The sequence below is a fragment of the Thermanaeromonas toyohensis ToBE genome, assembly GCF_900176005.1.
GTDB classification, from domain to species: Bacteria; Bacillota; DSM-521; order Neomoorellales; family Neomoorellaceae; genus Thermanaeromonas; species Thermanaeromonas toyohensis.
Genome location: NZ_LT838272.1, coordinates 853,874 through 911,544 on the forward strand (window position 1 = coordinate 853,874; position 57,671 = coordinate 911,544).

General features: G+C 46.8%; 53 protein-coding genes and 1 riboswitch (2 of these 54 running past the window's edge). Of the genes, 52 read left to right on the plus strand and 1 reads right to left on the minus strand.

The genetic code is table 11. The features are described from left to right. The 49 genes from B9A14_RS04165 to rbsB all read left to right on the plus strand — a co-directional run. Positions 1–186: the end of a type II toxin-antitoxin system VapC family toxin gene (locus B9A14_RS04165; RefSeq protein ID WP_084664278.1), read on the plus strand. Its footprint begins 225 nt before the window's first position; only the last 186 of its 411 coding nucleotides appear in the window; its start codon lies beyond the left edge, outside the window; the stop codon is at positions 184–186. 150 nt (positions 187–336) lie between these two features. Then, complete coding sequence (locus B9A14_RS04170) at positions 337–1,275, plus strand: DUF4351 domain-containing protein (protein WP_084664280.1); 939 nt, start codon at positions 337–339, stop codon at positions 1,273–1,275. A 103-nt stretch (positions 1,276–1,378) separates the two neighbouring features. Next, entirely contained in the window at positions 1,379–1,975 is a 597-nt protein-coding gene (locus B9A14_RS04175) for an NAD-dependent epimerase/dehydratase family protein (RefSeq protein ID WP_084664282.1), read from the plus strand. A 653-nt stretch (positions 1,976–2,628) separates the two neighbouring features. Next, complete coding sequence (locus B9A14_RS04185) at positions 2,629–3,228, plus strand: nucleotidyltransferase family protein (protein ID WP_084664286.1); 600 nt, start codon at positions 2,629–2,631, stop codon at positions 3,226–3,228. 145 nt (positions 3,229–3,373) lie between these two features. After that, positions 3,374–3,569, plus strand: a riboswitch (cobalamin riboswitch). A 146-nt stretch (positions 3,570–3,715) separates the two neighbouring features. Then, positions 3,716–5,239, plus strand: a complete 1,524-nt coding sequence (locus B9A14_RS04190; protein WP_157109774.1) for an S-layer homology domain-containing protein — start codon at positions 3,716–3,718, stop codon at positions 5,237–5,239. A gap of 46 nt (positions 5,240–5,285) precedes the next feature. Further along, complete coding sequence (locus tag B9A14_RS04195; protein ID WP_084664290.1) at positions 5,286–5,999, plus strand: DUF4430 domain-containing protein; 714 nt, start codon at positions 5,286–5,288, stop codon at positions 5,997–5,999. Positions 6,000–6,011: 12 nt separating this feature from the next. Beyond that, on the plus strand, positions 6,012–6,941 hold the full coding sequence (locus B9A14_RS04200; RefSeq protein ID WP_084664292.1) for an energy-coupling factor transporter transmembrane component T: 930 nt from the start codon (positions 6,012–6,014) through the stop codon (positions 6,939–6,941). Next, positions 6,914–8,611: an ABC transporter ATP-binding protein gene (locus B9A14_RS04205; protein WP_084664294.1), complete on the plus strand. Its 1,698-nt coding sequence runs from the start codon at positions 6,914–6,916 to the stop codon at positions 8,609–8,611. Before B9A14_RS04200 ends, B9A14_RS04205 begins: the two co-directional genes overlap by 28 nt. Positions 8,612–8,630: 19 nt before the next feature. Beyond that, positions 8,631–9,257, plus strand: a complete 627-nt coding sequence (locus tag B9A14_RS04210; protein WP_084664296.1) for an ECF transporter S component family protein — start codon at positions 8,631–8,633, stop codon at positions 9,255–9,257. A 10-nt stretch (positions 9,258–9,267) separates the two neighbouring features. After that, positions 9,268–10,473 carry a hypothetical protein gene (locus B9A14_RS04215; RefSeq protein ID WP_084664298.1) on the plus strand — a complete coding sequence of 402 codons (1,206 nt, stop codon included), beginning with the start codon at positions 9,268–9,270 and terminating at the stop codon, positions 10,471–10,473. A 270-nt stretch (positions 10,474–10,743) separates the two neighbouring features. After that, a complete protein-coding gene (locus B9A14_RS04220; RefSeq protein WP_084664300.1) occupies positions 10,744–11,064 on the plus strand; it encodes a hypothetical protein in 321 nt (106 codons plus the stop codon). 186 nt (positions 11,065–11,250) lie between these two features. Next, positions 11,251–12,369 carry an ABC transporter permease gene (locus B9A14_RS04225; protein WP_197686560.1) on the plus strand — a complete coding sequence of 373 codons (1,119 nt, stop codon included), beginning with the start codon at positions 11,251–11,253 and terminating at the stop codon, positions 12,367–12,369. Beyond that, positions 12,369–13,304 (plus strand): ABC transporter permease, encoded by a 936-nt coding sequence (locus B9A14_RS04230; RefSeq protein WP_084664304.1) that lies wholly within the window; start codon positions 12,369–12,371, stop codon positions 13,302–13,304. The genes B9A14_RS04225 and B9A14_RS04230 overlap by 1 nt, the downstream gene beginning before the upstream one ends. Positions 13,305–13,351: 47 nt before the next feature. Next, positions 13,352–14,395, plus strand: a complete 1,044-nt coding sequence (locus B9A14_RS04235) for a BMP family lipoprotein (protein ID WP_084664306.1) — start codon at positions 13,352–13,354, stop codon at positions 14,393–14,395. A 44-nt stretch (positions 14,396–14,439) separates the two neighbouring features. Next, a complete protein-coding gene (locus B9A14_RS04240) occupies positions 14,440–15,966 on the plus strand; it encodes an ABC transporter ATP-binding protein (protein WP_084664308.1) in 1,527 nt (508 codons plus the stop codon). Positions 15,967–16,258: 292 nt separating this feature from the next. Continuing rightward, a complete protein-coding gene (locus B9A14_RS04245) occupies positions 16,259–16,531 on the plus strand; it encodes a YlcI/YnfO family protein (protein ID WP_084664310.1) in 273 nt (90 codons plus the stop codon). Then, positions 16,519–16,923 (plus strand): type II toxin-antitoxin system VapC family toxin, encoded by a 405-nt coding sequence (locus B9A14_RS04250; RefSeq protein ID WP_084664312.1) that lies wholly within the window; start codon positions 16,519–16,521, stop codon positions 16,921–16,923. The genes B9A14_RS04245 and B9A14_RS04250 overlap by 13 nt, the downstream gene beginning before the upstream one ends. A gap of 158 nt (positions 16,924–17,081) precedes the next feature. Beyond that, positions 17,082–18,080, plus strand: coding sequence for a LacI family DNA-binding transcriptional regulator (locus B9A14_RS04255; protein WP_084664314.1), 999 nt, complete (start codon positions 17,082–17,084; stop codon positions 18,078–18,080). Between the two features lie 27 nt (positions 18,081–18,107). Beyond that, on the plus strand, positions 18,108–19,604 hold the full coding sequence (locus B9A14_RS04260) for a sugar ABC transporter ATP-binding protein (RefSeq protein ID WP_084664316.1): 1,497 nt from the start codon (positions 18,108–18,110) through the stop codon (positions 19,602–19,604). A 2-nt stretch (positions 19,605–19,606) separates the two neighbouring features. Then, positions 19,607–20,620, plus strand: coding sequence for an ABC transporter permease (locus B9A14_RS04265; protein WP_084664318.1), 1,014 nt, complete (start codon positions 19,607–19,609; stop codon positions 20,618–20,620). An 88-nt stretch (positions 20,621–20,708) separates the two neighbouring features. Next, positions 20,709–21,713: a sugar ABC transporter substrate-binding protein gene (locus tag B9A14_RS04270; protein WP_084664320.1), complete on the plus strand. Its 1,005-nt coding sequence runs from the start codon at positions 20,709–20,711 to the stop codon at positions 21,711–21,713. 145 nt (positions 21,714–21,858) lie between these two features. After that, entirely contained in the window at positions 21,859–23,046 is a 1,188-nt protein-coding gene (iolM, locus tag B9A14_RS04275) for a scyllo-inosose 3-dehydrogenase (protein ID WP_084667030.1), read from the plus strand. A gap of 110 nt (positions 23,047–23,156) precedes the next feature. After that, positions 23,157–24,278 (plus strand): 3-dehydro-scyllo-inosose hydrolase, encoded by a 1,122-nt coding sequence (gene iolN, locus B9A14_RS04280; RefSeq protein ID WP_084664322.1) that lies wholly within the window; start codon positions 23,157–23,159, stop codon positions 24,276–24,278. Positions 24,279–24,395: 117 nt separating this feature from the next. Further along, positions 24,396–25,409 (plus strand): inositol 2-dehydrogenase, encoded by a 1,014-nt coding sequence (gene iolG, locus B9A14_RS04285; RefSeq protein ID WP_084664324.1) that lies wholly within the window; start codon positions 24,396–24,398, stop codon positions 25,407–25,409. Between the two features lie 118 nt (positions 25,410–25,527). Next, on the plus strand, positions 25,528–26,343 hold the full coding sequence (locus tag B9A14_RS04290; protein WP_084664326.1) for a sugar phosphate isomerase/epimerase family protein: 816 nt from the start codon (positions 25,528–25,530) through the stop codon (positions 26,341–26,343). Between the two features lie 218 nt (positions 26,344–26,561). After that, positions 26,562–27,914 (plus strand): MFS transporter, encoded by a 1,353-nt coding sequence (locus B9A14_RS04295; RefSeq protein ID WP_084664328.1) that lies wholly within the window; start codon positions 26,562–26,564, stop codon positions 27,912–27,914. A gap of 86 nt (positions 27,915–28,000) precedes the next feature. Continuing rightward, complete coding sequence (locus tag B9A14_RS04300; RefSeq protein ID WP_084664330.1) at positions 28,001–28,882, plus strand: FAD binding domain-containing protein; 882 nt, start codon at positions 28,001–28,003, stop codon at positions 28,880–28,882. Further along, on the plus strand, positions 28,879–29,385 hold the full coding sequence (locus tag B9A14_RS17340; RefSeq protein WP_172839028.1) for a (2Fe-2S)-binding protein: 507 nt from the start codon (positions 28,879–28,881) through the stop codon (positions 29,383–29,385). The genes B9A14_RS04300 and B9A14_RS17340 overlap by 4 nt, the downstream gene beginning before the upstream one ends. Before the next feature lie 31 nt (positions 29,386–29,416). Continuing rightward, positions 29,417–30,703 (plus strand): xanthine dehydrogenase family protein molybdopterin-binding subunit, encoded by a 1,287-nt coding sequence (locus B9A14_RS17910; RefSeq protein ID WP_172839029.1) that lies wholly within the window; start codon positions 29,417–29,419, stop codon positions 30,701–30,703. Continuing rightward, on the plus strand, positions 30,682–31,671 hold the full coding sequence (locus B9A14_RS17915; RefSeq protein WP_084664332.1) for a xanthine dehydrogenase family protein molybdopterin-binding subunit: 990 nt from the start codon (positions 30,682–30,684) through the stop codon (positions 31,669–31,671). The genes B9A14_RS17910 and B9A14_RS17915 overlap by 22 nt, the downstream gene beginning before the upstream one ends. A 37-nt stretch (positions 31,672–31,708) precedes the next feature. Continuing rightward, positions 31,709–32,872 (plus strand): amidohydrolase family protein, encoded by a 1,164-nt coding sequence (locus tag B9A14_RS04315; protein WP_084664334.1) that lies wholly within the window; start codon positions 31,709–31,711, stop codon positions 32,870–32,872. Positions 32,873–32,902: 30 nt separating this feature from the next. Then, a complete protein-coding gene (locus tag B9A14_RS04320; protein WP_084664336.1) occupies positions 32,903–34,414 on the plus strand; it encodes a DUF362 domain-containing protein in 1,512 nt (503 codons plus the stop codon). Positions 34,415–34,423: 9 nt separating this feature from the next. Continuing rightward, entirely contained in the window at positions 34,424–35,281 is an 858-nt protein-coding gene (locus B9A14_RS04325; RefSeq protein ID WP_084664338.1) for a UPF0280 family protein, read from the plus strand. A 39-nt stretch (positions 35,282–35,320) separates the two neighbouring features. After that, positions 35,321–35,899 (plus strand): amino acid synthesis family protein, encoded by a 579-nt coding sequence (locus B9A14_RS04330; RefSeq protein WP_084664340.1) that lies wholly within the window; start codon positions 35,321–35,323, stop codon positions 35,897–35,899. A gap of 5 nt (positions 35,900–35,904) precedes the next feature. Further along, positions 35,905–36,879, plus strand: coding sequence for a 3-hydroxyisobutyrate dehydrogenase (gene mmsB, locus B9A14_RS04335; RefSeq protein ID WP_269456758.1), 975 nt, complete (start codon positions 35,905–35,907; stop codon positions 36,877–36,879). Then, positions 36,854–38,287 (plus strand): L-serine ammonia-lyase, iron-sulfur-dependent, subunit alpha, encoded by a 1,434-nt coding sequence (locus tag B9A14_RS04340; protein WP_197686562.1) that lies wholly within the window; start codon positions 36,854–36,856, stop codon positions 38,285–38,287. The genes mmsB and B9A14_RS04340 overlap by 26 nt, the downstream gene beginning before the upstream one ends. Positions 38,288–38,306: 19 nt before the next feature. Further along, positions 38,307–40,151: a cobalamin-dependent protein gene (locus B9A14_RS04345; RefSeq protein ID WP_084667033.1), complete on the plus strand. Its 1,845-nt coding sequence runs from the start codon at positions 38,307–38,309 to the stop codon at positions 40,149–40,151. A 5-nt stretch (positions 40,152–40,156) separates the two neighbouring features. After that, positions 40,157–41,308, plus strand: a complete 1,152-nt coding sequence (locus B9A14_RS04350; RefSeq protein WP_084664342.1) for a 2-methylaconitate cis-trans isomerase PrpF family protein — start codon at positions 40,157–40,159, stop codon at positions 41,306–41,308. Positions 41,309–41,326: 18 nt separating this feature from the next. Continuing rightward, positions 41,327–42,790 (plus strand): glutamate mutase L, encoded by a 1,464-nt coding sequence (locus tag B9A14_RS04355; RefSeq protein WP_084664344.1) that lies wholly within the window; start codon positions 41,327–41,329, stop codon positions 42,788–42,790. Then, entirely contained in the window at positions 42,774–43,658 is an 885-nt protein-coding gene (locus B9A14_RS04360) for an isocitrate lyase/PEP mutase family protein (protein ID WP_084664346.1), read from the plus strand. The genes B9A14_RS04355 and B9A14_RS04360 overlap by 17 nt, the downstream gene beginning before the upstream one ends. Before the next feature lie 13 nt (positions 43,659–43,671). After that, a complete protein-coding gene (gene leuC / locus B9A14_RS04365; RefSeq protein ID WP_084664348.1) occupies positions 43,672–44,931 on the plus strand; it encodes a 3-isopropylmalate dehydratase large subunit in 1,260 nt (419 codons plus the stop codon). Positions 44,932–44,962: 31 nt separating this feature from the next. After that, positions 44,963–45,463, plus strand: a complete 501-nt coding sequence (gene leuD / locus B9A14_RS04370; protein WP_084667034.1) for a 3-isopropylmalate dehydratase small subunit — start codon at positions 44,963–44,965, stop codon at positions 45,461–45,463. Positions 45,464–45,541: 78 nt separating this feature from the next. After that, complete coding sequence (locus tag B9A14_RS04375) at positions 45,542–47,479, plus strand: sigma 54-interacting transcriptional regulator (RefSeq protein ID WP_084664350.1); 1,938 nt, start codon at positions 45,542–45,544, stop codon at positions 47,477–47,479. A gap of 173 nt (positions 47,480–47,652) precedes the next feature. Further along, positions 47,653–48,642, plus strand: coding sequence for a LacI family DNA-binding transcriptional regulator (locus B9A14_RS04380; protein ID WP_231967909.1), 990 nt, complete (start codon positions 47,653–47,655; stop codon positions 48,640–48,642). Next, positions 48,630–49,562, plus strand: coding sequence for a ribokinase (rbsK, locus tag B9A14_RS04385; protein WP_084664352.1), 933 nt, complete (start codon positions 48,630–48,632; stop codon positions 49,560–49,562). Before B9A14_RS04380 ends, rbsK begins: the two co-directional genes overlap by 13 nt. An 11-nt stretch (positions 49,563–49,573) precedes the next feature. After that, positions 49,574–49,975, plus strand: coding sequence for a D-ribose pyranase (gene rbsD, locus B9A14_RS04390; RefSeq protein WP_084664353.1), 402 nt, complete (start codon positions 49,574–49,576; stop codon positions 49,973–49,975). A 13-nt stretch (positions 49,976–49,988) separates the two neighbouring features. Then, positions 49,989–51,494 (plus strand): sugar ABC transporter ATP-binding protein, encoded by a 1,506-nt coding sequence (locus B9A14_RS04395; protein WP_084664354.1) that lies wholly within the window; start codon positions 49,989–49,991, stop codon positions 51,492–51,494. Further along, positions 51,491–52,441, plus strand: coding sequence for an ABC transporter permease (locus B9A14_RS04400; protein WP_084664355.1), 951 nt, complete (start codon positions 51,491–51,493; stop codon positions 52,439–52,441). Before B9A14_RS04395 ends, B9A14_RS04400 begins: the two co-directional genes overlap by 4 nt. 86 nt (positions 52,442–52,527) lie before the next feature. Then, on the plus strand, positions 52,528–53,469 hold the full coding sequence (gene rbsB, locus B9A14_RS04405; RefSeq protein ID WP_084664356.1) for a ribose ABC transporter substrate-binding protein RbsB: 942 nt from the start codon (positions 52,528–52,530) through the stop codon (positions 53,467–53,469). A gap of 161 nt (positions 53,470–53,630) precedes the next feature. On the opposite strand, the gene truD is transcribed toward rbsB, so the two are convergent. Next, positions 53,631–54,797 carry a tRNA pseudouridine(13) synthase TruD gene (gene truD, locus B9A14_RS04410; RefSeq protein WP_084664357.1) on the minus strand — a complete coding sequence of 389 codons (1,167 nt, stop codon included), beginning with the start codon at positions 54,795–54,797 and terminating at the stop codon, positions 53,631–53,633. A gap of 255 nt (positions 54,798–55,052) precedes the next feature. Here truD and B9A14_RS04415 point away from each other — a divergent pair, with 255 nt between their 5' ends. From B9A14_RS04415 to B9A14_RS04425, 3 genes are all read left to right on the plus strand, one after another. Then, the gene (locus B9A14_RS04415) at positions 55,053–55,694 is read left to right on the plus strand and encodes a bifunctional 4-hydroxy-2-oxoglutarate aldolase/2-dehydro-3-deoxy-phosphogluconate aldolase (RefSeq protein ID WP_084664358.1); all 642 of its coding nucleotides are present in this window, start codon (positions 55,053–55,055) and stop codon (positions 55,692–55,694) included. Between the two features lie 140 nt (positions 55,695–55,834). Continuing rightward, a complete protein-coding gene (locus B9A14_RS04420) occupies positions 55,835–56,857 on the plus strand; it encodes a sugar kinase (protein ID WP_084664359.1) in 1,023 nt (340 codons plus the stop codon). Between the two features lie 151 nt (positions 56,858–57,008). Continuing rightward, a protein-coding gene (locus B9A14_RS04425; protein ID WP_231967911.1) for an IclR family transcriptional regulator crosses the window boundary here: on the plus strand, positions 57,009–57,671 show its 5' portion. Its footprint extends 138 nt past the window's final position; 663 of the gene's 801 nt are visible here — the first part of the coding sequence; its start codon is at positions 57,009–57,011; its stop codon lies off the right edge, out of view.

Sequence of the window (57,671 nt, forward strand, 5' to 3'; positions counted from 1 at the left end):
GTAGAAGTTTCTTGGCCAAGGGCTCGGGAAGCAGCCCGCATTAAGGCTAAAGGAGGGCTTTCGTACGCTGATGCTTTTGTCTTAGGGCTGGCTGTGGAACTTAAGGCACCTGTAGTTACTGGCGACCCCGAGATTAAGGCTATAGCCGAGAGCTTAGGAGCGAAAATAGTGTGGGTTGGTGGATAAAAATGCCCACTCTCTTCCTCGCTCCTGAGCTACATCATGACCCAGAAACACGTTGACGGCTATGCCGGTTACAATGAGCTTACGCATGTCACCTTGGTAGGCTTATGCCCGACACGCCAAACTAAACAAAAGAAATAGGAGAAGCTGGACATGCCTATAGACCACGACGCCATATTTAAAGAGCTCATTACCAACTTCTTTAAAGAATTCATGGAGCTCTTCTTCCCCGAAGCCCACGCCCTAATAGATTATTCCGAGCTAACCTTCTTAGCCCAGGAGATCATTACCGACATTACAGCCGGAGAAAAACATTACGTAGATATCCTGGCCAGTGTTAAAATAAAAAGAGAAGAAGGTTACGTCCTTATCCATGTAGAACCCCAAGCTTATAAGGAAGCAGACTTTGCCCGGCGCATGTTTATATACTTTAGCCGGCTTTACGAAAAGCATAAGAAGAAGGTATTGCCTATAGCTGTATTTTCCTATGACAGCAAGGTAGAAAAGCTAGACAGACACGAAGTAACCTTTCCTTTTCTTAAGGTGCTAGAGTTTAACTTTTACAAAGTGCAGCTAAAGAAGCTGCCCTGGAGGAAGTACATAAGGAGCAACAATCCAGTTGCGGCGGCGCTTTTAAGTAAGATGGACTATAGCCCTAAGGAGAGGCTTAAGTTGAAGCTGGAATTCTTAAGGATGATAACCAGGATGCAACTGGACCCCGCGAAGCTGGGGCTTATAACTGCGATATTTGATACTTACTTAGGTTTAAGCCCGGAAGAGGAGAAGGAAGTAGAGGAGATGTTACATAGGGAATTAAGTGCGGAGGAGGTTAAGAAGGTAATGGAACTTAGGACTTCGTGGCATACAAAGGGATGGCAAGAAGGATGGCAAAAAGGCCTGGAAGCAGGCCTTGAAGAAGGCCGGAAAGAAATTCTGCTAAAGCAGTTAAAGAAGCGTTTAGGTTTTCTTCCCCCTGAGGTAGAGGAGAGGATAAAGTCTCTTTCCTTGAAGGAGCTTGATGAGCTGGCGGAGAAGATATTTGAGGTGACCAGTGAAAGTGACCTAAGGAAATTCCTGGGCATGGAGCATTGAAAAAGCCTTTGCTAAAGGCGCTATCTTGTGACGTAGGCTAATTAATTGAGCTAAAAATGTGAGCACAATATGTACTAACTTTTTGCTTGGAGGAGGCTATCCTTTGCACATACTGGTGACCGGCGGGGCCGGCTTTATCGGCTCCCATGTGGTGGACGCTTTGCTAGAAGAAGGGCACGAGGTAGTAGTAGTCGATGACTTGAGCAGCGGTAAGGAAGAAAACCTTAATCCTGCCTGCCGGTTTTACCGGATGGACATTTGTTCGCCGGAATTGGAAAGGGTCTTCCGGGAAGAAAGGATAGAGCTGGTGAACCACCATGCAGCTCAAATTGATGTGCGCCGTTCCGTGGCCAGCCCGGAAGAAGACGCCCGGGTAAACATCCAAGGGCTGTTAAACCTCTTATCCAATTGCCTGCGCTATGGGGTAAAGGGGTTTATTTTTGCTTCTTCGGGCGGGGTAGTGTACGGCGAGCCGGATGAGCTTCCGGTGAAGGAGGAACACCCCAAGGGGCCGCTATCGCCCTATGGAGTGAGCAAGCTGGCTTCGGAATATTATCTCTACTACTTTGCCCGTGTGCACGGCCTTAGGTGCACAGTGGAGCACCTGAGGAGGACAGGAAATCCAAAGAAGGCCCTAGAAGTTGCCCGGGAAATAATTGAACAGTATCTACCAGCTCTGAAGGAACTGAGCAGGAAATAACTTTGGCAGACAAGAGCGCTTTGGACGATGCTTTGAAGCTCTTAATCCTTGTTGCGCCGAGAGGCCGCCTCAAAAAATAATGGCGGGCAGGAGGCCCCTGGGCAACCGGTACACCGGCTCCAGCCGCCTGCCCGCTTATAATTTGTCTCTGTCAGGGTGCCTTAAATTATGTCCTTGGCATGGACGTTGAACCACCGGATGAGGCAGTAAACGGCCAGGGATGGGTTTGGTGGAACGTTTCTGGCTGCAGCAGCCTACTGATGGTGTGGGCGTGCCGCGGGGGAAGAAAAAGGCCGTGCTGGGTAAACTTACTGAGCGGGTATGTGGCTAGCGCGGCTTTTTCGTTTTTGCAGTGCTTTCCTTGGTGCTGTTAGGTATAATATATGTGACAGGTAGAAACTAACAGGTAGAAAAAGGTAGGGAAACCAAAAGATGGTCAGGGTAAATTATGATGAGTACATTAGCCGACTAAAAAAGAAATCATCGCATTTTTATACCGCCTGGGTGGCTCATCTGGGTAAGAGTCCACGTTCTGGCAGGCACCGAGCTATGGAAGAAGATATTGTCTTGTTTTTGTTGGACTATAAGCGATGGCAGAAGAGTTTAGTTAATGGTAGTATAGAAAAGGTCGGTCCCCGGAGGTATCGTATGAAATGAACGAGCGGTTAGGAGATATTCTTACTAGCTTGACCCAAGAAAAGGACTCGCTTAGAAAGGCTTTGGGGGTACTAGCGGTATTAACCGAGGCCCTTAAACCTAAGGGGATTAGACCTATTTTAGTAGGAGGCCGGGCTCTAGAGTTTTATACCTTAGGTGGATATGCCACAAAAGATATAGACCTGGTAGTTAACGGAAGAGAGCAGGCTAAACTTATTTTGGAAGAAATGGGCTTCTTACGCCGGCCTGGTGAACGGCACTGGTATCATGAAGAGCTTGACCTGGCTATAGAAATACCCGATGAGTTTTTAGCAGGTTCCCTAGAAAAAGTGGTTACCGTAGAAATAAACGGTATGGAAGCTTTTATAATTGGGATTGAGGATCTGGTAGTAGACAGGTTGGCTGCAGCGAAGTTTTGGAAGAGCCAAGCGGATGCTCAGTGGGCAGCCAAGCTTCTTGCACTTCATGCTGGCGAGATTGATTTAGAATACCTTAAGGAGGCAGCTCGAGAGCAGCAAGTAGAGGACGTTTTAACTGAGGCCTTGAGACAGAGTGAGGCTTATATTAACGCTGTTAAAGATCAAGGGCTATCTTAGGCTAAACATTGATTTTTGGGACATCGCGCTCGTAAGAAGCAAACAGTTAGTCAATTTTGACACTAACCAGCAGGAAAAAAATGAAGTGACAGCGAATAGTAAGTAACACAGTCGAGTAAAAATCACGAGTAAAAATCAAAAATTAAAGGTTTATCCAGGTACGGGTGCTTTTACCCGGAAGGGGTAAAAGTTAAAAGGGAAGCCGGTGGGAATCCGGCGCGGTCCCGCCACTGTGAGGGGGAGGAACCCTACATATAGGTCACTGGGGCTTTTAAGCCCTGGGAAGACGTAGGGAACCGATGAACCTGAGCCAGGAAACCTGCCCGTTACCGTAAACTTAACCGACCTACGCGGATAGGGAGGTGATTATTTATTTTACGTATCGCTTCTTTATAGACTACTAAAGCCTCGTCTGGGGAAAGCAGAGGGCAAATTTAAAGGAATGGGGGAATAAAGATTGTCTGCTTATAGAAATAAGTGGAAAAAGATGAGCTTGATTTGGATTATCTTGACGTCTCTAATTCTTTCTCTGCCTATAGCTAAAGGTTGGACGAGTGAAGTATCTTCACCGGCCGACTATGCTATTAAGTTTCTACGAGATGAGTATACAAAAAATGGCTTCCAGAATCATGATGCTGGGGTAGGTTCCTATGGTTTCTATATTCTAACTCAAGCTGGTGTTGACGTCAGCGGCTGGGTATACAATGGGGAAAGCCTTAAAGACGCTGTAACAAACGCAGTCTACAGTGATATTTCCAACAGTAGTCAAATCAGAGCTAAGGTTTTGGCCCAGGATTTGGTGGCCGCACAGTCGTTGGGGCGAAACGATCTGGTAGATAGTTTGGTCCAGATATTAAAAGCCAGACAGACAGGTTATGGATTCGACACTGGGGATTACAGTATTTTTAGCAACATGCCAGCCTTCGACCTTTTAGGCCGAGCAGGATTAATTTCGGTGATTAATAAAGTGTATGCCAAAGACTATATCTTGGGAACCCAGAACACAAAAGTTGGCGATCGTGGTTACGGAGCCTGGGGGTTCACTTGGGAGGGTAACTTCTATGCTGATTTCATGACCACGGCCCAGGCAGTAAGGGCACTCCATTATCTGGATCCAGCAGGACAAGATAGCCAGATCCAAACCGCTATTAATAACGGGCTTAACTGGATGAAGAACCAGCAAAAGGACGACGGCAGCTTTGTGGCTGGCATGGATGATCCAGTGATCGATACTGCAGAAGTAATTGTGACCCTAAAGGTGTTGGGATTGGATCCTGCTGAATGGAAGAGCAGTACGGGAAAAACAGCCATCGACTACCTGATGAATAAGGCCCTTAATCCAGACGGGAGCTTTGGGACGTCCCAGAACGCTATGGACGCCACCTGGGCCCTTAGTGCCTATAATCTATTAAACACTCAGTTTTACATTGACCCTTCCGTCGTAACCTTTAATGATATCTCTTCTCACTGGGCAAAAAATGATATTGAATTTATGGCTAAAAGGCTTATTGCCCGAGGCATAAGCAGAGACCTTTTTGCTCCTGATGCTAGCATAACAAGGGCACAGTTTGTTGCCTTCCTTATCAGGTCGTTGAACATAGATGAACAGAAATCTGGAGCAGAGGTATTTAGTGATGTGCCGGCGGGCTACTGGGCTTATGGCGCAATACAGGCAGCATATAAGGAAGGGCTGGTGAGGGGCGTTGGCAACGGGAAATACGAGCCGGAAAGGAGTATTACCCGGGAAGAGATGGCAGCTATGATTGCCAGGGCCCTGAGCAAGAAAGGGTTTGAAATAAAATTAACAGAGCAACAGAAAAAAGAGGTATATAGTAAATACACGGATAGCGATCACGTTTCGGGCTGGGCAAAAGATGTACTCGCGGCCTGTGCAGAGCTGGGACTGATTAAAGGGAGGCCGGGGAACTCGTTGGCTCCCCAGGATGAGGCCACGAGGGCAGAGGCGATAGTCATTTTAAGAAGAATGTTGGAGGTGCTTAAGAGAGGATAGGCTTTGCCTATCCTCTCTTAAAGGTATATCCTGATGGGGGGATTTGATGAAACGAAGGCTGTTTTACCTTATTTCTATGCTAATACTTCTGGCCGGGGCGGTGGGACCAGCCCTTTATATGCACAAAGTTTTCGATTCCCAACAGCAATATAGGCAGGCGGAGAGCGGCGAAATAATTAGGTACAGCACATCGGAGCAGAGCAATGCTAGTGGACAGACTCGTGCTGCTCCCACTATGGGCCAACCTTCTTCTGAAGCAAATAAAGATCAGCCTAAACAAAGTACAACCGAGGTAAAAACGGTTGCCCCGACACTAGGTCAGAAAACTTCTACGCCAAACCCTCCTTCCAAGGGGAACATGGTCCCTCCGCAGACAGTAAGCAGTGCATCGGAGGTTACGTCAAGTGAAAACGGGTGTAGAGTATGGATAGCCGTTGTGGGGAAAGATGGTGTATTTCTTTTTAAACCGGCTCAAGTTGTTATAAAAAAGGATAACAAATGGGGGATTACTGCCCTGGGTGCTCTGGATGCCACTGGTCTTCCTTATGCCACTAAACCCGCCTGGCCTGACTTTGTGGATTCTATCGCTGGGCAGGCCAACAGTGCAATGGCTGGATGGATGTACTCAGTAAACGGTGAGGTTCCTATGCATATGGCCAGCAAGCATCCAGTAAAAACGGGAGATAAAGTGATCTGGTGGTATAGCAAAAGTATGGACCAACCTCCTCCCCGGTGGGAAGACTTGATCCAGAAAGAATAAAGGGGTGTCGGGGTGTTCAATAAGCTTTTTTACCACGATAAGGGTCTCTTTTTGCAGAGCTTTCACCCGGTTACAGTCCTGATATATCTCTTTGTACTCCTTTTGTTCAGTTTAGCCTATGAAAATCCCCTCTATCTTTTAGCCTTATTTTTTCTCCTTGCCCTTTTAATAAAAGAAGTAGATGGAGTGGAGGCGTGGGAGGGGTTTTTAAAGGCAGGCATCTTTTTAATGCTTGTGGTAATGATTGTAAACCCTTTGGTAATCAGGACTGGCCATACCATCATCTGGTACGGTCCGGAGGTGCCCTGTTTAGGAAGAGTTAACATCTCTCTAGAAGCGCTGTATTATGGAGTTGCTTCCAGCATTAGGCTTTTGGTCATCATTAGCATTTTCTGTCTTTATAACCTGATGATAAACCCGGATAAAGTTTTAAATCTTTTTTCCCGCATAGCCGGCAAATCGGTTTTGGTAATTACCCTGGCTACATGTATGTTTCCTACTATGGTCAGGAATTTGGAAAGGATAAAAGAAGTATACCAGCTGCGCGGTATTGATTTCGATACGGGAAGTTTGTGGGAGAGAGTAAAGAAATACTCTTACCTTTATAATGTGTTGCTTTTCTCTTCCCTGGAAGATGCCATAGAGATTGCTGCATCTATGCAGGCTAGAGCCTTTGGTAGTGGTAAGCGTTCTGTTTACAGCCGGAACTTGATCCGGCCCAGGGATACCCTTTGTATAGGGAGCGTTTTGCTGGCCCTGATTGCTGGCATTTGGGGTTTGTATTATGGGTACGGCCGGTATACGTTTTACCCGGAGGCAGACTTTTTAATCAAAGATAGGGCCACAGTTGTTGTCTTGTTTATCGTGTTTTTTTACTTATCTGTGCCGCTTATTTTAAGCAAGGGGTGGAAGTATTGCCGCTTTTTAAAATCGAAAATTTAACCTATTATTATCCTGGAACAGAAAAACCTGCCTTGAGAGGCATAAATTTAGAAATCGAAGAAGGGGAATTTATCCTTATTACAGGAGGTTCCGGTTCAGGTAAGTCCTCTCTGGCTAGGGTACTAGCGGGCCTGATCCCCGATTTTTATGGAGGTAAAATTGGGGGAAGGGTTTTTTTCCAAGGTAAAGAGTTAAGAACCCTAGATCGCCGGAAACTGGCCCGGGAAGTGGGCATAGTTTTCCAAGATCCAGAAAAGCAAATAGTGCAGACCTGTGTGGAAGCAGAGATCGCTTTTGGCCTGGAGAATCTAGGATTACCCCCTAAAGAGATGTTATGGCGGGTTGCCGAAATTATGAGCTTCATGGGGTTAACCTCAATTAAGGAAGCTTTTACAGCCAATCTTTCCGGTGGGCAGAAACAGAAGCTGGCTCTGGCTTCCGTTCTAGCCATGCAGCCCCGCGTGCTTATCCTTGATGAACCCACCTCCCAACTGGATCCTGTTTCGGGAGAAGATATTTTAAACTTAATTAAACGCCTTAATGAAGAGATGAGCTTTACGGTGATCTTGATCGAGCAACGTCTGGAGAGATGTTTTCATTTAGCGGATCGGGTGGTGCTTATGGAAGGAGGAGAGATTGTCTGCCAGGGGAAGGCGCCAGAGGAAGCCCGTGAAGCTATAAAAAAGGGCTTACCTTTTGTGCCGCCGGTAACCAGATTTTTTGCTAGCCTCCCGGTTCCCTTTATTCCCCTTACAGTAAAGGAGGGAAGAAAACTTTTATGCTCTTACATTAAGAAAGAAAACCTGCACGGTAAGAAACTATCTGATTCAGATTCAGAGAATAAAAGCGCTCAGGTCAGGGAGGCAAGTAAAAAAAGGAATATCGTTAGCGTACAAAATGTGTGGTTTAGTTATCCAGGAGGGCAGGAGGTTTTAAAAGACATTAGTTTTGATGTACATGAAGGGGAATTTGTGGCCATTATAGGTGAAAACGGTGCGGGCAAATCGACCCTCCTTAAAGTCATAATGGGGTTGCTTAAACCAAGTAGAGGTAAGGTTTATGTACAGGGCAAAGAGGTAGGTGATAAAGGGTTTAAAGAAATCAGAAAGTTTACTGCATATCTCTCCCAAAATCCCAATGATTACCTCTTCCAGGACACGGTAGAAGATGAATTGCTTTTCACCTTGAGAAATTTTGGTTTGAAAGATATTGGCCTGATCGATGAAATGTTGGAAAAGCTTGACCTTCAAAGGTACCGTAAGACAAACCCCCGGGATTTGAGTACAGGAGAAAGGCAAAGGGTTGCTCTGGCTTCGGTCCTGGTTACCAAGCCCAGGCTAATCGTTTTGGACGAACCTACCAGGGGAATTGATTTTCGCTTGAAAGAAAAACTGGGTGAACTTTTACGAAAAGAAATAGAAAAGGGCAACACGGTAATTCTAGTGACTCATGATGTAGAGTTTGCTGCCGAATTTGCGACAAAAGTGATGCTGATGTTTGCTGGAAGAATAGTCTGTGATGGAGAAAAACACGCGGTACTGGGCAAATCTATATTTTATTCCCCCCAGATAGGCAAACTGTGCCGTGACCTTTGTGAAGGAGTATTAACTTTTGCTGAAGCAAGAGAAAAAATACTTCCCCTGCTAGCTAAGCGATTAGAGGTAATTTAAGCTTATAGGGGAGAAAACTATGAAAGCGAACTGGAGCCTTTATACTACCTTAATTGGATTTTTTTCCGTAGGGCTACTTATATGGGTTGCGGAAAAGAGAGGGGGATTTACTCCACGACAAGTATCCCTTATTGCTGTGCTGACCACCTTATGTGCGGCGGGTAGAGCGGTAACGGGTACCGGTTTGCTTTTTCTGCAGCCCACTATGTTTTTAGTGGAAATAACGGGGTTTGTATACGGGGCGTGCGTTGGTTTCTTTGTAGGCGCTATGACACCCCTAATTTCTAACTTTTTTATGGGTCAAGGTCCCTGGACACCCTGGCAGATGCTTTGTTGGGGGATGGTGGGTGTTTCCGGAGCAGTACTTAAAGCCTTATTCCCCACCGCAGGAAACAAAACTTTAACCGTGATTTGCTTTCTCTGGGGCTATCTTTACGGGGCCTTTATGGATATCTGGCAGTGGAGCGTCTTTATGCGGCCCCTGACTATAAAAACTTATTTTCTTGTCTGGGTGGCAGGCTTTAGCTTCGATTCGCTACGGGCCATTGGCAATCTACTTTGTTGTGCCATTCTCGGTCACCAAACTTTGAAGATTTTAGAGTACTTTCGTAAAAAGATAGATGTTCAGTATTTGGAAGAGTTATAGGGGGACCAGGATGTTGGGGATTAATAATAAGAAGAAAGCACAGTGGCTGCTTCTTGGTGCGTTATTGTTCTTGCTTATTGTAGAACGGATGTTCGGCCCCGGACGGGCGAAAGCAACTCCCAGTTATGCTCCGGTGTTAGAGTGGTCCCATACCTTAGGTATAGGAGAAGCCCGCTGTGTAGTGCAAACGAAGGATGGAGGATATGTTTTAACTGGGTGGACAAATTCCGGGCAAGAGGGTTCGGAAGTTTTTTTAGTTAGATGTAATGAAAAGGGGAATATATTATGGTCGAAAACGTTCAAAGGCAACGGGCATAGCTGTGGCTATTCAGTAAAAGAAGTCCGCGAAGGTGGTTTTATCATTGTTGGTGATACGAAATCTAAGGACGGGTATGATCATGATGTTTATGTAGTGAGGACCGATGAAAAAGGGGAACCCCTATGGGAGAGGAACTTCGGTGGTCAATATTGCGATTACGCCTGGTCTGTGCAGCAGACAAGGGACGGAGGTTTCATCTTTGCCGGGGGTACGGAATCCTTTGGCGCCGGCCTATATGATATCTACCTCATTAAGTTAGATGCTGCCGGTAATAAACTCTGGGAAAGAACCTATGGCGGTAAAGGTTCTGATTGTGGGTATGCCGTGCAGGAGCTTGATGATGGAGGCTATCTCATTGCTGGAAACTCCGAGTCTTTTAGTGCAGGTTATCCAGACGTGTATCTGATTAAGACAGACGTAAACGGACAAATCATCTGGCAAAAAACATACGGCGGCCAAGGTTCTGATTACGGATGGTCTTTGACGTTAACCTCTGATGGTGGATATGTAATAGCTGGAGAAAAGGAGATAGTTAGTGACCAGGGTAATATTCTGGCAGCTTACTTGTTCAAAGTTGATCCTGAGGGAAAGGTGCTTTGGGAAAAAACTTATGGCAATAAAACCAGTTCGTTTTATGCTATTTCTCCGGTAAAAGGTGGAGGTTATGTTTTGACGGGAAAAAAAGAGACTGCCCAGGGTGGCTATGCGGTTTATGTGGTTAGAACGAATAAAAGTGGTGATCCGGTGTGGGAAACTACGATAGAAGGTTTGGGTTACAACTGTGGGTATAGTATTTTACAATCTAGAGATCGTGGATATGTTTTGGTAGGGCGAAAGGAGCGGAAAAGAGAAGGTGGGAGCGAAATTTTATTAACTAAATTCGGGCTGGCCCCCTGATTATGGAGATTATACCACAGAAGATTCCGCTTTCATTAATTTGCCTCATAAATGCTTTATGAAACTCCTCAGGAGCCATATATTATCCCAAGCTACCATGCCTCCTTTCCCGGTTGTAATACTCTATATATATTTAGGATACTTCAGCATATGCCTCCATCAAGCTCTGAAACTCATGGCGACTATAGCATTCAGTCTCTAGATTGTATTGTATTATTGACTACCAGATTTAACAACCCACTTTTTAGGGGAGCACCTTAAGGAGCTTAAATCTGGAGGCGATATTGGGGCAGGTCCTTTCAGGCAGAGGCTTCAAGATCTTATGACCGGGCGGCTAGCGTGATCCGTACTGAAGAGGGCTTAGGCCGGGCTTTAGAGGAACTTAAGGAGCTTAAAAAAGTAAAATTAAGAGCCGATGACCATGGTCTAGCCTACGCCCTGGAAAACGAAAAAATGCTTTTGGTGGCCGAGATGATCGTGCGAAGTGCCCTCTTAAGGGACGAAAGCCGGGGCCCTCATTTGCGTTTTGCTACCTGGGATTCCCCTATCCTTTACCCCGCCGGGACCCGGAGTGGCAAAAATACATTGTAATTACACGCTCTGGAGAAGAAATGAAGTTAGAGATAAGGGAGCCTGTCCGGCCTTAAGTAAGTTTAGACCTTTAACGTAAGGTAGTTTTTTAAAAGTCCTCTAGAAGGTCTTTAATTTAGCAGGAATAAAAATAGTTATGTCGAATAAATTAGCACTAAAATAATTATCTTGATGGGGAGTGAATGTGTGAATAACCAAATAGCTAAATCTTGGTTTGTTCAAGTATTAATTCTCCTGGGGGCTTTAGTAGGGGCTTTATTGATAGGTGCTATCCTTTTGATCTTAGCTGGCTCCGACCCCATAAAAGCTTATAGTGTCATGTTTACAGGCCCTATAGGGAGCGAATTCGGCCTCACAGAAACCTTGGTACGTGCTACTCCGTTGCTTTTAGTAGGGCTTGGAATAGTTATATCCTTCCGCAGTGGTATCCTGAACATAGGTGGGGAAGGGCAAATACTCATGGGAGCTATAACAGCCTCGGCTGTAGCCCTCTCCCTTCCCGGGTGGCCTAAGGTTATACTCTTACCTCTAGTCTTGTTAGCTAGCTGTGTCGCCGGAGGCATATGGGGTGGTATCGCTGGCTGGCTAAAAGCCCGTCTGTCGGTTAACGAGATTTTAAGCACCGTCATGCTAAATCAGATCGCCCTTCAGTTTTATCTTTATTTAATAAGGGGCCCATTGATCGACCCCCAAGAGGTAGCCTATGGTACCGGGGTACCTCAGACAGCCATGGTTCCTGAGCAGGTTTGGCTAACCCGTTTGGTACCAGGTATGCGCCTGCATACAGGCTTTATCTTAGCGCTTATTTTAGCTATCGTGGTATATATATTCTTATGGCGTACTACCATTGGCTACCGTATGCGGGCCGTGGGTGCGGGACCAGAGGCCTCGCGTTATGGAGGAATTAGGGTTGAATTTTACCTTATCTTAGCTATCGCCCTGGCTGGCGCTTTTGCCGGTCTGGCGGGGGCGGTAGAAGTACTAGGGGTTCACCATCGCGCCTTGGAGTCTCTTTCGGCTGGATACGGGTTTAGCGGGATAGTAGCAGCCCTTTTCGGTCGTCTCCATCCTCTGGGCACCATACCAGCAGCTATACTGTTAGGAGCCCTTATTTTAGGGGCAGATATGATGCAGCGGGCTGTTAACGTACCGGCGGCTATAGTTATGGCTATCCAAGGCCTCGTTATCCTATTTGTAGTATCTAGCGATCTGCTGCTCCGAAAACCCGAATTGTTAACACGGATTTTTACCAGGTATATTTTTACTCGTATTAAACAAACAAAGGAGGCAGGAACTGGAGTATAATGGAAGACGTAATCAGTCAGGGTCTAATAGTCGGAATATTGGCTACGGGAATCCGTTTAGCTACTCCCTTTTTATTGGCAGCCTTGGGCGAAATGTTTACCCAGCGCTCAGGAGTGTATAACCTCGGTATTGAGGGCATTATGCTCATGGGAGCCTTTATGGGGTTTTTCGTAACCTGGCGGAGCGGAAATCCTTATCTGGGCATCCTTGTAAGCTTAATCGTTGGGGCCTTAATGGGTTTACTTATGGGCATAGTTAGTATAACCTTTAAGGCCGAACAGGGTATAAGTGGAATTGGCTTATATATGTTTGGCTGGGGCCTATCCGGGCTGCTCTTTCGGCTTTATGTGGGGGCCATAACCGCCATAGAAGGCTTGCGTCCTTTAAGAATACCTGGTTTAAGCGATATTCCATATATTGGAACAATATTTTTTTCTCACAACTGGCTCGTGTATCTAGCTTATATTTTGGTCCCTATAACCTGGGTTATTCTTTATAAAACTACCTGGGGGCTTAAGGTCAGGGCGGTAGGTACTACACCGGAAGCAGCCGACACCTTAGGCGTAAGTGTAGATGGTATCCGTTACCAATGTTTGATCCTGGGAAGCATGTTAGCAGGTTTGGCAGGGGCCTATCTCACAGTAGGACAGGCCAACATGTATGCGGACTATATAACTGCTGGTAGAGGGTTTATTGCTGTGGCCCTGGTTTACTTCGGCCGCTGGAGCCCTCTGGGGATCCTTGCAGGATCGCTACTCTTCAGTATGGCGGACTCTTTCCAGCTATGGGTTCAAGTACTGGGTATTAGCGTGCCCTATGAGCTAGCAGTAATCCTGCCGTATGTAATCACTATAGTGGCACTGGCTGTATCCTTCGGCCGCGTTTGGGCGCCTGCAGCATTGGGTAGGCCTTACGAACGTGGAACCCGAGGGTAAAAGCAATAATTTTAATATTTGGAATGAAAGGAGGACCCAATTAAGGTATGAAAGAATGGAAGAAAATTTTAACTATCCTGGTGGCTGTCACGTTTTTAGCCACGCTAGCTGCCTGTGGCGGCAAACCTGCTACCGACACCAAGAAGGGAGGGGAGACCAAACAGCCGGAAAAGATACGTATTGCCTTGGTCCTTCCCAGTACTGTAGATGATATGGCCTGGAGCCAGTCCATGTATGAAGGTCTTAAAGCTGTACAAGAGAAAATGGGTAAAGATAAGGTAGAGATTGCTGTGAGCGAAAGGTTGGGCGATGCTGTCAATGCTGGAGCAGCCATTAGGCAGTATGCCAGCCAGGGGTATGATATTGTGATAGCCCATGGCGCCCAGTATCAGAGCGTACTCCGGGAGATTGCCGCTGATTTTCCCAAGACCACCTTTGCTTATGGGACCGGATTCCAGACAGCACCTAACATCTTCGCCTATGATCCCCAGGCCCAAGAAGGTGGGTATCTTTTAGGTATACTGGCGGCTAAGATGACCAAGTCTGGTATAGTAGGTATAGTAGGCCCTGTAGAATCTGGTGATGCCATTAAATATAATAACGGTTTCCAGCAAGGAGTAGCTGCTACTAAATCCGATGTAAAGGTTCGTATTGCCTATACAGGTTCCTTTAACAATATCGTAGGAGCAGGAGAGCTGGCCAAAGTTCATATGGATGCGGGCGCTGATATCCTTACGGGTTCTTCCCAGCAAGCTGTGGGCGCTATACGTGCGGTGGCCGAGCGCAGCGGTAAATACTGGCTATCCACTGATATGGATCAAAGCAGTATAGCGCCTAATACAGTCCTAGCTTCCCAGGTTTATCATTGGGAAAAAGTGGTTGAAAAAATGATAAGCTTGAGGAAACAAGGGGTACTCGGCGGCCAACACCTGATGCTCTCCTTTGCTGATGGCACCTTGGAGCTAAAATATAATCCCAAGCTAGCTGACAAAATACCCCAGGAAGCCAAAGATGCCGTGGAAAAAGCCCGGCAGCAGATTGTAAGTGGCAGCCTAAAGATAGAACTTCCTAAGGAGCAACCTAAAAAATAGGGAGTAGTAAACTAAAAAGGATAAAAAGGAGAAATGGTAGTCTGATGGCTCACGAAATTAGGCATGTTGAAATGCGGGGGATCACTAAAAGATTCCCTGGAGTATTGGCTAATGACCATGTTGATCTGGAGATCAGAGCTGGCGAGGTACTGGCCCTTTTAGGAGAGAATGGCGCTGGTAAAAGCACTTTGATGAGCATCCTTTACGGCCTTTACCAGCCGGATGAGGGAGAAATTTTAATAAACGGGCAACCGGTAAAGATAACTTCTCCCCGGGTAGCCCTAGAACTCGGTATCGGAATGGTGCACCAGCATTTCATGCTGGTGCCCACTTTAACTGTAGCCGAAAATGTGGCCCTAGGCCTACCTTCTCCTAAGGGGCCTTTACTGGATCTTAAGGCGGTCAGCCAGAAGATCAAAGAGATTTCCAACGCTTATGGCCTGGCCGTAAATCCAGATTCTTATGTCTGGCAGCTCAGTGTAGGCGAACAGCAGCGGGTAGAAATAGTCAAGGCCCTTTATAGAGGGGCTAGCCTACTCATATTGGATGAACCCACTGCTGTTCTTACTCCACAAGAAGCTAATGAGTTAATCGCCCTGCTTAAAAGTATGGCTAGGCAGGGCAGGCCCATAGTATTTATCAGCCATAAATTAAACGAAGTTATGGCAGTGAGCGATAGGGTAACAGTCCTGCGGGATGGCAGGGTGGTAGCTACCCTAAAAACTTCTGAAACCTCACCCCAGGAGCTGGCCAGGCTTATGGTGGGGAGGGAGATGGCCCCGCGGGTAACAAAAAGGCAACGCTCTCCAGGAAAACCTGTCCTGGAGCTTAAGGAAGTCTGGGCTCCTAGTGACAAAGGGACTCCGGCCCTTAGGGGAATATCCTTAGAAGTTAAGCAAGGGGAAATCCTCGGCATAGCAGGGGTCTCCGGTAACGGGCAAAAGGAGCTGGCTGAGGTTATAAGCGGGCTTAGAAAAGTAACTAGAGGCCAGATCCTTTTAGAGGGAAAGGATATCACCAATTGGCCTCCAGAGAAGATTATTAAACAAGGGCTGGGATATATCCCTGAGGATAGGCTCCATGTAGGTATTATACCGTCCTTTACCGTTTGGGAAAACCTTATACTTAAAGACCATTATCTTCCGCCTTATGCCAAGGGTATATTCCTCCATAACCCGGGCATAAGATCGCGGGCTACCTCCTTAGTAGAAAGCTTTGGAGTTAAAACCCCGAACTTAGATACCCCCACCGGTCGCCTTTCCGGCGGCAACATCCAGCGGGTGATCCTGGCCAGGGAAATTACACGCAATCCCTCGGTCCTGGTAGCGGCCTATCCCGCTCGGGGATTAGATATAGGAGCTACTGAATATGTTCACTTGAAGCTCATGGAAGCCAGGGACAAGGGTATGGGAGTACTCCTAATCTCAGAGGACCTGGAAGAAATTATGACCTTATCCGACCGTATTGCCGTAATATATGAAGGGCAAATCATGAGGGTCATGGATGCGGAGGAAGCCGACGAACGCGCTTTAGGGCTTCTTATGGCCGGCATCAGGCAAGTAGCTTCATAGTAGTAAATGGCCTTAAACAACAAGAACATGAAGGGCAAATAAGGAAACTAATCTTAATTTGTAGGGCTGTTGGCCGAAAGGAAAGGTCAGCAGCCTTTTTTACCTATACTTAATTGTGAACTTTAGAACGAAAACGGAGTAGAAACGGAGAGGAAGCGGAGGGATAGGGAAAAAAGGAGTTAAATGTAGTTTAAGATGTCGCCCAGCGATTTTGACACGGGCGTTCCACAAAGCATAGTTGTATTTTGAACAGGCATTTGTTATATTATTTTATAACAGGAGGTGTTATACTATGTCTGAAACAAAAATGCTCCATATCAGATTTCCAGCAAAAATAGTGGATCAAATGACCGCGTATCTTAAAACCCGCGGTGTCAACCGCAACCGTTTTATTGTCGATGCTGTAGCTGAAAAACTGCGCCGCGAAATGCGAGTAAAATCATTTAAAGAAACGCAAGGAGTACTAACTCCTGAAGATGCACCTGAATGGGCCGCAACCTCAGCGACGGAATGGGTTGAAAAACTGCGCGGCAAGGACAGGGTGACCTCCTCATGGGATATTTGATAGACACTTGCGTGTTAATCGATCATCTTACTGGAAGACTTTCACCAGCAGTCACTACCTGGCTGGAAGCGACGATATCATCGGGGAACGCATTTACAAACGTGGTAGTGTATCATGAACTTTTAACTGGGGCACGGACCGTTAAAGCCCAAGAAGCGATTGAAGTCTTGCTCGAAAACTGGGAAATCATCCCAGTCGACCGTGAAATCGCTGCTGCCGCCGCGGCGTTGAGGCGGGAATGGGCCGAGGAGGGGAAGGCCATGAGCATGGCCGACAGCCTTATTGCTGCTACTGCTTCGGTACGAGGGATGAAAGTGGTTACTTCTAACATCAAACATTTTCCTGCTTCCTTAGCCCTTAGCCCGCAAGTAGCTGCCGGTCTGGAAGGGTAAAAGGTAGAGAAAAGATTTTGATAGAAAAGTGAAAAAAAGAACTTATTTAACCAGCAGGATTTTATCTTCAGACAGCGAATATATTACATCGAAGATTGTTGAAAGCGCTTCCAAGTGCAGCAAATAGAGATGTCTGCCATTTTATGGAGTGACGAGGTTTGCCTACTATTTATGATGTAGCTAAAGCGGCGGGGGTATCTATTGCTACAGTTTCGCGGGTTCTAAACGGTTATCCTTTTGTAGCGGAAAAGACGCGGGAGAAAGTCCTGCGTGCCATGCAAGAGTTAAATTATTCTCCGAATTTACTGGCGGCAGCCTTGATGAAAAAGAATACCTATACTGTAGGTTTGCTTATTCCTGATATTTCTAACCCCTTTTTTGCCGAGATCACCCGGGGGGTAGAGGATGCCGCCAATAAATTCGGGTTTAACATTATAATTTGCAATACAGATAATGATCCGGAAAAGGAAACAAAATATGTAAACCTCCTCTTACAAAAAAGCGTCGATGGCTTAATTTTTGCCACCTCGGAAATTGCTAACCAAAACATTTTAATGCTCAAAGAAAGACAATTTCCGCTAGTATTGATTGCCAGGGAAGTAGAGGGGATAGAAGTAGATGTAGTTTTGGCAGATAACTTTCAAGGCGCCTATGAAGGGGTGAAATATTTAATCAGCCTGGGGCATCACCGCATCGCGTTCCTGGGCGAATCGTTAAATATTAAATCCACACGCGAGCGACAGGCAGGATACGAAAAAGCCTTGCAAGAAGCGGGGATCCCAGTAGAAGCGGAGCTAATCGTTACAGGGCTAAAGAGTTTAGAAGAAGCCTATCATAGAATGCGCTTATTTTACCCTAAGGCACGACCCACGGCGGTCTTTGCTGCCAATGATGTTTTAGCTATTGGTGCTATAAGGGCCTTAAAGGAGCTAGGTTTGAGCATACCTGGAGATGTCTCGGTCTTGGGCTTTGACGATACTATTTTTGCTTCCATAGCTGAACCCCCTCTAAGTAGCGTGGCCCAGCCCATGCGCCAGATGGGGAAAATGGCTATGACAAGGTTGATAAGCAGGATCCGTAATAAAGAAGAAAAGTGTAGAAGGTTGGTATTACCAACTAAACTGGTGATTAGGGCTTCTACTAAGGCTTGCAGTTAAGTAAGGTGGGGATGGGAGTGGGTAAAAGTGCAGCAGCCTCTCCTAAAGCTTAGAGGAATCTGTAAGCGCTTTCCTGGTGTTGTGGCTTTGGATAATGTGGATCTCGATGTATATTCTGGAGAGATCCATGTCTTATTAGGGGAAAATGGAGCTGGAAAGTCTACTCTTATTAAAATATTAACCGGCGCCTATCAAAAGGATGCTGGGGAGATCATCATTGATGGAAAAGAAGTTCAGATTAGAACACCGCGAGAAGCATTACAACTAGGTATTTCTTGCATTTACCAAGAATTAAATTTAATCCCTCATTTAAGCGTAGCCGAAAATATTTTTTTGGGGAGGGAACCCCAAGTATTTCCTGCCTTAGGAGTTATAGATTTAAAAGAGCGCTATAAACGGAGTGCGGCTTTGTTAAAGGAACTAGGGTGTGCAGTTTCTCCTGGGGTTAAGGTTAAGGATTTGGGCCTGGGCAAGCAGCAAATGGTAGAGATAGCCAAAGCCCTTTCTTTAAATGCCCGGCTAGTTATCATGGACGAGCCTACCTCGAGCTTAAGCGAGAAGGAAGTAGCCGAGCTTTTCCGGGTAGTCAGGCAGTTAAAAGAAAAGGGCATAGCCATAATCTTTGTATCCCACAAGCTAGAGGAGATACGCCAAATCGCTGACCGGGTTACAGTCTTAAGGGACGGCCGGAAAGTGGCCACTTTAGCTCGAGGAGAGTTTGACATTGAAGAGTTAATAAAGTTGATGGTGGGTAGGACCCTGAAGGAGAAGTTTCCCAAGATTAGCGTCCAGCGCGGCCGAGAAGCCTTGCGTGTAGAAGATATATGGACAGATACAGGACTAAAGGGGGTTAGCTTTTCAGCCTATGAAGGTGAAGTATTAGGGATTGCTGGGCTCGTGGGAGCGGGAAGGACGGAACTCGCGCGGGCTATTTTTGGAGCTGACCCTTTACGTAAAGGCAGTATCTTCATTTACGGGCAAAGGGTAGATATAAAATGCCCGGAGGATGCTATTCGTGCTGGACTAGCCTTTTTAACGGAGGACAGGAAGACACAAGGCCTTATCCTGGGAGAAAGTTTGGCCTTCAATATTACCTTGGCAGGAATTAAGCAGTTTAGGCGGTGGGGCTTCCTAGATATAAGACGGCAATTTAAGGCTGCTGAACAGCTAGCCCGGGATCTTAAAGTAAAGCCCCTAGATATACGGCGAAAAGCGCGAGAGTTAAGCGGGGGCAACCAGCAAAAAGTGGTCCTGGCTAAGTGGTTATGTACCCGGGCTAAAATCTTCATCTTCGATGAGCCTACACGGGGTATTGATGTAGGGGCTAAAGTAGAGGTGTACAACCTCATAAACCAGCTGCTCCAAAATGGCGCAGCCGTTATAATGATTTCCTCTGAATTGCCTGAAATACTAGGCATGAGCGACCGCATTCTGGTGATGAGTGAAGGGCGGATTACCGGGGAGTTTTTAAGGGAAGAAGCCACACAAGAAAAGATAATGAAGGCAGCAACGGGAGGTTATTAAAGATGCTTAAAACAGTTAGCGAAAAAGCGGCTAAGGAGCCAGATATCCAGGTAGAAGGCAAGATCAACTGGAAGGACTTACTGTATAGTCTGGGTGCCTTATTGGGGTTGATCCTTTTAAGTGTTGTATTGACCATATTATCACCTGACTTTTTAACTCTTAACAACCTGATGAACATTGCCCGTCAGTCGGCTATAAACAGTCTTATCTCTGTAGGCATGCTCCTTACAATTTTGACAGCAGGGATAGACCTTTCTGTAGGTTCGGTTCTGGCCTTGTCCACTGTGGTAATGGCTATCCTTATTATAAAGTTACATGTAAGCCCTTTCATAGGAGTACTGGCGGGCTTATGCTTGGGTGCTTTTTTAGGCTTTATGAATGGCATTTTACTTACTAAATTACATCTTCCCCATCCCTTTATCTCTACCTTGGGCACCATGAATATTGCCCGGGGATTAGCGTTAATTGTTACTGGTGCTACTCCTATATCAGGTTTTCCCTTTTCTGTTCAGTTCCTGGGAGCTGCCTTTTGGGGACCTATCCCAGTTAGCTTTATCCTGGTCCTCATAGTATTCATCATCTTTCATCTCTTCCTTACACGTACCACTACTGGCCGCTACATTTACGCTGTAGGTGGTAATCCTGAAGCAGCAAGGTTATCAGGTGTCCCGGTAGAGAGGATTTTGGTGATAGTCTATACTTTAAGCGGTTTTATGGCAGCTGTGGCCGGGTTGGTACTGATAGGCCGGGTAAATGCGGCTTATCCCCTGGCTGGTTTGGGGTATGAGCTAGATGCTATTGCAGCAGTGATTATTGGCGGGGCCAGTTTCTTCGGAGGGGTAGGTACTGTATGGGGTACTCTGGTGGGAGCCCTTATCATGGCAGTTCTGCGCAACGGGTTAAATCTTTTGGGGGTTTCTGCTGATCTCCAGACTGTGGCTATAGGTGCTGTTATTATCGGCGCTGTCTACGTTGATGTATTGCGCCAGCGGGCAATAAATAAAGGGAGGAGGTGAGAGAGAATAATCCCAGAGCCTAAAGTCCTTAAATCAATTTTTCTCCCAGCTTAACTTTCATTAAAAATTTTAAAAGGAGGTCTGTTTGATGGGCAAAAAGTTGTTGACTATTATCATTCTAGTAGTAGCCATGGCCTTCGCGTTGGCTGGCTGTGGCGGTAGCAAAGGTCAGAGTTCTCAAAGTGCCGGGAAGGAGACGGCTAAACAGGAGACGCAGGCTAGCGGCAAGATTCGAGTAGCTGTTATAGTAAAAGCCTTAAATAGCGATTACTGGCATTTGGTAGAGGCTGGGGCTAAAGATGCAGGGGCTAAATTAGGGGTAGATGTCACCGTGTTAGGGCCTGCTGCGGAAACCCAAGTAACCGAACAGGTATCTATGATTGAGGACCAGATTACCAAGAAAGTATCTGCTCTAGCTGTAGCTCCCAGCCAGCCCAGCTCGGCTATACCTGCCTTTGAGCGGGCTAAGGCACAAAAGATACCAGTAGTTTTAATAGATACCGATGCTCCTTGGCAGGATAAGGTTTCCTTTGTAGGTACTGGTAACTACGTAGGTGGTAAGCAAGCGGGTGAGTTTTTGGCCAAAAAGTTGGGCAAAGGCGCTAAAATAGCTATCCTGCGCGGCGCTTTGGGCGACCCGACTCATGACGAGCGGGCCAACGGTGCAGTAGAAGTTCTTAAAGCGCAAGGATTAGAAGTGGTCACCATCCAGCCGGCCAATAGCGAACGCCAGATGGGTATGTCAGTAATGGAGAATATCCTCCAGGCCCATCCGGATATCCAAGGCGTATTTGCTACCAATGATGAAATGGCTTTAGGTGCCTTAAGGGCTATTGAGGCGGCCCATAAGAACATCATAGTGGTAGGTTTTGACGGTTCACCTGATGCCTTGAAATCCATTAAAGAAGGTAAACTTACCGCTTCCATAGCGCAAAACCCGTATAATATTGGCTATATGGGTGTAGAGGCTGCAGTAAAGGCTGTTAAAGGAGAAAGTGTAGATAAGAGGATCGATACGGGTACTAAGGTTATAACTAAAGAAAATGTCCAGGAAGAGATGGACAAGTTGGCCAAGATTTTGGGCAAGAAATAAAAAGAGAGTTTAGCGGATTACTGCCACAGTCCTGGATCTTTCCAGGATTGTGGCGGTTTTCAACAATTCTTTTGAAAGCGCTTACCAAAAGGCTGAACACTAAGCCCTAAACAATCCAAAGGAGGTAGTTACTTTCATGTCCACCATGCGTTGCGTAGTTCTCCATGCCGACTGGGATCCCCGGCCAGGCTTTAAATTGGGGGCTAAAGACATTGAGGGGAAGCAGACTTACCTAGGTAGCCGAGTGTGGAGGAACCCCAGGGTAGTTATTGAAGAGAAGGAAATACCCAAGCCGGGCCCGGGTGAGGTGGTGATCGAGGTAAAGGCTTGCGGTATATGTGGCAGCGATGTGCATATGGCCCAGCCGGACGATGAGGGGTATATCCTTTATCCCGGGTTGACCGGTTTCCCGGTAGTCCTGGGGCACGAGATTGCAGGTGTAGTCGTGGAGGCAGGGCCGGGCGCTTTAGATAAGCGGACCAACAAGCCTTTTAAAGGCGGGGAAGAAGTATGCACCGAGGAAATGGTATGGTGCGGTTCCTGCCAGCCTTGCGCCGATGGGTACCCCAATCATTGCGAGCGGCTGGATGAGCTGGGATTCAATGTAGACGGGGGATTCGCCAAATATGTGAAGGTACCTGCCCGCCTGGTCTGGAGCCTGGAGCCCTTGAAATCCCGGTACAAGGGGTTGGATCTTTTCCTGGCGGGAAGCTTGGTAGAGCCCACTTCAGTGGCTTATAACGCAGTGATCGAGCGTAGTGGCGGCGGTATAAGGCCTGGGGATAATGTGGTCATCTGCGGTGGTGGTCCGGTAGGTTTAGCGGCCTGCGCCATCCTTAAACGGCAAGGCGCGGCCAGGGTTATCTTGTCGGAGCCTGAGCCAGCCCGGGCGGAACTGGGATTAAAGATGGGCGCTGATTATGTGATTAATCCCCTTAAAGAAGATTTTGTGCAAAGGGTACTGGAGCTAACTGACGGTTATGGTGCCGCCCTTTATTTGGAGGCCACTGGACTGCCAACAATAGTATATCCTCAGATTGAGCAGGTGATTTGGGAAGGTAGGACCCTAAACGCCAGGGTGATTGTGGTAGCTAGGGCGGATGCCAAGATGCCGGTCACCGGCGAAGTACTCCAGGTGAGGAGGGCCCAGATCATAGGTGCCCAGGGCCACTCCGGCCACGGTACTTTCCCGCGGGTTATAGAGAGTATGGCTGCTGGTATGGATATGACACCCATGATTACCAAGAAGATAAGGTTAGAGGAAGTGCCGGAGAACCTTGTGTTGCTTAGAACCGATAGGAAGGAAGGCAAGATTACTTGCGTCATGGACTAAGCGTTTAGACTAGGTATGGGTTAGGTTACGGAAAGGGGGGAACCGGGGTTGTTGGTTTATAGGCCAGCAACCCCGATAATAACTGATTTAGATAAAGGAGGAATAACAGGATGGAGCAGAGGATATCCAAAGGTTGGCTTTTAACTGACCACCCAGCCATCATCTTTGAAGATAACACAGTAGGCCGGCTAAAGAAACAAATTTGGGAGGCCTCAGAAGAAGAGATCGACGCTATCTTAAAGGAATATGAGATCCCTTCGGAACCCGAACTGGGCAAGCCCGGCACTTATATCCAGAACACTCCTAGGGCTAAAGTGATAGAAAAACGGAAGAAGAATGATATCGTGTTTGTACCTATAGGCTGTACAGAAAACCACGGCCTTCACGCTAACAGCGGTTTAGATACCTTCATGGTAACCCAAATTTTGGAAGGCGTGCGCCGCTATACGGCCAAGCAAGGCCGGGAGGTAAGCCTAGCCTTCCCGCCCCTAAACTACGGCGGGCATCCCTACCATCATGTAGGTATGCCGGGCACCATCATTATGCCCAAGGAAGTGGTGGAGGAGACCATTATCTATACTATGCTCGGGCTCTGGAATGATGGCTTTCGGAAAATAATCCTAGTAAACAACCACGGCCACCTGTGGATGTTAGAATCCGCTATCCACGAGTTCATGAAGAGGTTCCAGTTACCAGGAATTTTCCAGGTGGTTGACTGGCACCGGGCTGTGCGGGAATTTTTCTTCCCTGTAGATCGGGAAGATAGCTTACAGACCCATTTCGTCCACGCTGATGAGGCGGAGACTTCCATAGCCCTCCTTCTGTTCCCAGGAATGATAGATATGAGCGTGGTGGAAGATGCTGAAGGGGAAAGCTTCTTGCCTGTAGGCCATTTCGATACGGCGGTGGACCCCTTCAGGCGCCCCCACCGGTGGTCAGAAGGGGAGGGCCATATGGCCATTGAACGGGCTGCCACTCCCCAGGGAGTAGTAGGTAAGCCCAGCCTGGCTTCTGCTAGAAAAGCCAAGCGGCCTGTGGCTGCTATCTTAAAGTATCTCACCTTGCTCCATGACCAGATCTTAGAGGCCTTCCCGCCTGGTACTGTACCGCCGGTAGAGAAGGTTACCTTAAGGACGGAAGAAGAGATGCGGCCCTTCTTAAAAGAACCTTTAAGTGAAGGCTGGAAGTCAGTGTATGAACTACCCCTGATAGGGCCTTTCCATAAGCTGTAAGTGTGCTCAAAGGATAAGCGGTACCCGCTCCTTTACCGCAGTAGAAATAGAACAAAGCTTCCTTTAAAGGAGCGGGTACGTAACCTTGCTAAGCAGTACAACTTAGGGGGAAAAACTATGAGCAAGAAACTAAGGATAGGTTTAATAGGTGCAGGCCGGATCGGGAGGGTGCATGCTGAAAATATACGCTTTAGTGTTCCTGAAGCGGAAGTGGTGGCCGTCGCCGATCTGTATAATGATAAGATAAAGGATTGGGCCTTAAGCTTAGGGATTAAAAATGTATTTAGCGACAGCAGTAAAATTATGGAAGACGAAGATATCGATGCAGTCCTCATCTGTTCTTCTACTGATACTCATTCTTCCTTGATAGTTGAGGCGGCCCGGGCGGGTAAACATATTTTCTGTGAAAAACCTATAGATTTTGACCTGACCAAGATACGAGAGGCCCTTAAGGAGGTAGAAAAGGCCGGGGTTAAACTGCAGGTCGGGTTCCAGCGCCGCTTTGATCCGAGTTTCAGGAAGGCGTACGAACTTATCGGGCAGGGTAAAATAGGGGATATTCACTTGATCAAAATTACCTCGCGGGATCCCCAGCCTCCCCCGCTGGACTATATAAAGGTATCCGGGGGGCTTTTCCTGGATATGACCATCCATGATTTCGACATGGCGAGGTATTTGTCTAGGAGCGAGGTCACGGAAGTTTACGCCTTAGGTGGTGTGCTGGTGGATGAAGCCATTGGCGAAGCGGGCGATATAGATACCGCTATTGTCACTTTAAAATTCGCTAATGGTGCCTTGGGAGTGATAGATAACAGCCGCCGGTCTGTTTACGGGTACGACCAGCGGGTAGAGGTCTTCGGGTCACAAGGATGTATTATGGTAGGCAACGATAAGCTAACACATACTGTACTAAGTACGGCCGAAGGATTTTTAAGCGACCGGCTCCAGCACTTTTTTATGGAAAGGTATAGGCAAGCGTATATAGAAGAAATAAAAGCCTTCGTCGAGAGCATCCTACAGGATAAAGAACCTCCCGTTACCGGGATAGATGGATTAGAACCGGTGCTTATTGGCCTCGCCGCTAAGAGGTCCTTGGTCGAAGGGAGGCCTGTACCTATAGAGCGTGTCTAGACCACCCGCTACCTTAAAGCCCAGAAAAGCCAACTGAATACAGTCATGGCCAAACTTAAGCCCTAAAAAAGTGAAGCCTTGGATGTGCTAGGCTTCGGTTGATGGAGGTCCTTAAGAAATGAAATTGAGTATATCTATAGTATGGGAAGCTAGCGATTCTGCCCCCTTCCTGCTAAGGGGGCCTTATATTACAAGCATCAAGAAAGCGGCTGCCTTGGGCTATGAGGCCGTAGAAATCCATGTCCGGGATCCCCGGGAACTTGATGTGGACCAAATTTTAAAGGCCTGCCGGGAAGAAGGGGTAGCCGTTTCTACCTTGGGAACAGGCCTGGGTTACGTAGTAGACAAACTTAGCCTTACCCATCCGGAGCCTAAAATAAGGGAACAAGCGGTAAACCGGCTCCTCCAGCATATAGAAGTGGCTTCTTACCTAGGGGCGGGAGTCATCATCGGTTCCCTTCGAGGGAGCATAACTGATAGACAAGAGGCAAAAAAGTACGAAAGGTACGCGGAGGAAGGTTTGGTCTTTTGCCTGGAGAGAGCTAAAAAGCTCGGGGTGACCCTTTTTCTTGAGGCTATTAACCGCTATGAGACCAATTTTATTAACACGGCCGCAGAAGCCTTAGGATTCCTCGCCAGGTTTGCCCCCGATTTATCTCCTTATTTTAAACTCCACCTGGATACCTTTCACATGAATATTGAGGAAGCCGATCCACTCCAAAGTATAAAAATGGCAGGGGAAAACTTAGGCCATATCCACTTTGCTGATAGCAACAGGCTTTACCCTGGCGGAGGGCATATCGATTTTAAAAAGATAATTACTGCTTTAAAGGATATCGGGTATCAAGGTTATATCGCCTTGGAATGCCTACCCTGTCCTTCCCCAGAAGAGGCGGCAATAAGAGGATTACGATATGTCAGATCGCTTCTTTGAGGAACAAGATAAGTACGGCTGTTTTATATATGTTTCATAAACAGTACAATGCATTTTAGATGAAACTTTTTCGCAACATAACTAAAATAAAAATATATGCTTATCATTTAAGTACAAGGCCTGGCATCATTTTTGCTATATAGTTAAGAGGAAGGAGGGAGAAAGGGTAAAAAATAAATTTTAAGTAAGGAAGACTTTTTAAAAGGAGGCGAAAAAGTTTGAGCGTAGCAGCGAGGTTAGAGAGGTTGCCTTTAAGTTCTTTTCATTACAAGTTACTTCTTATATGCGGTCTGGGCTGGCTATTTGATGCTATGGATGTTGGTCTTATATCTTTTGTTTTACCTGCAGTTGCCAAGTTTTGGAATCTGACGGCCACCCAGATAGGTGCCCTGGGAAGCATCGGCATGGTAGGTTTAGGTTTGGGAGCCGTTATTGGCGGGACGCTAGGAGATATCTATGGCCGTAAGCGCGTTTTTACTATTACCTTGATAATTTATGGAATAGCCACCTTTTTATGCGGTTTATCTACCAGTTATGCTATGTTAATGTTTTGGCGGTTTATTGTGGGGCTAGGTTTAGGAGCCGAGATACCCGTTGCTTTCACCTTAGCTAGCGAGTTTTCTCCTGCTGGCCACCGGGGGCGCATGACCGTTTTACTGGAGAGCTTTTGGGCTTTTGGATGGCTTGCTGCAGCACTCATTGGATATTTAGTAGTTCCCCAGTGGGGATGGCGCGTGGCTTTCTATATAGGTAGCCTCCCTGCTCTTTACTCGGCGGTATTGCGCCGTACGCTGCCCGAATCTCCTAGGTATTTAGAAAAAATAGGTAAAAGGGTAGAAGCAGAAGAAGTGGTAGCCCAAGTGGAAAGGGCGTGCGGCGTAGTCCCAGGGACAACTGAAGAGTATGTTCAAGTAAGTGCTGCCGCAGAGACAAGTGAGGCACCTAAAAAAGCTAGGTTCTCTGAGCTCTGGAGAGGTGGCTATGTGCGTCGTACCCTTTGCCTCTGGATACTCTGGTTTGGCATTAATATCGCTTACTATGGCATTGTGATTTGGCTACCCACCCTTATGGTAGGCAAGGGATTTGGGATTGTAAAGAGTTTTGAGTATGTGCTTATTATGTGTATAGCCCAGATCCCAGGCTACTTTAGCGCTGCCTATTTAGTTGATAAAATTGGAAGGAAACCTACCTTGACTGTCTACTTATTGTTAAGCGGTGTGGCAGCCTACATGTTCTCTTCCTCAACTACTGTAGGTCAGGTTATTGGATGGGGTTCGGCTATTTACTTCTTCAACCTAGGTGCCTGGGGTGTGCTGTACGCCTATACGCCTGAGATGTATCCCACCCACTTGAGGGCTACTGGTGCTGGCTGGGCTTCCTTCTGTGGCCGCATCGGTGCCATTATAGCACCGATGGCGGTAGGTAAAATTGTGGCTTCCCTAGGGCAACAAGCAGCTTATCCAGTAGTATTCGCCTTGATCGGGGTTGTTTGTGTGCTCACCGCTTTGGCCATGCTGATTTTGGGTATCGAAACTAAGGGTAAGAGTTTAGAGGAGCTGGCGCGGGTATAAAAGTTGGGGGAACGGGTGGGTAACATTCATATTTGTTACCCACCCTATCCTAAAAAAGAAAGCCTAAGAAGGAGATCGCTATAAAAATGTTAGATTTTAAGTTTTATTACCAACCCCAGACTTTGGGTGAGGCGCTAGAACTTTTAGCAACTTTACCTGGTAAAGTCCGGCCTTTAGCTGGTGGTACTGATATTGTTCCAGCCTTACGGAGAGGTGAGCTGGAACTAGATGGCTTAGTGGATATATCTTGCCTTAAAGAGTTAAAGGGAATAGAAAAGGTAGGAGAAAGGGTCCGGATAGGAAGCCTAGTAACCTTTAGCGAATTGTCTTCTTCTCCCCTTATACGACAATATGCGCCTGTTTTATCTGAAGCAGCTTCTTCAGTGGGTTCGCCGCAAATCCGAAATTTGGGGACGGTGGGGGGAAATATCGTTAATGCTTCGCCGGCGGCTGATTCGGTCCCTGCTCTAGTAGCTTTGGAAGCAGAAGCAAAGATTTGTTCTCAGCAAGGCGAGAGGTTTCTAAAAGTAGAAGAGATACTCTGTGGAGCAGGGAAGACCTGTCTAACCCCGGGCGAATTGATAGAAAGCATATTTTTCTCGTTACCACCACCCAATACCAAAAGTGGATTTTTAAAGTTAGGAAGGCGTAATGCTCTGGCTATTGCGCGCTTGAGCGTGGCAGCAGTTATTACTTTGGACCCTTCTAAAAATAAAATTGCCCAAGCCAAAGTCGCTTTAGGCGCTGTAGCCCCTAATCCCTTTAGAAGCGAGGAAATAGAAAGATTATTGGTAGGGGCGGAAGTTTCTTCTAGCTTGATTGAGGAAGCAGCTGCTTTAGCCTCGCAAGTTGTAGAAAAGAGATTAGGTTCTAGGCCTACGGCTCCTTACAAGAAACAGGCGGTCAAAGGGGTTATAAGAGAGTTGCTCCAGAAACTTTTAAAACCTGTGGAGGTTAAAGCTTCATGAATACTTCTCTAAACACATTCCGCCTAGAGATGAAGGTTAATGGACAGCTTGTTTCTTTAGATATACCGCCTACTTTACGGCTTATCGATGTACTGCGCGATGAACTCCGGCTTACAGGTACTAAAGAAGGTTGCGGCGAAGGGGAATGCGGTGCCTGTAGTGTTTTGTTGGATGGGAAATTGGTAAATTCCTGTTTGATACTGGCGCCTCAAGCTCATGGTAAAGAAGTTATTACTATTGAAGGTTTAGCTGCCCAGGGAGAACTTCATATTTTACAGAAATCCTTTGCCGAGGCAGGAGCGATCCAGTGCGGCTTTTGTACCCCAGGTATGATATTAGCGGCTAAGGCGCTTTTAGATAGTAATCCCTGCCCTACGCGGGAGGAGATAGCTTTAGCTATTTCTGGAAATCTTTGCCGGTGTACAGGGTATGTGAAAATTATAGAGGCTATTGAACTAGCTGCCCGTAGGCTTAGAGAAGAAAAAGTACAGGAAGCTTGTTAAAGTAAACAGGGTTTTATGGAGGGGAGAATCTTTGCCTTCGGTTATTGGGCAACGAGTCACACGTGTAGATGCTTATAGTAAGGCCTTAGGCCAGGCGATTTATGCTGGAGATAAGTATTTACCAGGCATGCTATGGCTAAAAGTAGCAAGAAGCAATGTGCCTCATGCGCTGATAAAACGGATAGACACCCAAGCAGCTTATGAGGTACCAGGGGTAGTAGCAGTTTTTACCGCCAAGGATATTCCTGGCATTAACCAAGTAGGAATTATTGTTAAAGATGAGTGCGTTCTAGCTCACGATAAAGTGCGTCAGATTGGGGATCCTATAGCATTAATCGTGGCTGAAAACGAAAAAGCTGCTCGAAAAGCGGCTGAATTAGTAAAGGTAGAGTATGAAGAACTACCCCCAGTATTTGATCCCCTGGAGGCTATGCGCGAAGGGGCCCCAAAGATCCACGAAAAAGGCAATGTCTTAACTGTTACGCGGATAAAAAGAGGAGATATAGATAAAGCCTTAAAAGAGGCAGATATAGTAATAACAAGGACGTATAAAACACCTATGCTAGAACATTGTTATATCGAGCCAGAAGCAGGGGTCGGTTGGATAGAGGGAGACACAATAGTAGTGATGGTTTCCACTCAAAACCCTCACTATGACCGGAAAGAAATAGCCAGGGTGCTAGGTCTACCTTTGAATAAAGTAAGGGTGATTCAAGCTTATACAGGAGGAGGATTTGGAGGAAAGCTGGACGTTTCTGTACAGTGCTATCTAGGGCTTGCCCTTTATAAGCTTAAGAAGCCTGTAAAAATGGTATACGACCGGCAAGAGTCCTTTATAGCTACTCCTAAGAGACATCCTTTTATCATGCATTATACTACAGCGGCAGATAGGACAGGAAAACTACTAGGGGTTCGGATACAAATAATCGGGGATACAGGGGCTTATGCTTCATATGGGCCCGCTACTTTAAAGAGAGCTGCTGTTCATGCTACAGGACCCTATGAGGTACCTAATGTAGATATTGAAGCCTATTGTGTATATACCAATAATCCTAAAGCTGGAGCCATGCGGGGATTCGGTGTCCCTCAAATTGCCTTTGCCCATGAATCGCAAATGGATATTTTAGCCAGGGAACTAGGTTTAAGCCCTTTAGAGATCAGATTGCGCAATGCCTTTAAGGTAGGTTCAATTACAGCTACAGGACAGGAATTAAAAGGAAGTGTAGGTATAAAAGAAACCCTTCTTAAAGCTTGGGAAAAGGCCAAAGAAGTTATGCCAGAGGGGAAGGTAGGGACATGGCTAAAAAGCGAGGCATAGGGATGGCCTGCATGTGGTACGGGATAGGCAACACGGGGATGCCTAATCCTGCCTCAGCCTTTGTTGAGCTTTTAGACGATGGAAGCGCCATAGTGTTAACAGGTTGTGCCGATATCGGCCAGGGTTCAAGTACTATATTGGCTCAAATTGCAGCCGAAGCTTTAGGAATTAGCTATGAAGATATTGTAGTAGTTAGCGCAGATACTGGGGTTACGCCTGAAGCGGGCGCTACCTCCGCTTCTCGCCAGACTTATATTTCTGGTAACGCTGTTCTTGCTGCCAGCTTAGAGGCTAAGCGGAATGTGCTTATGGCGGCGGCAGAGATGCTCGGAAATGTGCCTATATCTGATCTTTCCATAGAAAAAGGAAAGATAATTTTAGAAGGGGAAGAAACCCATCTTACTCTAAAAGAAGTGGTTGGATATTGCCGAAGCCGGGGGATATTGACTTTAGGTCATGGCTGGTTTAACCCGGAGACTACTGCTATGGATCCCGTTACAGGCGAAGGAGTCCCGTATGCTACCTATGCCTTCGCTACCCACATTGTAGAGGTAGAAGTGGATACGGAAACAGGTAAAGTGGAAGTTAAGCGCATTGTAGCAGCGCATGATGTGGGTAAAGCTATGAATCCTGCGGCAGTAGAAGGACAAATAGAAGGCGGGTGCGTAATGGGGATCGGTTATGCCTTAATGGAAGAAGTAAAGCTTAAAGAGGGTAGAATCCTTAATCCTTCTTTAGCTGAATATTTTATCCCTACTGCTTTAGATATACCCCAGATTTATCCCATAATCGTGGAGGACCCAGAGACTACCGGGCCTTTTGGGGCTAAAGGAGTAGGAGAACCTGCGCTGATACCTACAGCACCAGCCATCGCTAATGCGCTGGCTGATGCCTTGGATATTAGATTTTACGAGTTACCTATAACTTTAGAGAAAATAGTAGAAGCGTATCATTATCAAAAACCTTAAGTTCTTTTCCTAGAGTTTTGCGCGGGAGGGGTTCAAAATGAAAAATATGGCCATAGTGAATATTGGGCAGATAGTAACTGGTGACATAGACCGGCCTCTGGTAGAGGGTAATACCATTCTTATTAAAGAAGGCCTGATCCAGGCGGTGGGAAGCGAAGAGGTGCTAAAAGGGGAAACAGTAGATTTGGTAATAGATGCAGGAGGGATGACAGTTACTCCTGGATTAATTGACTCCCACGTACATCCTGTTCTAGGAGATTTTACTCCCCGGCAGAGGATGCTGGACTTTATTAACAGCTCTCTCCATGGTGGAGTAACAACTATGATATCAGCTGGAGAAGCGCATACGCCTGGACGTCCCAAAGATCCCGCAGGCGTCAAAGCCCTGGCTATCTTAGCTTGTAAATCCTTTTATAATGCCCGCCCTAGCGGAGTTAAAGTACACGGAGGAGCCTTGATTCTAGAGCCTGGGCTGACAGAGAAGGATTTTGCTGAGTTAGCTGAAGCGGGGGTGTGGCTTGTAGGTGAGATCGGTTTAGGAGGGGTAAGAAGCCCTGAAGAGGCAGCGCCTATGGTGGAGTGGGCCCACAAATATGGGTTTAAAGTGATGATGCATACAGGGGGAACCTCTATTCCTGGAAGCTCCACCGTCACAGCCGAACAGGTAATGGCTATCAAGCCCGATGTGGTTTCTCATCTTAATGGTGGACCCACAGCTATTCCTCCTGAAGAGGCCAAGAAGATCTTAGAGGAGACTAACTTAGCCGTGGAAATTGTTCAATGTGGGAATCCTAAGATGGCCCAAATGATAGCTAAGACACTCAAAGAGAGAGGGGAATTAAGGCGGCTTATCCAGGGTAATGATGCCCCTTCAGGAACTGGTGTTATTCCGTTAGGGATGTTGCGTAATATCGCCTTCCTGGCTTCCATGGCCGGGCTGACAGCAGCCGAAGCCATCGCTACTGCTACGGGCAATACAGCCAGGGTATTCGGCCTTAATACAGGCGTCATTGCCCCAGGGAAGGAAGCTGACCTGGTGCTGATGGATGCTCCCATGGGTTCAGTAGGAGAGAATGCCCTAGAGGCCTTAGAGGCAGGAGATATCCCGGGGATTGCCATGGTAATTATCGATGGGGAAATAAAAGTAGAAAAAAGCAGGAATACTCCTCCTACCATTCGCAAAGCAGTAGTTAAAAGGTAGGTTAGAATTTTATGGGGGTTGGGCTTCTTCATGATTAAAATTGAGACCTCCTTGTGTACAGGCTGTGGGCGTTGTGCGCGGGAGTGCCCGTTAAATTGTATCACTATTTCCGAAAAGATAGCTATTATTGGGCCAGGTTGTTCCTCCTGTGGGGTTTGCGCTCGCGTATGCCCTTCGGGAGCGGCTCAGAGGTTAGAGGAGAGCTTCCCCAATACTGTAACTTGTACTTCCTGCCCGGTTCAGTGCCAGATACAGGAAGGATATACCGGAGCCTGCCAACGCTATACCAATGTAGGGGGTCGGCTACTGCGTAACCGTCCCCTAGTGGCTAAAGTGGAGGAGCCTCCTGCAAGGCCCCATGAATTAGAGTGGCCTTTAATTACTGGAGTGGGAGCAGGTACCAATTACCCTTGCCCCCGGCCGGCACCTTATATAGTGCAAGGGAGGCGGGGGGATATAGAAATAGTTACTGTAGTTACCGAAGCTCCTTTAAGCTATAGCGGGATCAAAGTAAAGATAGATACCAACTTTTATATAGGTGAAGAAGGTGCTAAAGTACGGCGGGATGGCCAGGTAGTAGGCATGGTGGACACGGAAGAATACGGGGCTAAGATGTTAAGCATAGGCGGACCGAATCTACTCACCGGCAAATCAGGATTTATGGTAGCAAGAACTATCGTGGATATTGCTAATGGAGAACGGGTAGAGCTCAAAGTAGACAAAGGGGCTAAGTTAGAGATCCAGGTGGGGTGTCATCCGGTCATTAATGGACAAGAAGATACTACTATGCGGGTGGGATGCGGTAGCGCTACTATAGGACTATTTGCCCGCCATCTTAAAGGGGTGGTAGATGAAGCTATTATACTTGATCACCATATCATAGGGCTCTTCTCTGAACATCCAGCCGGTCAAGAGGTGGGCATGAAATATAGCGGGGTTATACCCAATGGGCGTAAAAGTACCCGGGGGAGGTACTTTGGCGAGCCGGGTGATGGATGGGGTGGCACTTCTATAAGTAATCCCCGTGATGCCATTAAGGAAATTAATATGAAAATTGCTCGGCCAGGGATGCGGATTTTAGTAACGGAGACTACAGCCCGCAGAGCAGCCTTGTTCGAAGTGTTGCCTGATGGGGAGGTTAAAGAGATCCCGGTTACGCCGGAAGTGGCTAAGGTGATCGAGTTAATTGCTAATACCTGCGAAGAATCCCGTGTTTCGGCCCTCTATATTGGAGGGGTGGGTGGTTCAGCAAGGGCAGGAGTAACTACTTTACCGTTAGAGTTAACTAAAGCTGTGCATAGAGGCGAGATTACTTTGACCGTGGGCGGAGCCCCAACCTTTATCCTACCGGGTGGCGGCATTAACTTTATGGTGGATGTGGAGAAAGTGGTACCCAAGGCCTTCTATTGGGTACCCACACCAGCCACAGTAGCTCCAATAGAATATACCATGGAAAAGAAAGTATACGAACGTATTGGCGGCCACGTTGAGTATTTACGCCCTGTGGAAGAAATTTGGGAGATGTACCCAAGAGGCAGTTAAGAAGAGCCAATGTGGAGGCATATCGATACTTATCGCTGTTTTATAGATTGTGGGCCCGTCCAGATGTCTGTTTTAGCTGAACGCCAGGGCAGGCCATTATCCCCCAATTTATGGGATGAGGTTGAAGGACGGATAAAAAGGTGTCTGGCCAGTTTAAAACATTATTTACCGGAAGCACGGAAGCCATGGCCTAAAGCGCAGCCTCAGAGAAAGTGGCCCAAGATTTTACAGATAATGTTCGAGGCTGTAAGAGCTACAGGAGATCCTACTCTAACTTCTATGGCAGCGGTAGCAGGCTCTTTTGCTTGGGTAGTCCGGGAGTTTTTAGTAGAAGAAGGAGCTACCAAGGTGTTGATAAATAACGGGGGAGATATTGCCCTGTATCTGGCCCAAGGGGAAAGTACCAGGGTAGGGATTGTCCCTCGCTTAGGTCTTAAGCCAACCCATTATATTGAGGTTAAAGATAGCGATGGGATAGGAGGGATAGCGACCAGCGGGTTCGGGGGTCGGAGTTTTACTTTAGGTATTGCAGACGCAGCAGTAGCTATTGCCTCTACAGCGCCCTTAGCAGATGCCCTGGCTACTATTTTAGGGAATGCAGTTAATGCAGAACACCCGGAAATAAAAAGAAAGCCGGCGCGGGAGTTAGATCCAGCTAGTGACTTGGGTTCTCTACCCGTAACAACATGGGTGGGAAATCTACCCTTATCCATAGTAGAAGAGGCCCTCGAAAAAGGGTACCAGAAGGCAATAGAACTATACCACAAAAGTTTGTTAAAGGGTGCCGTGTTAATATTGAAAGGTATTGTCCGGCAGTTGCCCGAAGGGGTAGCTCACAGGATAAATGAGAATAGCATTTTAGCTTAAAAAGATTTTTTAAAAGTTTAAGGGGAGGTTTGGAACTTTATGGAGATCAGGAAGTTAGTAACTATTGTAGAAGAAACCCACATGGAGGGGGAGAAGAAATTAGACAAACCAGTGCGGAAAGCGGCAGCTATCGCGGTCATAAAAAACCCCTTCGCAGGTAAGTATCAAGAAGACCTAAGTGAACTTATGGATTATGGGGAACAGCTTGGCAAGTTACTAGGCGAGAGGGCTGTGGCTGCTTTGGGTATTCCTAAAGAGGCTGTAGAAAGTTACGGTAAAGCAGCTATTGTAGGAGAGAAAGGCGAACTCGAACATGCAGCAGCTATTTTGCATCCGAAGTTTGGCAAACCCTTCCGGGAGGCTGTACAGGAGGGAAAAGCTATAATTCCTTCAGCCAAAAAGATTGGAGGTATGGGTACGCCCATAGATGTTCCCTTGCACTTTAAAAATGCCGCTTTCGTGAGATCCCATTATGACGCCATGGAAGTTCGTATACCGGATGCACCGCGGGCAGATGAAATTTTAGTGGCCGCAGTAGTTACTGATTCGGGCCGTCCTTTACCCCGGGTTGGTGGATTGAAGAAGGAAGAAGTAAAAGGGGAAGATGGCTTAAGATAAAAAGTGTGGTTTGGGGTGGGGGAGGCCCCACCCTTTTAATCTTAGCACCAGGATTTAAGGAGGCGGACGGGGTGCGGGTAGGTTTCATCGGCCTGGGTAATATGGGGCGCCCCATGGCTAAGAACATTTTGCAGAAAGGGTTTCCTCTTATTGTCTATGATATAGTACCTACCGCTATGTCTCACCTAATAGACCAGGGAGCTCAAGGGGCTTCCTCGCCCAAAGAATTGGCAGGTAGGGTAGATATAGTGATCACCATGCTTCCTGATGCTAAGGCCGTATCTTCGGTGTTGGAAGGCGAAGAAGGGGTTTTTGCTGGTGCGCGTAAGGGGCTGCTTATCGTAGACATGAGTACTGTGGCTCCAAGCGATACGCAGCGTCTAGCACAGGAGGCTATGGCCAGAGGTTTGCGTTATTTAGATGCTCCGGTTTCCGGGGGGGTAGCCGGGGCAGAAGCAGGAAAGTTGACTATCATGGTAGGGGGCAAAGAAGAGGATTACAAGCAATGTTTGCCACTCTTCCAGTGTATGGGAGAAAGAATCTACCATGTAGGGGATATAGGTAGCGGAAATGCGGTGAAGCTAGTAAACAACCTCCTTTTAGGTATCAATATGATCGGAGTAGCTGAGGCGTTGACATTGGGTGTAAAGGCGGGGCTAAAGCCCGAAGTATTACTTGAAGTAATAAAGAATAGCTCGGGCCAAAGTTACGCTTTCACTTCTAAAGTACCCTCTTTTATATTATCAGGTCATTTTAAACCTGGCTTTTCCATCAACCTCCAGCATAAAGATATTGAGCTAGCTTTGCAAACTGCTAAGGAATGTAATATACCTCTCTTGCTAGGCTCGGTAGCTTACCAAGTCTATACTTTAGCCCGGGGAAAAGGATGGGGCCAAGAAGATATATCTGCCGTTATCAAACTGTGGGAAGAAGTGGCCGGTTTGGAGGTACGGTATGCTGAACTTAGAAAAGATGGATAGGGTGATCGCTTATTTAAAAAACAAAGCCCCTAAAGAAAGGCAGCTTACTCTAGGCGAGACCGTTGAAGTAGCTCTAAATTTAGGGGTTAAAGTAAGTGAAGTTGTATTGGGTGAAGTAGCTTGCTACGAGAATAAGAAGCCAGAGGAAGTTTTACATGAGATTAAAAAAGCATTTGAGCATAATCTCAAGGCAGCTATTTTGGGCAGCCAATATGAAGCGCAGAGTTTTCTCCTTAATAAAGTAGGCGCTGATTTAGCCCAAGGAGAAGCCAAAATAACAGAAGATACCTTTTTAAACCAGGCTATAACCTTTACTTTAGCAGCTCAGGTAGGTAACCACATAGTAGGCCTTGCTCCTTGTGCAGGCACAGGGGATGCTTGCGTATTTACTGGGGTAGTAAAAGCTTTGCTAGATCATTACCCGGAAGAAAAAGTGTGGCCAGCAGTAGGCGTTATGCTTAAAGCGGGTGTGATGTTCCGGGCGGGGAAAGTTACCACAGGATGCAATATGGAAGGATTAGGGGCAGGAGCTACAGGCACGGCAGCAGCGTTGGCGGAAATTGAAGGGGGAAGTCCTAGACAAGTAGAGCATGCCATGGTGCTGGCGCTTTCCCCCACGATTGCTGTTCCCTGTACTCCGCGCGTGTTAGTCCCTGGCCTCTGTGCCACCCATATTGGAGGGGCAGTACTCCTGGGGTATTTAGCAGCTCGCCTGGCTCTGGCCACCTCACTGCCGGTAAATGTACCTATAGATGTAATGTTAGCCTTGGCGGCTGAGGCGCATAAAATTTCAGCTACTAGTATAGTCCCGGCTGTTGTACGTTATATGGAACCCTATTTTAAACGTGATCCCAGGGTGGATCAGTACTTACTACCAGAGACAAAGGAAATAGAATACAAGCGCCAGCAAGAGACAGCGGATTTTGCCCGGAAACAAGCCGAAGAATTAGCTAGATTAGCCAGCCCCATAACCCGGCCTTTTGGGGAGGTAGTGGTAGGTGGTAGCAGCCAGGCGGTGGGATCGCCTACTAATACAGCGCGGATCGCCCATGCCCTAGCTAAAGGGGAAATAAAAAAGGTAAAAATCGAGCTTTATCCGGAGTTATTTGCTCGCCGAGCAATAAACGTACCAGGCATATTGATGGGGGCAGTACTAGGTGCCTCCACAGCTAATAGTGAAGCTTATAACCGGATTATGGATGAAATAATAGCTCGGGGAATTGAGGTAGTGATCTTAGAAGTTAAGGAACCTCAGGTACAAAGGGTAACTATTGAGGCAACAGAAAGAAATGCTATGGTCCATGCCCTTAACCGGGGAGGGGGAAGGTTAGCCTTAGTTGACGCTTACCCTTCCCTAGATGAGGCCCGGAAGATGGCAGCTTCCTTAGGGATAGAAATTGTTCCTTAAAAAGGAGCGGGATAGGGTTATGCAAGAAAAGACACAGGCTATTATCTGGGAAGATAGAGAGCGCATTAAAGCTTACGAGAAATTATTTGGGGTGAGTATGCCTAAAGTTGGCAAAGACGGTTCTATTACGGGGCTTCCCCGCCCTTATCCCCGGGAAGTGGCTGGAGTAATACGTGGAGGATACCGTATAGCTGAGTTAGGGAGGAAGGCAAGAAGTACTGGTATTCCCGTCCAGAACCCTATCTTGGGACGTAACACAGCAGAAGAAACCATGGCCCAGTCCCGGGAGATGTACGAGATTGCCGAGAAATTGGGTATTACTTTATTTCACTTCGTCCACTCGGAAGCCACAAGGCATATCGATCCCTTAGATGGGGCCGAGCTTATTGAGCAATCCCGGGGTAAAGGTGGAATCACTCCTGCTGGTGAAAGAGAATTTGTCCAGATGGGCGGTGGAGCAGTACATCCTATTCGTATTAACGCTACAGGCGATACTCCTCATCTTTCCATTCTAAATGCCTTTATAGCAGGTTTTGATGGCACGGATATTGGCCCGGTAATACACGTACATTTCGGCGGGCGAGGGATCCATGATTATAAGACTAAAGTAACCAATGGGTTTAAAGCTCTCCAGATATGCGCAGAAAATAATATCTTCGTACAAGTAGAATCTCACAAGCACATTAATAATATCGGCGGTACAGATGGAGCAGGTTTGGCAGGTTGCCTTTTAGCTGAAGGGTTAGCTATTTTAGCTGGTTTACCGCGCGAGCTTAGCGCCTTGCAGATAAATGTGGCCGGGATAAATCTGTTGGCTGATCTAGCCCTTATAAGGGCTTTCAGGAAGGTTATGTGGAGCGAATGGCTGATCGTAGTTCCCGAGACTTTTCAAAATCCTCCTCCTGATCTTATTGCAGAACAGGGGCATTTTGCCCGGATGGCGATTAGCGCCAAGCTAGGAGGTGCTGACTTTTACCGACCTAAAGCAGCGGAGTCCGTAGGTATACCCACAGGGCATTCTATGGGAAGGGCTATCTGGGCCACCCAGGATATTTTTGAAAAGACGGCTGCCATTACTATCAACGATCCCTTTATAGATAAAAGAATGGAAGAGATCTTAAATGAAGCTATGGCTATACTCAGCGCTGCCCTGGAAACAGGACGCCAGTTGGCACCGGACGAAATAACTCCTTCTTTCTGGCAGAAGTTTGGTCCAGAAGAATTAATAGAAAAGATAGTTAATGCTGGGAAAAAAGGTATCCTAGATGCTCCCCGCGCAGCCGGTTGGGACCTTAAACGGGCGGTTAGGACCCACCGGGATAAGGACGGTATCCGGCGGTATATACCTGGCTATGGACCTAAAGGAGTAGATCCTCAATATCTTTGCTTTACCCAAGAAAAGGTAACTGTAGAAGACGCAACTCCCGTACTTGAGGACGTAAAGATAGTTCTGGCTACTGTAGGTGCGGATGCCCATGTAATAGGGATAAATATGATTAAAGAGGCTTTCCAGAAAGCTGGATTTGAAGTGATTCACCTTACAGGGATGAATTTACCAGAAACAGTGGCCGAAGTCGTAGCTGAAAGTGGAGCTAAGGTTGTGGGTGTTAGCAACCTTTTAGGCTTAGGCCTTAGTTTATTTCCCCGGGTGGGTCAACGGTTAAAAGAATTGGGATTGAGGGACAAGGTATTGGTCTTGGCGGGGGGTAGGATTGCGGAAAAAGAAGAGGAACATGCCTATTATGAGGCGCGGATTAAAGAGGAGGGCCCAGGATTTTTAGGAGTGGATGCCTTCTTTGGCCCAGGTACCAATCCCGATGACGTAGTAGCCTGGGTACGTGAACACTTAAAGGAGGTTAGGTAGGGATTATGGGTGAAATGAAGCGTTTAAGATGCGCAATTATTCGTGGCGGGACTAGTAAAGGGGTGTTCTTTCATGAAAATGAGCTCCCTCAAGATCCGGTTTTAAGAGACAAGACTATTTTAGCAGTTTTTGGCAGCCCTGATGTCCGCCAGATAGATGGCTTGGGAGGGGCAGACCCGCTTACTAGTAAAGTAGCTATTATTGGACCTTCTTCCCGGCCGGATGCTGACGTGGACTATACCTTTGGGCAGGTGAGCATTAAAGAGGCTTTCATAGATTATTCTGGCAACTGTGGTAATATCTCTGCTGGAGTAGGGCCGTTTGCCATTGACGAGGGTTTGGTGAAAGCAGTAGAACCCGTAACTATAGTGCGCATCCACAATACCAATACAGGTAAGCTCATTATAGCTGAAGTCCCTGTACGTAATGGTAAAGCAGCAGTTACAGGAGATTATCAGATTGATGGAGTACCGGGAACAGGAGCTAAGATTATGCTGGATTTTTCCGATACAGCTGGCGCTGTTACGGGGAAGATATTGCCTACCGGGAACCCTACGGATGTCCTTGATATTCCAGGAGTAGGTAAGATCACTGTTTCTATGGTAGATGTAGCCAACCCCATGGTTTTTGTGCGGGCAGCTGATTTAGGGCTTATGGGTACCGAGACACCAGAGGAAGTAAATAACAATCCTCAACTTTTGCGAACCTTAGAGAGTATCAGGGCTTATGCTGCTTGTGTTATGGGCTTGGCCAAGGAACCAGAAGAAGCTACTTTGCGTAGCCCCGCCTTCCCTATGCTTGCTTTTGTGGCGTCACCAGCTTCTTACCGGAAGTTTACTACAGGTGAAGAAGTAAGGGCGGAAGAAATTGATTTCCTTTCTAGGCTTATGTTTATGCAAGTTATGCACAAGACTTATGCAGGCACTGGAACCACTTGTACAGGAGTAGCGGCTGCTATCCCAGGAACAGTTGTATATGAAGTGGCGGCCCGTCATAGCGGGAATATCCGTATAGGCCATCCGGCAGGGATCATAGATATAGAGGTCGGGGTAGAATTAAAGAACGGTGAGATTAAGGTAACTAGAGCAGCGGTAGGCCGGACAGCCCGACGCATTATGGACGGCTATGTATATATAGTAAAAGATAAGCTACTTTAAAGGCAAAGGTGAGGGTTGATGCCTTCTGAGATATATGTATTCGACGTAGGAAGCACTTTCACTAAGTTAAATTTATTTCATTTGCAGGATGATAATTCTCTCCAGTGGATAGCCCGGTCCCAAGCCCCAACTACACTTGAGGATATCATGGAAGGAATAAATGGGGCTTTAGCTGGTCTGCCCCTAGAATGTCGCCCTGCTTCCTTGGCTGGGAAGACAGTCCTTGCCTCCAGCAGCGCTGCGGGGGGCCTACGCATGGTAGCTATCGGCTATATGCCCAGGGTTACTGCTAAAGCGGCTAAAGAAGTGGCTATGAGCGCTGGGGCAAGGGTTCTAGAGGTACTTTCTGCGGAAGATCCTCCAGAATATAGACGTCAAGTACTTAAAGAGATAAAACCTGATATTGTACTTTTGACTGGCGGAACTGATGGAGGTGACGAAGAGTCTTTAATTGATAATGCCAAATTATTGGCGGAAATGCGGTTACCTGGGGTAATTATCTTGGCTGGCAACGTTGCTGCCCAGAGCAAAGCGGCGTTAATCTTAAGCGAGGCAAATGTAAATTTTCGCCGTGTACCCAACGTCATGCCTACAATTCATGAACTTAAAGTTAAACCAGCCCGCGAGGCCATCCACCAAGAATTTATCCGGCAAATTACCCGTGCCAAGGGATTAAGCAAATTAGAAAGTATAGTAAGCAATCACAAAGTAATCCCGACGCCGGGAGCTGTACTTTTAGGAGCTGAACTTTTAGCTAGGGGCCACTATGAAGCTAAAGGTATTGGTAGCCTGGTAGTAGTTGATTTAGGGGGTGCTACCACGGATGTCCACTCAGTTATACCTGAATTGGAAAAATTGAGCTTGGAAGAGCGGGGGTTAATTTTGACCAATGAGAAACACGTTTCTTACCGGACGGTGGAAGGCAATTTAGGTCTCCGGGTTAATTGCGGCGGCATTTTAGAAACTGTAGGCCCGCGTTTGATCTTAAAATATGCAGGCCTACCAGAAGACGATAAATATGAAGCGAAGCTTACAGAATATGCAAAGAAAGTAGAAGTTGTTACTTCCTATATACCGTGTAATGAAGAGGAAAAATCCTTCGATCGTGGGCTAGCTATAGCAGCTATAGAGACTGCCCTCAAACGTCACGCAGGTTTTTTGAGTCAAGAATATGACCCCTTGTTAGGGGTGGCCCCGGGAACTCCCCAGGGAAGGGATCTAAGGGCAGTAAAATATTTAATTGCAGTAGGAGGTATTTTTACTGCTCTCCCACCAGAAGAAGGGGTAAACATTGTCCAAAAGGCTTTAGCGCGACCAGGGATTTCTTTATTACCCTTACAACCCCGCATACTAATAGATCGTTATTATCTACTTTATGCTATCGGAGTATTATCAGAGCTTTATCCTTATCAGGCTTTGAGACTAGCCAAAACTTACTTTAACTTCGAGGGGGAGGAAGAGGGCGATGAGGCCCACGAGTAAACTACGCCAGTTATTAAGTCAGCCGGGCATCTTAGTGGCACCTGGTGCTCACGATGTATTAACGGCCAAGATTATTGAGCAGGTTGGTTTTCCAGCGGTATATTTTACTGGATATGGTCAGGCTGCTAGTCATTTGGGATGCCCTGATGTAGGGTTGTTGACTATGACAGAGATGGTTATGAGATTAAATAACATGGCTTCAGCTGTAGATATACCTGTTATCGCTGATGCTGATACGGGATTCGGCAACGCGATCAACACTATGCGTACAGTTAGAGAATATGAAAAAGCCGGGGCAGCTGCTATTCAATTAGAAGATCAAGTGTCCCCTAAGAAATGCGGCCACATGCTAGATAGGCAATTAATCCCCACGGAAGAGATGGTAAATAAGATCCGGGCCGCTATAGAAGCACGGCGGGACCCAGATCTGGTGATTATTGCTCGTACAGATGCCCGGACTAGTTTAGGGCTGGAGGAGGCTATAGCTAGGGGTAAGGCGTATGAAGAAGCCGGGGCCGACGTTATTTTCATAGAATCACCGGAAACAGTAGAAGAAATGAAAATCATTTGCCAGTCCTTTAAGGTTCCAGTTTTAGCCAATATGGTAGAAGGAGGGCGAACCCCTCTTCTAACAGTAGAGGAACTGGAAAAGTTAGGATATAAACTAGTTATCTTCCCTACCGCCTCAGTTTATACTACTGCTAAAGCTTTAATCTCGTTAATGGAAGAGCTTAAGAAAACGGGGACTACGCGGGAATATATGAAGCATATGCTACCTTTCCATGAATTTAACAAGCTTATTGGACTACCCCAGATTAAAGAACTCGAGCAAAAATTTGCTGTTACTGGTAACTGCAAAGCAAGTTAAGAGGTGTAGATTAATGGGCATGACCATGACTGAAAAGATACTGGCCGCCCATGCGGGGCTAGAAAAAGTGGAGCCGGGGCAGCTTATCTCCTGCCGTATAGACCTGGCCCTGGGCAACGATATAACTGCTCCCCTGGCCATAAAAGAATTCCGACAGCTAGGGATAGAAAAAGTATTTGACCCAGGGAGGATAGTCCTGGTACCCGATCATTTTACCCCCAACAAGGACATAAAATCCGCAGAGCAAGCTAAGCTTGTGAGGGAGTTTGCCCGGGAGCAAGGAGTAATTTACTACGAAGTAGGTCGGCTGGGAATAGAGCACTGCCTTTTGCCAGAAGAGGGGCTGGTAGTGCCTGGAGACCTAATAATAGGTGCTGATTCCCACACTTGTACCTACGGGGCCCTGGGGGCCTTTGCCACGGGGGTAGGCTCTACCGACTTAGCAGCCGCCATGGCTACCGGTGAATGTTGGTTTAGAGTGCCCGAGAGCATAAAGTTAAACTATTATGGGAGATTAAAGCCCTGGGTAGGGGGCAAAGATCTCATCCTCTACACCATAGGGGATTTAGGGGTAGATGGAGCCCGCTATAAAGCCCTAGAATTTACCGGCGAGGCTATAGGGGAACTCTCCCTAGATAGCCGCTTCACCATGGCTAACATGGCCATAGAAGCTGGGGCCAAAAATGGAATATTTCCAGTAGATGAGAAGACGGAAAGGTATCTTGAAGGGCGGACCAAGAGGCCCTACCGGATATATCAAAGCGATCCCGATGCTAGGTATAGTGAGATAAGGGAATATGACGTAAGCAAGATAGAACCTCAAGTAGCCTTTCCCCACCTGCCGGAGAACACCAAAGGCATAAGCGAAGTAGGCGAAATAAAAATAGACCAAGTAGTGATCGGCTCCTGCACTAATGGCCGGTTAGAAGACCTAAGGATAGCAGCCAAGATCTTAAAAGGCAAAAAAGTACACCCCGAAGTGCGCCTCATCATAATACCTGGTACGCAGAAGATTTACGCCCAGGCTATAGAAGAAGGTTTAATTACCATATTTATCGAAGCCGGGGCAGCCATTTCAACTCCTACCTGTGGTCCTTGCTTGGGGGGACACATGGGGGTTTTGGCGAAAGGAGAGAAAGCTGTAGCCACCACTAACCGCAATTTTGTAGGCCGTATGGGACACCCCGAAAGCGAAGTATATCTAGCCGGGCCGGCCGTGGCTGCAGCCAGCGCCATAAAAGGAAGAATAGCAGCGCCTGAGGAGGTACTATAGAGAGGAGGTGCTCTGGATAAGGATGGAAATTATGGAGATCATTAAAGGCAGATGCCACAAATTTGGTGATGACATAGACACCGACGCCATAATCCCGGCCCGGTATCTAAACACCAGCGACTTAAAAGAGCTGGCCCAGCACTGTATGGAAGACGCTGATCCTAGCTTTCCAAGGAAGGTGAAGCCCGGGGATATAATAGTAGCGGGAAAGAACTTTGGGTGCGGGAGTTCCCGGGAACATGCGCCGCTGGCCATAAAGGGGGCGGGAGTAGCAGCGGTTATAGCCTCCTCCTTTGCCCGTATATTTTACCGCAACGCTATAAATATCGGTCTTCCTATCTTTGAGGCGCCGGAGGCCGCCAAGAAGATAGAGGCCGGGGACGAAGTATTAATTGATCCTGCTCAAGGTATAATCACCAATATTACCAAAAACGAAACCTACCGTATGCTTCCCTTTCCACCCTTTATGCAGGAGCTTATAGCTGCGGGTGGGCTTATGGCTTACGTGGCTAAGAAGGTGAAAAAGCCTTAAGATTATCTAGCAGGAAAGTTTCTAAGCAGTAGAGAAAACTAAATTAACTACTTTTCCTTACGGGGTGGGAGCGCCAGCATGAGCGTACGGATTGTGGTGGTGAGTTGGGGGAAGCTTACGGAAATTGTACAGGAAGTAAAAGATTTGGTTAAAGGAGAGGCTAAAATAGAAATTTTAGAAGGATTGTTTGACCAAAGGGCCACTTTAGAATTGGCGCGTGAATTGGAAAGTAGTGGAAAAGTAGATGTATTTGTAAGCGGTGGTGGAAACGCCCGGATGCTCCGGGCTAATTTGTCTACTCCTGTTGTATCCATTAATATTTCCGGGTATGACATGATAAAGGCTATTTTAAAGCATCATGTAGAGGGAGAGCCTGTATACATTGTCCACTTTGGCGATGTTATTCAGGAACTCAATGATTTAAAAGAAGTCCTTCCTTTCCCTGTCTATCAAATTGCTCTTAACGATCCTAGCGAAGGTGTGCAATTTTTCCGTCAGCTTCAGCAGCAAGGGCAAAGGGCAATCATTGTCGGAGCCAGTTTAGCCTGGGAAATGGCGAACCAGTATGGCTTTAAGTCAGTATATATCTATTCTAAGAAAGCAGTATTAGAAGCTTTAAATCAAGCAGTAGAAATGGCCAATGTAAAACGGCGAGAAATGGCTAAGACCGAAAGAATACAGGCTATTCTTGATTTTATATGTGATGGTATTGTGGCGTGTGATCAAGAAGGGATAATTACTGCTTTTAATCCTGCTGCTCAACTAATCACTGGCATAGAAGTGGAAGAAGCCTTAGGTAAACGCGTACAAGATGTATTGCCCCAGCTTAAGCTAGAAGAAGTTTTGCAGCAGGAAAGCCAGCCTACCTTTAATAATGTAGTTAAGGTTAAAGAAAGGCAGATTATGGTTAATAAAGTACCCGTAAATGTGAAGGGCGAGACGGTTGGGGTAGTAGCTACTCTACATGATATTGCCACCATTCAGAAAGCCGAATATCAAATCCGAAGGAAACTTGCTTCAGGGGGGCTTAAAGCTAGAGCTACCTTTGAAGATATTGTAGGAGACTCAGAGGTAATGCTTAACACCATCCGTCAAGCCCAAAAGTATGCGACTACCTCTGCTACCGTATTAATCTTGGGCGAGACAGGGACAGGGAAAGAGCTTTTTGCCCAGGCTATCCATAATGCTAGCCCTAGAAGGGATTCTCATTTTGTGGCTATTAATTGTGCCGCTCTACCCGAAAACTTGCTAGAGAGCGAACTTTTTGGGTATGAAGAGGGAGCTTTTACAGGGGCCAAAAAAGCGGGCAAACCTGGGCTATTTGAGCTAGCACATAATGGAACTATTTTTTTAGATGAAATCGGCGATTTGCCTCCCTCGCTCCAAGCTAAATTGCTGCGTGTTTTACAACAAAAAGAAGTTATGCGGATTGGTGGCCAAACTGTGATACCTATTGACGTACGCGTAATAGCCGCTACTAATTGTGATTTGTGGAAAGCAGTTCAGGAAGGACGTTTTCGTAGAGATTTATATTATCGTTTAAACGTTTTGCCCCTCAGGTTACCCCCGTTAAGGGAGCGCGTAGAAGATATACCGGCCTTAGTAAGAGATATGCTTTTTAAAAACCACCGTTGGTTAGTACATTATGCGGGAACTATCGCTCGAGAAATTATTGAAAAATTACCTGGTTATTCATGGCCAGGAAATGTTAGGGAATTAGAAAATATCTTAGAAAGAATAAGTGCATTAGCAGCAGGCCAATCATTATCTGTAAAGATGATAAAGGAACTTGTTCACCAGGCTTTAGCTGATCAGAAGTATTTAGATTTCTCCTCTAAAATTGAAGTTGAGACAATCCTTGAGCCTTCTACCTTACAAAAACATCAACGTTCAATAGAGCGTAATATAATTTATAAGGTCCTTAACGAAACAGGGGGAAATAAAACCAAAGCAGCAAAGCTTCTGGGTATAAGCCGTTCTACTTTGTGGCGAAAGCTTAAAGAATTAAGTCATTAGAGTCACTAGTATTTTGGTGGTGTTTATTAAATGGAGCAGCTTATTCCCAAGAAATTTTTAAATTAGCAAGCAGGAATTTTAGTTCTTAAAGCGAATATATTATACAGAGATGTGGAAACGTTTCCACATAGGAGGCATACAGGAGGGACCTATGCCCCCCCACTATAAAGGATGTGGCTAAAAGGGCTAAAGTTGGGATATCTACTGTTTCTAGGGTATTAAATAATAGCGGTTATGTAAGTCCCAAGACGCGCGAGCGCGTACTTAAAGCTATAGAGGAGCTCAATTTTGAGCCCAATTACCTGGCTAAAAGCTTAAGCAGCGGGAAAACGCGCACCATAGCCTTAATTCTTCCTGATATAACCAACCCCTTCTTTCCCGCCATAGCCCGAGGGGTAGAGGATGCAGTCAAACGCAAGGAATACCATGTAATATTATGCAATACCGATGGGGATAGCCAGCAAGAGGCGCTTCATGCCAAGGCCTTGCGGGAAAAAGCAGTGGATGGCCTTATATTTACTGCCAGTAGCAAGAATAATAAGCATGTCCTGGAGCTGGTGGAAGTAGGTATCCCAGTAGTATTAATAGACCGGCGCGTAGAAGGGAATAACCTGGATGCAGTTTTAGTGGACAATGTGGCTGGGGCTTATGAGGCTACCAAATATCTAATCGGCTTGGGACATAAGTATATAGGATTTATCGCCGGGCCGGACGTTACCACAGCTTTAGAACGCCAAGAAGGTTATTGCCGGGCCTTAAAGGAAGCCGGCATAGAGGTGAAAGAAAAGCTAATCCAGCCAGGTAATTTCCGCTATGAGAGCGGTTATACCGGAGCTTTAAACCTTTTAGAATACGGCGTTACAGCTATCCTAGCGGCTAACGATCTTATGGCTTTAGGAGCTATGAGGGCTATTGAAGAAAAAGGTTTAAGGATACCCCAGGATATTGCTGTGGTGGGTTTTGATGATATCCCTTTAGCTTCCCTTGTAAAGCCGGCGTTAACTACTGTAAACCAGCCTGCTTACCAGATGGGAGCTTTAGCGGCGGAGATATTGCTTGAGCGGATTGAGGGGAAAAGAGCAGGTGAGCCCAAAGAGGTAATTCTTACCCCTTCGCTAGTAATACGGGAGTCTTGTGGAGGAAGAGGTAGATGGCAGACATAGTGGTTGTAGGAAGCCTCAATATTGATTTTGTGGTCAAAGTACCCCGTCGTCCCTTGCCGGGGGAAACCTTAACAGGTTATTCCTTTGAGGTAATTCCGGGCGGTAAAGGGGCCAACCAGGCGGTGGCAGCGAGCAAACTGAATGGGAAAGTCAGCATGGTGGGTCGCATCGGGGATGATGTGTTCTCCCAGGTATTACGTAATAGCCTGCTCCAAGCTGGAGTGGATATTAGAGGCGTAAAAGTGACCAAAGGCGTTAGCACCGGTACAGCCTTTATCACTGTAGATGAAACTGGAGAGAACACTATTATAGTCATTCCTGGAGCAAATAAGCTTTGCACACCATTAGATGTTGACGCGGTGGAGGAGATTATTTCTAAAGCTAAGGTTTTGCTCTTGCAATTAGAGATCCCGTTGGAGACCGTGTGTTATGCAGCTAGCATGGCGCACCGTTATGGAGCAACTGTAATTCTAGATCCAGCTCCTGCTCAAAGCTTGCCTCAAGAATTATACCAGCTAGTGGACATTATCACACCTAACGAGAGGGAGGCTGAAACCCTTACTGGGTACCAGGTCGAAAGCTTGGAGAAAGCGGAGTTAGCTGCTTTAGCTTTAATAGAGCGAGGGGTTAAAAAGGCTATCTTAAAGTTAGGTTCCCGGGGAGGGCTTCTTGTTACAGAGGAGGAGAGATTTTACGCACCCGCCTACCAGGTTAATGCCTTAGATACCACTGCTGCAGGAGATGCTTTTGCTGGCGGGTTGGCCGTAGCGTTGGCGGAGGGAAAGGATTTAAAGGAAGCTATAATTTTTGCCAATGCTGTAGGTGCCCTGGCGGTAACAAGGATAGGAGCCCAGACTTCTATGCCAGCTAGAGGGGAAGTAGAGGAATTTATAACTACTGCAGTAATAAAAGCGGGGTGATATTTTACAAAATGAAAAAAACTAGCTTATTAAATCAAGCGCTTTCCGAGGTTATCGCTAGCATGGGCCATACTGATATGCTGGTAGTGGCTGATAGCGGATTACCAGTGCCTAAGGGGGTCCGCCGCATTGACTTAGCCCTAACTAAAAATGTGCCGGGATTTATGGAAACTGTAAAAGTAGTGTTAGAAGAACTAGCTGTAGAGCGAGCTATTTTTGCCCTGGAGATGCGGCTTAAAAGCCCCGACCTTTATCAACAGCTAACTTCTTTATTGAAAGATAGAGACATAAGCTGGGAAGAAATTGCTCATGAAGAATTTAAAGCCCGCACAAGTTTAGCGGTAGCGGTGGTGAGGACAGGGGAATTTACCCCTTATGCCAATGTGATCTTGCAGGCAGGAGTGGTTTTCTAGGAGGATGCCTTAAATGCCGGAAGTAATTTTAAAGGTAGAAGATGTTAGCAAATCATTTCCCGGAGTTAGGGCTCTGGAAAAGGTAAGTCTAGTGGTTGAGCGGGGGGAAATTCATGCTCTGGTGGGGGAAAACGGAGCTGGTAAATCTACTTTGATTAAAATCTTAAGCGGTATTTACCAGCCTGATGAGGGGCGTATTTGGCTAGAGGGGAAGGAGATCGCTCTTAAGGATCCTCGCCAGGCCCAAAACTTAGGAATAGTTACTATCCATCAAGAGTTTAATCTAGTACCCCACTTGACAGTAGCAGAAAATATTTTCTTAGGCCATGAGCAAACGAGAACTTTTTTAGGCTTTATCCACTGGCAGGAGCTTAGGTCCCGAGCGACCACCCTTTTGGATCAATTAGGGGTCAAGATTAACCCTACTCGTTTAGTACAGCATTTGAGTGTTGCGGAGCAGCAGATGGTAGAAATAGCAAAAGCCCTTTCTCTACAGGCACGCATCCTAATAATGGATGAGCCGACCGCGACTTTGACAGGTGAGGAGTCCACTAAATTATTCAACATTATTAGAGCCATCAAAGAAAAAGGAGTTTCCATAATTTACGTGTCCCATCGGCTGGAAGAAATATTTGCAATATGTGATCGAATTACTATACTACGCGATGGGAAATGGATAGCTACGCGGGATATCAAGGATGTTACTCCCGAAGAAGTAATCAAGTTAATGGTGGGGCGGGATATTAAGGAGCGTTTTCCTCGGAGATTAGCACCTAAATTTAGCGGCCAAGTAGCGTTGGAAGTAAAAGGGCTTAATCGAAAAGGTAAATTACATGATATTAACTTGCGGGTCCGCTATGGGGAGATACTTGGCATAGCTGGACTAGTAGGGGCAGGCAGGACCGAGCTAGCCAGAGCTATTATGGGTCTTTACCCCAAGGATAGCGGGGAAATATTCTTGGACGGGAGGAAAGTTAATATAAGCTTCCCGTGGGAAGCTATAAGGCTGGGGCTGGCTTATGTTCCTGAAGATAGAAAAGGCCAGGGCCTTCTTTTAAACTCCAGCATAAAGGAGAATATTTCCCTTACCCAACTGGACCATATTTCCCGCTGGGGCTTCATTGATCGGAAAGCAGAGATTAAGGCCTGTGAAGAAGCCATGGTCAAATTCCGGATTAAGGGGAGGGACTGCCGGCAAAAAGTTAAAAACTTAAGCGGTGGTAATCAGCAGAAAGTGGTTTTGGCCAAATGGCTGGCTTCTAGGCCTAAAGTCCTTATTTTAGATGAACCTACCCGGGGAATAGATGTGGGCGCCAAGGCTGAGATTTATGAACTTATCCAAGCTCTAGCGGCTGAGGGCGTGGCTATTATCATGATCTCTTCTGACCTGCCAGAAATATTGGGTATGTCTGACCGCATTATCGTTGTCCATGAGGGAAGGGTGGTAGGCGAATTCCTGCGGGGAGAGGTGACGGAAGAGAAAATAATGGGTTGTGCTGTAGGAGGAAAGTTGATATGAGGTATAAGGCCGAAAACAGATTGGAACTTATATATTCTTTAGGTCCGTTTTTTAGTTTGTTAGGGCTGACGGTCATTCTTTCTTTGCTTTCTGATCGTTTCTTGACTGTTAATAATCTTTTTAACGTGGCCAGGCAAGTTTCCGTAGACAGCATAGTTGCTTGCGGTATGACTTTTGTAATCCTTACAGGGGGTATTGACCTTTCTGTAGGCTCTGTTTTGGCTTTAACTGGGAGCCTTGTGGCGGGGTTGATGACTCAAGGCTTCTCTATTTCCGTGGCTATAGCTACGGGTCTTATCTTAGGTATGGTCCTAGGATACTTCAACGGCTTGATAGTAACCCGAGGTAAGGTGGCCCCTTTTATTGCCACACTGGTCATGATGACCATGGCCCGGGGTTTGACCCTAGTTTACACCGACGGCCGCCCGATTACAGGCTTGCCCCGCGAATTTTTGCAGATAGGAGGTGGGTATTTAGGTCCTGTACCCCTCCCGGTCATCATCATGTTGAGCGTATTTCTGTTATCCCATATTGTGCTAACCCAAACCAAATTTGGCCGCTATGTGTATGCTATAGGTAGCAATGAAGAAGCCGCTAGATTTTCGGGAATTGATACCAGCCGGTACAAAAATCTAGTGTATTTAATAAGCGGAGCCCTCGCTGCCTTAAGCGGGATAATTTTAACCTCTCGCCTAAATTCGGCCCAGCCCACTGCAGGTTTGGGCCTAGAGCTCGATGCCATTGCCGCCGTTGTCTTAGGAGGGACAAGCTTAGCGGGAGGCCAGGGAGGGATCCCGGGGACTTTAATTGGAGCTCTAATAATAGGAATTCTTAATAACGGATTAAACTTGCTCAATGTATCTTCCTTTTATCAGCAAGTGGTTAAAGGAGCTGTAATCCTTTTAGCTGTATTGGGTGACCAAGGCAGAAAAAAAAGAGAGGGGTGATGCTGATGTTAGATTAACTTTTGCTTTAAAGCTTGCGATAATCTGACTACCCTAAAGCGGAATTTAAAAGGAGGTTAGAATTAAAAATGAAAAGGGCGAAATTCTTTACCTTGATAGTTGTTATTATTATGGCGACTCTAAGTTTGCTTGTGGGATGCGGCCAGAAGGCCCCTGAGCAAGCTAAAAAGGCGGAAACAGGAGGAGCTTCGAAGGCAACTATTGGGCTAGCTATTTCTACTCTAAACAATCCTTTCTTTGTCGATTTGAGGGACGGCGCCCAGCAGGCTGCTAGTCTTCTAGGGGTAGATCTAATCGTAGTTGATGGTCAGAACGATTCCTCCAAGCAGCTCTCTAGCGTGGAAGATTTGATTACCAAGAAGGTTAAAGTGTTGTTGATAAATCCTACGGACAGTAATGCTATAGTTCCCGCCATTGAGGCTGCCAACAAAGCTGGAATACCGGTTATAACGGTAGATAGGGCTGCAGCGGGAGGCCAGGTAGCTTCACATATTGCTTCGGATAATGTACAAGGCGGCAAGATGGCAGCTAAGTTTCTTATTGACAAGCTAGGTGGCAAGGGCCTAGTAGTAGAGCTAGAAGGTATCCCTGGCACTTCAGCGGCCCGCGATCGGGGTAAAGGATTTGAAGAAGAGATAAGCAAAGCTAAAGATATGAAGATTATAGCCAAGCAGACAGCCGACTTTGACCGGGCCAAAGGTATGCAGGTAATGGAGAATATTTTACAGGCTCAACCTAAAATAGATGCCGTATTTGCTCAGAATGACGAGATGGCTTTGGGTGCTATAGAAGCCATCAAAGGAGCCAAGCGGGAGAATATTATAGTGGTAGGCTTTGATGGTACCAAAGATGCTCTAGAGGCTATAAAAGCAGGAACTATGACGGCTACCATAGCCCAAAAACCTAAGGATATGGGCCGGATCGCTGTGGAAACAGCAGTGAAAATAATAAAAGGCGAGAAAGTAGAATCTTTTATCCCTGTGCCACTAGAGCTCATAACTAAAAAATAGGTAATAAGAACATTGGACCGGGGCTGTAATCCTGCCTTAATTCATTGGCAGGATTACAGCCTAAGAAGATGTGGTAAGAGATACAGGGTTTCATCTTTGCTAGATATACCTCAAGAAGGGTTCTAGCTTTCTCTATTGCTATCGGCCTTAAGCGTACGCTGTTAATGCTCCGGCATGGTTAGCCTTTTTATAAGCATCGTTCCATAGCTTCCCCGGGGTAAGCGGAAGGAAAGGCGGATCTTTTGTTTCCCCGGATATAGCTCATCAGCTTCCGGTGGATCCACTTTTAAGTCATGGGGGATGACAATGGCCTCCCGCGGGGTGGACTTGAAAAAAGCCTGCCTAAGCTTAGAGAGGTTAAAATGGCTGGGTTTTAATCCCTTCTCTTCTAGGATCCCTATAAATAATCGCTCACTCTGGGCGTCAGGGAACTCCATACGTTTAGCAGCTAAAGGAAGCTCTAAGCTTTTAAGATAAAGGAGAATGTTTGTGTCTAGGCGCCGGTAGAAGAGATAGGGCCCAGCCACCCCTGGCACGGCTGTCAAGTCAAGCCTTAGCTCTCTCAAGATCCTTCTTAGCAATTCGTTCCAAAGAAAACTCTGATAAGCCGCGAAAAATAAGGAGAGCTCTTCCCCGGGAATCATACGGAGGGCTTCTAAAAAGGCCTTAGGTTTTTGGGTAAGCAAAGAAAATATTTTCTTTTCCATAGCGGTTTTAGCATGAAGCAAACAAGCGTCCCAATCCCCCCAGTGTTGGCGAAAAAAGCGCTTCCGCTGCTTGGCCTCTCTCTTTTCTTCTTTATAGATGGCGGTAAGGTAGATCTCCAGGGCACCTTTGTAGTGCTTTTTAAGCAGCCTCTCGGCAAGGAAACCCCTTTCCCGGTCTAAACTACCAAAGCGCTGGTCATCAAAATAATTGGGATAGCCAAATTCCTTTACTTCATCAACTTGGTGGCTTAGGCGGGAGAGCTCTTCATTATCCAAGGCCCGCAAAGTTATAGTGAAAGCGTTACCTTTAATGAGGTCAGGGCCCATGGGGCGGTCCATATAGCCTATAGCTTTTAGAGAAAAATTTTTATCTACAGTTGTTAAATCAGCCGGATACTTAACACTTACATACTGGAAGGTATGGGCGTGCCTATCCTTTTTACCTCCATAGGAGAATAGGCGATAGGGGAGATTATACTTACGGGCAATTCTTAATAAAAGATCGACGGTATTCCATCCTTTCTTTTCTAAAAGGTATAACCGGTAAGGGCCTAAAGGCTTAAGGGGAAGATGGGCTAGCTCTTTTACTACAAAATCTTCAGGGATCACCTTGAGTTTCATTATTTGGTAAACCTTCCTTAAAAAGCTTCTTTTGGTACCCGCTCAATACCTAACCCACTACCATTATGGCGCTAAACCCCATTTCTTATCAATACCAATTACTTCATGTTATAATACGAGCCTTTTTAAAAAATGTTCTCCTTGAAGGAAGGGATAAATCTTTTTGTGTTGAATATTATCATAAAGTGGACCATAGTTTCATAATATAAACCATATAATATAAACCCAAAACATGAAACCGGAGGTAAGAGGCCCATGCAGAAGCTTAAAACCATGCAGCGTATTATTGACTGCGGTATTGTAGCCGTGGTGCGGGCGGAAGGGCCGGAACAGGCACTTAAAATTGCGGAGGCCATCAAGGCTGGGGGTGTGGAGGCCATCGAGATCGCCCTTACCGTCCCCGGCGCCATAGACGTTATCCGGGAACTTGCCCGGGCTTACCGTAATGGGGAGATACTCATTGGAGCTGGAACAGTCCTGGATGCCGAGACGGCGCGGGCAGCCATCCTTGCCGGAGCCGAATTTTTAGTTAGCCCCTGTTTGAACTTGGATATGATCAAGATGTGTAACCGTTACCAGAAGGTCAGCATGCCTGGGGCTATGTCCATAAAAGAAGTGGTGGAAGTGATGGAAGCGGGCGGCGATTTTGTAAAGTTATTCCCGGGGAGTGCTTTCGGTCCGGAAATGGTAAAGGCTATTAAAGGCCCTCTGCCTTATGCACCTTTGGTTCCTACTGGTGGGGTAAGCCTAGAAAATGTAGCCGAATGGATTAAGGCTGGATGCGAAGCAGTAGGCGTGGGCGGCGAGCTCACTAAAGGGGCTAAAACAGGCAATTATGAGCTGGTAACCGAAACGGCGAAAAAATTTGTGGAGGCCATTCGGGCTGCCCGTAAGTAAAAGAGAAGGAGGAACGTACTGGAGTTAGCGCGTAAAGAACTTAGGTAAAGAAAACTGGGGCTAAAAAGAACCTTAGGATTGCCCGAGAGCTAATCGAGGGTTAGGCGCTTGTAGAATTAATTTTTGAGGAGGAACTTTCCATGGCTAAAGTAGTAACCTTCGGCGAGATAATGCTTAGGCTTTCACCTCCAGGGTATTCCCGGCTGGTGCAGGCGGACCACCTAGAGGTCACCTACGGCGGCGGGGAAGCCAATGTAGCTGTATCTATTGCCAATTACGGTGGTGATGCAGCCTTTGTAACTAAGGTGCCTGCTAATCCCTTAGGCCAGGCAGCCATTAATCATCTGCGCCGTTTTGGAGTAGATACCCGCTATATTTTGCGGGGAGGTGAACGCCTGGGGATTTACTTCCTGGAGCATGGCGCTTCCCAGCGGCCCTCTAAAGTGGTGTATGATCGTAAGGGTTCCAGCATTTCTCAAGTACAACCCGGCGAATTTAATTGGGAGGAGATCTTCCAGGGAGCTAAATGGTTCCACTTCACTGGAATCACACCGGCCTTGGGGGATAATGTGGCCGCGGTGACTCTGGAAGCCGTGCAGGCGGCCAAGAAGCTGGGCCTTACGGTTAGCTGCGATCTTAACTACCGTAAGAACCTATGGTCGCCCGCCAAGGCTCAGGAGACTATGACTAAGCTAATACAATATGTAGACATTGCCATTGGCAATGAAGAGGATGCGGAGAAGGTTTTTGGAATTAAAGCCGCAGCCTCGGATGTGACTACAGGTCAGCTTAACGAAGAGGGGTACCGGCAGGTGGCTTTAGAGCTTGTCCGCAGGTTTAACTTGAAGATGGTGGCCATTACTTTAAGGGAGAGCTATTCGGCCTTTGATAACGGTTGGTCGGCCCTCCTTTACGATGGGAAAGAATTTTACCGCTCCCGACGCTACCAGATCCATATCGTGGACCGGGTAGGAGGCGGGGATGCCTTTGCTGGGGGGCTGATTTATGCCCTCATGGAAGGTTTCCACGTACGCGATGCTCTAGAATTTGCGGTAGCTGCTTCTTGTCTAAAGCACACCATACCTGGTGACTTTAACCATGTCACCCGGGAGGAAGTAATGACCCTTATGCAAGGTGATGCTTCTGGACGCGTCCAGAGGTAGGTTAAGGATCAAGTTGCCTCGATTATCAACTATTATCAATAATATTTTTCGGTTAATTAGTTCTACTAAATTAGAGAGTCCCTGGGGCTACTGTTATAATAGCTCCAGGGCTCTCTTTTTTGATATAGGTTTTAAAAGGAGATTTAAAGGGGTGATACAAGTGGGTGAAACAGGGAGCGTACAGGTGTTAGAGAGGGCTCTTAAAATCTTAGAAGCCTTAGCCCGGGAACGGGAAGGACTGGGCCTTAATGAACTTGCCCGGAGGGTAGGGTTGCATAAGAGTACAACTTACCGACTGCTGCAGACGTTAAAAGAATATGGGTATGTGGATCAGGATAATACTTACGGACACAAGAAGTATACGTTAGGATTTAAAATACTGGAGCTAAGCGGAAGCCTTCTAGAGGGCCTTGATGTGCGCAAAGTTGCCCGGCCCTATCTTGAGCAACTGGCTGCCCAGACCCAGGAGGTGGCTCACCTGGTAATTCCCGACGGGGATGAAGCCGTCTATGTAGATAAGGTCGAAGGTAACCGTACTATACGCATGTACTCCCAGATCGGACGGAGGGTACCGCTCCATTCTACAGCTGTGGGTAAGGCCATCCTGGCTTGTCTTCCTTGGCCGGAGGTGGAGAGCCTTTTAAGCAATAAGGGGCTACCCCGGTTTACTTCCCGTACCATCGTTGACTGGAGCACACTAGCAGAGCACTTAGAACAGGTACGCAAGCAGGGTTATGCTGTGGATGATGGAGAAAATGAGGAAGGTATCCGCTGCGTAGGTGCTGCTATTTTAGATCATCGGGGTAGGGTAATA

What these genes read in the sequence shown, in the direction of transcription:
- B9A14_RS04170 (WP_084664280.1), top strand. Translation starts at nt 337, where the DNA reads ATGCCTATAGACCACGACGCCATATTTAAAGAGCTCATTACCAACTTC.
- B9A14_RS04185 (WP_084664286.1), top strand. Translation starts at nt 2,629, where the DNA reads ATGAACGAGCGGTTAGGAGATATTCTTACTAGCTTGACCCAAGAAAAG.
- B9A14_RS04190 (WP_157109774.1), top strand. Translation starts at nt 3,716, where the DNA reads ATGAGCTTGATTTGGATTATCTTGACGTCTCTAATTCTTTCTCTGCCT.
- B9A14_RS04195 (WP_084664290.1), top strand. Translation starts at nt 5,286, where the DNA reads ATGAAACGAAGGCTGTTTTACCTTATTTCTATGCTAATACTTCTGGCC.
- B9A14_RS04210 (WP_084664296.1), top strand. Translation starts at nt 8,631, where the DNA reads ATGAAAGCGAACTGGAGCCTTTATACTACCTTAATTGGATTTTTTTCC.
- B9A14_RS04215 (WP_084664298.1), top strand. Translation starts at nt 9,268, where the DNA reads ATGTTGGGGATTAATAATAAGAAGAAAGCACAGTGGCTGCTTCTTGGT.
- B9A14_RS04230 (WP_084664304.1), top strand. Translation starts at nt 12,369, where the DNA reads ATGGAAGACGTAATCAGTCAGGGTCTAATAGTCGGAATATTGGCTACG.
- B9A14_RS04235 (WP_084664306.1), top strand. Translation starts at nt 13,352, where the DNA reads ATGAAAGAATGGAAGAAAATTTTAACTATCCTGGTGGCTGTCACGTTT.
- B9A14_RS04240 (WP_084664308.1), top strand. Translation starts at nt 14,440, where the DNA reads ATGGCTCACGAAATTAGGCATGTTGAAATGCGGGGGATCACTAAAAGA.
- B9A14_RS04245 (WP_084664310.1), top strand. Translation starts at nt 16,259, where the DNA reads ATGTCTGAAACAAAAATGCTCCATATCAGATTTCCAGCAAAAATAGTG.
- B9A14_RS04250 (WP_084664312.1), top strand. Translation starts at nt 16,519, where the DNA reads ATGGGATATTTGATAGACACTTGCGTGTTAATCGATCATCTTACTGGA.
- B9A14_RS04265 (WP_084664318.1), top strand. Translation starts at nt 19,607, where the DNA reads ATGCTTAAAACAGTTAGCGAAAAAGCGGCTAAGGAGCCAGATATCCAG.
- B9A14_RS04270 (WP_084664320.1), top strand. Translation starts at nt 20,709, where the DNA reads ATGGGCAAAAAGTTGTTGACTATTATCATTCTAGTAGTAGCCATGGCC.
- iolM (WP_084667030.1), top strand. Translation starts at nt 21,859, where the DNA reads ATGCGTTGCGTAGTTCTCCATGCCGACTGGGATCCCCGGCCAGGCTTT.
- iolN (WP_084664322.1), top strand. Translation starts at nt 23,157, where the DNA reads ATGGAGCAGAGGATATCCAAAGGTTGGCTTTTAACTGACCACCCAGCC.
- iolG (WP_084664324.1), top strand. Translation starts at nt 24,396, where the DNA reads ATGAGCAAGAAACTAAGGATAGGTTTAATAGGTGCAGGCCGGATCGGG.
- B9A14_RS04290 (WP_084664326.1), top strand. Translation starts at nt 25,528, where the DNA reads ATGAAATTGAGTATATCTATAGTATGGGAAGCTAGCGATTCTGCCCCC.
- B9A14_RS04300 (WP_084664330.1), top strand. Translation starts at nt 28,001, where the DNA reads ATGTTAGATTTTAAGTTTTATTACCAACCCCAGACTTTGGGTGAGGCG.
- B9A14_RS17340 (WP_172839028.1), top strand. Translation starts at nt 28,879, where the DNA reads ATGAATACTTCTCTAAACACATTCCGCCTAGAGATGAAGGTTAATGGA.
- B9A14_RS17915 (WP_084664332.1), top strand. Translation starts at nt 30,682, where the DNA reads ATGGCTAAAAAGCGAGGCATAGGGATGGCCTGCATGTGGTACGGGATA.
- B9A14_RS04315 (WP_084664334.1), top strand. Translation starts at nt 31,709, where the DNA reads ATGAAAAATATGGCCATAGTGAATATTGGGCAGATAGTAACTGGTGAC.
- B9A14_RS04320 (WP_084664336.1), top strand. Translation starts at nt 32,903, where the DNA reads ATGATTAAAATTGAGACCTCCTTGTGTACAGGCTGTGGGCGTTGTGCG.
- B9A14_RS04325 (WP_084664338.1), top strand. Translation starts at nt 34,424, where the DNA reads ATGTGGAGGCATATCGATACTTATCGCTGTTTTATAGATTGTGGGCCC.
- B9A14_RS04330 (WP_084664340.1), top strand. Translation starts at nt 35,321, where the DNA reads ATGGAGATCAGGAAGTTAGTAACTATTGTAGAAGAAACCCACATGGAG.
- B9A14_RS04340 (WP_197686562.1), top strand. Translation starts at nt 36,854, where the DNA reads ATGCTGAACTTAGAAAAGATGGATAGGGTGATCGCTTATTTAAAAAAC.
- B9A14_RS04345 (WP_084667033.1), top strand. Translation starts at nt 38,307, where the DNA reads ATGCAAGAAAAGACACAGGCTATTATCTGGGAAGATAGAGAGCGCATT.
- B9A14_RS04350 (WP_084664342.1), top strand. Translation starts at nt 40,157, where the DNA reads ATGGGTGAAATGAAGCGTTTAAGATGCGCAATTATTCGTGGCGGGACT.
- B9A14_RS04355 (WP_084664344.1), top strand. Translation starts at nt 41,327, where the DNA reads ATGCCTTCTGAGATATATGTATTCGACGTAGGAAGCACTTTCACTAAG.
- B9A14_RS04360 (WP_084664346.1), top strand. Translation starts at nt 42,774, where the DNA reads ATGAGGCCCACGAGTAAACTACGCCAGTTATTAAGTCAGCCGGGCATC.
- leuC (WP_084664348.1), top strand. Translation starts at nt 43,672, where the DNA reads ATGGGCATGACCATGACTGAAAAGATACTGGCCGCCCATGCGGGGCTA.
- leuD (WP_084667034.1), top strand. Translation starts at nt 44,963, where the DNA reads ATGGAGATCATTAAAGGCAGATGCCACAAATTTGGTGATGACATAGAC.
- B9A14_RS04375 (WP_084664350.1), top strand. Translation starts at nt 45,542, where the DNA reads ATGAGCGTACGGATTGTGGTGGTGAGTTGGGGGAAGCTTACGGAAATT.
- rbsK (WP_084664352.1), top strand. Translation starts at nt 48,630, where the DNA reads ATGGCAGACATAGTGGTTGTAGGAAGCCTCAATATTGATTTTGTGGTC.
- rbsD (WP_084664353.1), top strand. Translation starts at nt 49,574, where the DNA reads ATGAAAAAAACTAGCTTATTAAATCAAGCGCTTTCCGAGGTTATCGCT.
- B9A14_RS04395 (WP_084664354.1), top strand. Translation starts at nt 49,989, where the DNA reads ATGCCGGAAGTAATTTTAAAGGTAGAAGATGTTAGCAAATCATTTCCC.
- B9A14_RS04400 (WP_084664355.1), top strand. Translation starts at nt 51,491, where the DNA reads ATGAGGTATAAGGCCGAAAACAGATTGGAACTTATATATTCTTTAGGT.
- rbsB (WP_084664356.1), top strand. Translation starts at nt 52,528, where the DNA reads ATGAAAAGGGCGAAATTCTTTACCTTGATAGTTGTTATTATTATGGCG.
- truD (WP_084664357.1), bottom strand. Translation starts at nt 54,797, where the DNA reads ATGAAACTCAAGGTGATCCCTGAAGATTTTGTAGTAAAAGAGCTAGCC.
- B9A14_RS04415 (WP_084664358.1), top strand. Translation starts at nt 55,053, where the DNA reads ATGCAGAAGCTTAAAACCATGCAGCGTATTATTGACTGCGGTATTGTA.
- B9A14_RS04420 (WP_084664359.1), top strand. Translation starts at nt 55,835, where the DNA reads ATGGCTAAAGTAGTAACCTTCGGCGAGATAATGCTTAGGCTTTCACCT.